42 protein-coding genes and 1 tRNA gene are annotated in these 41,348 nt (G+C 63.9%); 27 read left to right on the plus strand and 16 right to left on the minus strand.

Annotated features, from left to right (window positions below; translation table 11 throughout):
* Window positions 1-65: 65 nt before the first annotated feature.
* Complete coding sequence (locus tag D779_RS17780; RefSeq protein ID WP_043756684.1) at window positions 66-1,058, plus strand: P-loop NTPase family protein; 993 nt, start codon at window positions 66-68, stop codon at window positions 1,056-1,058.
* Here the strand turns inward: D779_RS17780 and D779_RS17785 are convergent.
* Window positions 1,044-1,508, minus strand: coding sequence for a hypothetical protein (locus D779_RS17785; protein ID WP_052348239.1), 465 nt, complete (start codon window positions 1,506-1,508; stop codon window positions 1,044-1,046). The two genes, D779_RS17780 and D779_RS17785, sit on opposite strands and share 15 nt — an antisense overlap.
* 68 nt (window positions 1,509-1,576) lie before the next feature.
* On the opposite strand from D779_RS17785, the gene D779_RS17790 reads away from it, so the two are divergent.
* Together D779_RS17790 and D779_RS17795 are read left to right on the plus strand one after the other, a co-directional pair.
* Window positions 1,577-2,674, plus strand: coding sequence for a metal-dependent hydrolase (locus tag D779_RS17790; protein WP_043756685.1), 1,098 nt, complete (start codon window positions 1,577-1,579; stop codon window positions 2,672-2,674).
* A 152-nt stretch (window positions 2,675-2,826) separates the two neighbouring features.
* Window positions 2,827-3,312, plus strand: coding sequence for a thermonuclease family protein (locus D779_RS17795; RefSeq protein WP_157726442.1), 486 nt, complete (start codon window positions 2,827-2,829; stop codon window positions 3,310-3,312).
* A gap of 5 nt (window positions 3,313-3,317) precedes the next feature.
* On the opposite strand, the gene D779_RS21290 is transcribed toward D779_RS17795, so the two are convergent.
* A complete protein-coding gene (locus D779_RS21290) occupies window positions 3,318-5,147 on the minus strand; it encodes a tetratricopeptide repeat protein (protein WP_052348241.1) in 1,830 nt (609 codons plus the stop codon).
* Window positions 5,148-5,435: 288 nt separating this feature from the next.
* Here D779_RS21290 and D779_RS17805 point away from each other — a divergent pair, with 288 nt between their 5' ends.
* The 6 genes from D779_RS17805 (at window position 5,436) to D779_RS17835 (ending at window position 11,583) form a co-directional block, all read left to right on the plus strand.
* Window positions 5,436-5,723: a hypothetical protein gene (locus D779_RS17805; protein WP_043756686.1), complete on the plus strand. Its 288-nt coding sequence runs from the start codon at window positions 5,436-5,438 to the stop codon at window positions 5,721-5,723.
* Between the two features lie 687 nt (window positions 5,724-6,410).
* Window positions 6,411-6,890, plus strand: coding sequence for a LexA family protein (locus D779_RS17815; protein WP_456297600.1), 480 nt, complete (start codon window positions 6,411-6,413; stop codon window positions 6,888-6,890).
* A gap of 5 nt (window positions 6,891-6,895) precedes the next feature.
* Window positions 6,896-8,158 carry a Y-family DNA polymerase gene (locus D779_RS17820; RefSeq protein ID WP_081763588.1) on the plus strand — a complete coding sequence of 421 codons (1,263 nt, stop codon included), beginning with the start codon at window positions 6,896-6,898 and terminating at the stop codon, window positions 8,156-8,158.
* 85 nt (window positions 8,159-8,243) lie between these two features.
* Window positions 8,244-8,579: a helix-turn-helix domain-containing protein gene (locus D779_RS17825; protein ID WP_043756744.1), complete on the plus strand. Its 336-nt coding sequence runs from the start codon at window positions 8,244-8,246 to the stop codon at window positions 8,577-8,579.
* 996 nt (window positions 8,580-9,575) lie between these two features.
* A complete protein-coding gene (locus tag D779_RS17830; RefSeq protein ID WP_043756690.1) occupies window positions 9,576-11,168 on the plus strand; it encodes a DNA cytosine methyltransferase in 1,593 nt (530 codons plus the stop codon).
* A 13-nt stretch (window positions 11,169-11,181) separates the two neighbouring features.
* Window positions 11,182-11,583: a very short patch repair endonuclease gene (locus D779_RS17835; RefSeq protein ID WP_269747403.1), complete on the plus strand. Its 402-nt coding sequence runs from the start codon at window positions 11,182-11,184 to the stop codon at window positions 11,581-11,583.
* Between the two features lie 55 nt (window positions 11,584-11,638).
* On the opposite strand, the gene D779_RS17840 is transcribed toward D779_RS17835, so the two are convergent.
* The 8 genes from D779_RS17840 to D779_RS22370 all read right to left on the minus strand — a co-directional run bounded on the left by D779_RS17840 (window position 11,639) and on the right by D779_RS22370 (window position 25,222).
* A complete protein-coding gene (locus tag D779_RS17840) occupies window positions 11,639-12,343 on the minus strand; it encodes a hypothetical protein (RefSeq protein WP_043756694.1) in 705 nt (234 codons plus the stop codon).
* Entirely contained in the window at window positions 12,336-13,109 is a 774-nt protein-coding gene (locus D779_RS17845) for a hypothetical protein (protein ID WP_043756696.1), read from the minus strand. Before D779_RS17845 ends, D779_RS17840 begins: the two co-directional genes overlap by 8 nt.
* Window positions 13,106-14,995: a hypothetical protein gene (locus tag D779_RS17850; protein WP_043756698.1), complete on the minus strand. Its 1,890-nt coding sequence runs from the start codon at window positions 14,993-14,995 to the stop codon at window positions 13,106-13,108. Before D779_RS17850 ends, D779_RS17845 begins: the two co-directional genes overlap by 4 nt.
* Window positions 14,976-16,721, minus strand: a complete 1,746-nt coding sequence (locus D779_RS17855; RefSeq protein ID WP_043756699.1) for a nuclease-related domain-containing DEAD/DEAH box helicase — start codon at window positions 16,719-16,721, stop codon at window positions 14,976-14,978. Before D779_RS17855 ends, D779_RS17850 begins: the two co-directional genes overlap by 20 nt.
* An 18-nt stretch (window positions 16,722-16,739) precedes the next feature.
* Window positions 16,740-18,575: a DUF1998 domain-containing protein gene (drmB, locus tag D779_RS17860; RefSeq protein WP_043756700.1), complete on the minus strand. Its 1,836-nt coding sequence runs from the start codon at window positions 18,573-18,575 to the stop codon at window positions 16,740-16,742.
* Entirely contained in the window at window positions 18,562-21,768 is a 3,207-nt protein-coding gene (locus D779_RS17865) for a helicase-related protein (RefSeq protein ID WP_157726443.1), read from the minus strand. The genes drmB and D779_RS17865 overlap by 14 nt, the downstream gene beginning before the upstream one ends.
* Entirely contained in the window at window positions 21,768-23,699 is a 1,932-nt protein-coding gene (locus D779_RS17870; RefSeq protein ID WP_081763583.1) for a UvrD-helicase domain-containing protein, read from the minus strand. Before D779_RS17870 ends, D779_RS17865 begins: the two co-directional genes overlap by 1 nt.
* Window positions 23,700-24,886: 1,187 nt before the next feature.
* Window positions 24,887-25,222, minus strand: coding sequence for a hypothetical protein (locus D779_RS22370; RefSeq protein WP_157726444.1), 336 nt, complete (start codon window positions 25,220-25,222; stop codon window positions 24,887-24,889).
* 507 nt (window positions 25,223-25,729) lie between these two features.
* Between D779_RS22370 and D779_RS22375 the strand changes: the two genes are divergently transcribed.
* The 14 genes from D779_RS22375 (at window position 25,730) to D779_RS22390 (ending at window position 33,492) form a co-directional block, all read left to right on the plus strand.
* Window positions 25,730-25,867 carry a hypothetical protein gene (locus D779_RS22375; RefSeq protein ID WP_157726445.1) on the plus strand — a complete coding sequence of 46 codons (138 nt, stop codon included), beginning with the start codon at window positions 25,730-25,732 and terminating at the stop codon, window positions 25,865-25,867.
* 205 nt (window positions 25,868-26,072) lie between these two features.
* The gene (locus D779_RS17880; RefSeq protein WP_043756706.1) at window positions 26,073-26,369 is read left to right on the plus strand and encodes a hypothetical protein; all 297 of its coding nucleotides are present in this window, start codon (window positions 26,073-26,075) and stop codon (window positions 26,367-26,369) included.
* A 77-nt stretch (window positions 26,370-26,446) separates the two neighbouring features.
* The gene (locus D779_RS17885) at window positions 26,447-26,659 is read left to right on the plus strand and encodes a hypothetical protein (protein ID WP_043756707.1); all 213 of its coding nucleotides are present in this window, start codon (window positions 26,447-26,449) and stop codon (window positions 26,657-26,659) included.
* Window positions 26,652-26,822, plus strand: a complete 171-nt coding sequence (locus tag D779_RS22380; protein ID WP_157726446.1) for a hypothetical protein — start codon at window positions 26,652-26,654, stop codon at window positions 26,820-26,822. The genes D779_RS17885 and D779_RS22380 overlap by 8 nt, the downstream gene beginning before the upstream one ends.
* A gap of 43 nt (window positions 26,823-26,865) precedes the next feature.
* Window positions 26,866-27,135, plus strand: coding sequence for a hypothetical protein (locus D779_RS17890; protein WP_043756709.1), 270 nt, complete (start codon window positions 26,866-26,868; stop codon window positions 27,133-27,135).
* A 248-nt stretch (window positions 27,136-27,383) separates the two neighbouring features.
* Window positions 27,384-28,490, plus strand: coding sequence for a coiled-coil domain-containing protein (locus tag D779_RS17895; protein ID WP_043756751.1), 1,107 nt, complete (start codon window positions 27,384-27,386; stop codon window positions 28,488-28,490).
* 45 nt (window positions 28,491-28,535) lie between these two features.
* The gene (locus tag D779_RS22385) at window positions 28,536-28,886 is read left to right on the plus strand and encodes a hypothetical protein (protein ID WP_157726447.1); all 351 of its coding nucleotides are present in this window, start codon (window positions 28,536-28,538) and stop codon (window positions 28,884-28,886) included.
* 11 nt (window positions 28,887-28,897) lie between these two features.
* On the plus strand, window positions 28,898-29,641 hold the full coding sequence (locus D779_RS17905) for a 3'-5' exonuclease family protein (protein ID WP_043756713.1): 744 nt from the start codon (window positions 28,898-28,900) through the stop codon (window positions 29,639-29,641).
* A 166-nt stretch (window positions 29,642-29,807) separates the two neighbouring features.
* Entirely contained in the window at window positions 29,808-30,107 is a 300-nt protein-coding gene (locus D779_RS17910; protein ID WP_043756714.1) for a hypothetical protein, read from the plus strand.
* Complete coding sequence (locus D779_RS17915; RefSeq protein WP_043756716.1) at window positions 30,101-31,774, plus strand: DNA cytosine methyltransferase; 1,674 nt, start codon at window positions 30,101-30,103, stop codon at window positions 31,772-31,774. The genes D779_RS17910 and D779_RS17915 overlap by 7 nt, the downstream gene beginning before the upstream one ends.
* 12 nt (window positions 31,775-31,786) lie before the next feature.
* A complete protein-coding gene (locus D779_RS17920) occupies window positions 31,787-31,984 on the plus strand; it encodes a hypothetical protein (RefSeq protein WP_043756718.1) in 198 nt (65 codons plus the stop codon).
* Window positions 31,981-32,229, plus strand: a complete 249-nt coding sequence (locus tag D779_RS17925; RefSeq protein ID WP_157726448.1) for a hypothetical protein — start codon at window positions 31,981-31,983, stop codon at window positions 32,227-32,229. Before D779_RS17920 ends, D779_RS17925 begins: the two co-directional genes overlap by 4 nt.
* Window positions 32,222-33,241 (plus strand): phage Gp37/Gp68 family protein, encoded by a 1,020-nt coding sequence (locus D779_RS17930; protein ID WP_052348245.1) that lies wholly within the window; start codon window positions 32,222-32,224, stop codon window positions 33,239-33,241. Before D779_RS17925 ends, D779_RS17930 begins: the two co-directional genes overlap by 8 nt.
* 2 nt (window positions 33,242-33,243) lie before the next feature.
* Window positions 33,244-33,492: a hypothetical protein gene (locus tag D779_RS22390; RefSeq protein WP_157726449.1), complete on the plus strand. Its 249-nt coding sequence runs from the start codon at window positions 33,244-33,246 to the stop codon at window positions 33,490-33,492.
* 399 nt (window positions 33,493-33,891) lie between these two features.
* On the opposite strand, the gene D779_RS22395 is transcribed toward D779_RS22390, so the two are convergent.
* Window positions 33,892-34,953: a phospholipase D family protein gene (locus D779_RS22395; RefSeq protein ID WP_157726450.1), complete on the minus strand. Its 1,062-nt coding sequence runs from the start codon at window positions 34,951-34,953 to the stop codon at window positions 33,892-33,894.
* Between the two features lie 222 nt (window positions 34,954-35,175).
* On the opposite strand from D779_RS22395, the gene D779_RS17935 reads away from it, so the two are divergent.
* The 3 genes from D779_RS17935 to D779_RS17940 all read left to right on the plus strand — a co-directional run bounded on the left by D779_RS17935 (window position 35,176) and on the right by D779_RS17940 (window position 36,878).
* Window positions 35,176-35,454 (plus strand): hypothetical protein, encoded by a 279-nt coding sequence (locus D779_RS17935; RefSeq protein ID WP_043756721.1) that lies wholly within the window; start codon window positions 35,176-35,178, stop codon window positions 35,452-35,454.
* Between the two features lie 3 nt (window positions 35,455-35,457).
* Complete coding sequence (locus D779_RS23335) at window positions 35,458-35,829, plus strand: helix-turn-helix domain-containing protein (RefSeq protein WP_081763585.1); 372 nt, start codon at window positions 35,458-35,460, stop codon at window positions 35,827-35,829.
* 80 nt (window positions 35,830-35,909) lie between these two features.
* Entirely contained in the window at window positions 35,910-36,878 is a 969-nt protein-coding gene (locus tag D779_RS17940; RefSeq protein ID WP_408606021.1) for a tyrosine-type recombinase/integrase, read from the plus strand.
* 16 nt (window positions 36,879-36,894) lie between these two features.
* Here D779_RS17940 and D779_RS17945 read toward each other — a convergent pair.
* From D779_RS17945 to D779_RS17965, 5 genes are all read right to left on the minus strand, one after another.
* Window positions 36,895-36,969 (minus strand) — tRNA-Val (locus D779_RS17945).
* Between the two features lie 96 nt (window positions 36,970-37,065).
* Window positions 37,066-38,514: a pyruvate kinase gene (gene pyk, locus D779_RS17950; protein WP_043756722.1), complete on the minus strand. Its 1,449-nt coding sequence runs from the start codon at window positions 38,512-38,514 to the stop codon at window positions 37,066-37,068.
* Window positions 38,515-38,600: 86 nt separating this feature from the next.
* Window positions 38,601-39,203: a flavin reductase family protein gene (locus tag D779_RS17955; protein WP_043756723.1), complete on the minus strand. Its 603-nt coding sequence runs from the start codon at window positions 39,201-39,203 to the stop codon at window positions 38,601-38,603.
* A gap of 78 nt (window positions 39,204-39,281) precedes the next feature.
* The gene (locus D779_RS17960) at window positions 39,282-39,692 is read right to left on the minus strand and encodes a cupin domain-containing protein (RefSeq protein ID WP_052348246.1); all 411 of its coding nucleotides are present in this window, start codon (window positions 39,690-39,692) and stop codon (window positions 39,282-39,284) included.
* A gap of 1 nt (window position 39,693) precedes the next feature.
* The gene (locus D779_RS17965) at window positions 39,694-40,410 is read right to left on the minus strand and encodes a transposase (protein WP_043756725.1); all 717 of its coding nucleotides are present in this window, start codon (window positions 40,408-40,410) and stop codon (window positions 39,694-39,696) included.
* Window positions 40,411-40,564: 154 nt separating this feature from the next.
* Here D779_RS17965 and D779_RS17970 point away from each other — a divergent pair.
* The coding region (locus tag D779_RS17970) for a DEAD/DEAH box helicase (RefSeq protein WP_043756727.1) at window positions 40,565-41,348 on the plus strand (784 nt) is incomplete at its 3' end.

Consider the following 41,348-nt stretch of genomic DNA (forward strand, 5'->3'; position numbering starts at 1 on the left):
CTGCCCCGCCATTACGGCGGCGTCGAGTGGCAGCGGCTGCGGGTGCTGTTCGAGGCGATGACGCGATGAGCGCGGCGCCCGGAACCGATCCGCGACCGCCCGAGGGCCAGGCCGAGCCGGAAGCGCGGATCTTCGTCGGCCGTCGCCTGGAGATCAGCCAGATCAGCACCGCGCTGCTCGCTGGCTCCTCGGTCATCGTCAAGGGCCGGGCCGGGATCGGCAAGCGGACGCTGCTCGGGAAGGTGCGCGAGGAGCTGGCCGGACAGCGCATCTGTCTCGCCCCCTCGGTCGCGACACCCAAGCAGCTCGCCGCGGATCTCGCCGAGCAGATCCACGAGGCGATCGGCCTCGAGGTGCCCGAGCGGCTGATCCCGCCACGCTTTCGCGCCGTGGCAGAGCGCACCGGCAACGTCGAGTTCCGCCACATCCGCCGCACCCTCTCGCGCGAGCCGGTCGCCGATCAGATGGCGCTGCTGCTGCGCGCGCTGGACCATCGCGACGATGTGATCCTGTTCGTCGAGTCCCTCGAGGTGCCGCCGACGCAAGCGGAGTACCTGGCCCAGCTCTCCGAGCGCTGCCAGCTCTGCGCGGCGCTGGACGCCGACAACCGGCGGGTTCGGATTCAGCGCCTGCTGTGGAAGTTCCAGCTCACGGTCGATCTCAAGCCGCTGGTGAGCCCCGACGTGCGCGACTGGGTCGAGCAGTGGCTGGACACGCACCCGGTCGCGTTCGAGTCACCGCGCATCCGCAAGGCGTTCATCCGAGGCGTGGCGCGCGACTCCAACGGCATCCCTGCCGCCGTCCAAGGGCTGCTCGATTTCGCCCTGGTCGAACGCTCGGTGACGCGGGCGACCCTGCGCGAGATGAGCCACGACGCCGCGCTGACCTATCTCGACATGACGCCGGTGCTGGTGATCCTGTCGGTGGGATTCATGGCGCTGCGCTACATCTCGCGCGGGATGGGGATGAAGGAGCTGATGGTGATGGCGGGAGTCGGGACCAGCATGTTTTACCTTTTGTTGTACTTCGGGCGGATGATGCGGTTACGTGGGCGATGAATTGAGCTCTGCATATTTGCATTCGAGCTTGTATTGCTGAAGATCGGCCAGCCTCGATTTGCTTAATCGAATTTCATAGGCAGGCTTCGATTCTTTACCTTCGTAGGCGTTGAATTTCAATATCCCATCAGGCGAGTCCCAGTCTGTTCCTCGAAAAACAAACAACTCCGGCGCGCTCTCAGACGTAAGCCTGACCAGGACGACCAGAAAATGACCCGTAGCCTTGAACTTATCCGCATTGACGAATTGGAGGTTCATGTCGGTAACAGTCTTGACTTGAACCTCATAGAAGCCGGAGTTAGGGAACCTACAAACAAAATCGATTCCTCTGTCGTCAACTTCAGAGGTGTAAACTTCTGCGCCAAACATTGTGAACTCCATTTTTGCGAAATATTCCCCGAATGTCCCTTTCTGAATTCGGTTTAGCGCTGTCCAATCGTAGCGTTTCATAGTGTCGACTCGAATAGCCTAGCAATAGGAGCGATGAACTCTCGACTCTGAAGCACGAGCTTATCAGGATGCTGACTCCAACCCATCTCCTCTTCGCCCAGACCACCTACCTCACCGCCTGCGTGGTGGCCGCGCATCCGCCCACGCCGGAGGAGGCCGCCGTGGCCCTGCTGGGTGCGGCGTTGCCGGATCTCGACAGCCGCGCAAGCTATGTCGGTCACATCCTGCGATTGACCTCGGATTTCCTCGAGCGGTACTTCGGCCATCGCAGCATGACCCATTCCCTGCTGGTCCAGATCCTCGCGGGTCTGCTGGCCTTCTGGCTGCTGCCGTTCGGCTTCGCCCTTGCGCTCCTCAGCGGCTGGGTCTCGCACTCCTGGGCGGATATGATGACCAAGGGCGGCGTGGCCTGGTTCTGGCCCGCGCGCATCCGCTGCGTGCTGCCGGGCAATCCCGACTACCGCATGGAGTTGGCGAAGGGCGGCGAGATGGGCTTTCTGGTCATCATGATCCTGGTCGGGGTGGTGATGATGCCCCTGGCCCAGACCGGCAAGGGCACGGCGGGACTGCTGCGGGGTGCGCTCGGCGATCTGGAGATGGTTCGCCGCGACTACGATCAGCACAAGGGCGACTTCCTGTTCTCCGTCCAGGTGCGAGGGAAGGACAACCGCACCGATCGGGACATCTCGGGGACCTATGCGGTCATGGGGCCGTGGCGCGAGGCGGGGTTGATCCTGGAGACGCCGGAAGGACCGCGCTCGCTGTGCGCGGGCAGCGCCTGCAACTGGTACAGCGCCCACGCCGAGCTGACCCGGGGCGAGCCGATCAAGACCTCGACGGTGAATGTCACCACGTCCTTGATCAGCGTCGCCGAGCTGCGCGAGCGCACCGAGGCCCTGAGCCAGACCGGTGCGGTCTTCCTGCTCGGCACCGCCCAGGCCGAGGGCATCAAGCCCGAGCCGCCGACGTTGGAGGTGACCGCCGACGCTCTGACCTTCGCCTATGCCACTCCCGCGATCCTCGACAAGCTCCAGGGGCGCAGCCTGCGCAACGTCGATCTGACCTTGCAGGTGCGGCACGCACCGGATGCATCGCTGCCCGAGCAGAACCCGATCAAGCCCGTCGGTGCGGCCACGCCAGAGCTGCTCGAACGCTGGTTGAGATGACATCAGGGCCAGCCGAAATGACACGCGAGCTTGCGTAGCAGAGTTTGAGGCGATGAAAATATTTACGTTATAACGTAACGATTAGAGGTGCTGACATGGCTAGATTCCGCATCCCTTGGCATCGTTTGGTTCCGCATCATCAGCGAGTCACCGTGTTTTGGATCGTGGCAGGACTGGGGATCGCTTTCCCCTGGCTGCTGGGGGACGGCTTCCAGTTCTTTCTCCGACCCGTGAGCGAATGCACCATCAGCAGCATCTACGACGGCGACACGCTGCGGGCGACGTGTGGCGGAAACAAAAAGGTCAAGGTCCGACTGTACTGTATCGACACCCCGGAAATGGGGCAGAAGCCCTGGGGCACCGAGAGCCGCGACTATCTGCGCCGCATCGCCCCCAAGACCGTGCGTCTCGTCGAGCACGACCGCGACCGCTACGGGCGCATCGTCGGCGAGGTGTTCGACGGCGACACGAGCCTGAACCTGGCGATGGTCGAGGCCGGTCGCGCGGCCGTCTATCCGAAATACTGCTCGGAGGCACGATTCTTCGCGGCGCAGGGTCGAGCCAGAGCCGTCAAACGAGGTATCTGGGCGCATCCGGGCGATCAGCAGCGGCCATGGGAGTGGAGACAACGGCGGTGACGGGGTCAGACCGGAGCATCAGTCTTCCCTTGATCAGAGTCGGGGATGCTCAGGCTGTAGTGAATCTCCCAAGGTGCCTTATCTGCATCACTGTCGTCTTGAACTGACGTTTTCGGGTTGGGTGCGACCGACTTTTGTGCTTCGTTGCTCCAGAAAGTAAGATCGTTGCGCGTCTCGAGCGTGTCGGAGTGCTCGGCGCCGAGCACGCGCTCTTGAAGCGGCAGCAGCTTGGCCAAGAGGTCGCGTGCCCCGGCGGCGTCGCCGGCTTCGCCTGTCCAGACGGCGAGATTGCCCCGCGTAGCGAGCGTGTTGGGGTGCTCGGCGCCGAGCACGCGCTCTTGGAGCGGCAGCAGCTTGGCCAAGAGGTCGCGTGCCCCGGCGGCGTCCCCGGCCTCGCCTGTCCAGACGGCGAGATTGCCCCGCGTCGAGAGCGTGTCGGGGTGCTCGGCGCCGAGCACGCGCTCTCGGAGCGGTAGCAGCTTGGCCAAGAGGTCGCGTGCCCCGGCGACGTCCCCGGCCTCGCCTGTCCAGGCGGCGAGATTGCCCCGCGCCGAGAGCGTGTCGGGGTGCTCGGCGCCGAGCACGCGCTCTCGGAGCGGTAGCAGCTTGGCCAAGAGGTCGCGTGCCCCGGCGGCGTCGCCGGCCTTGCCTGTCCAGACGGCGAGATTGCCCCGCGTCGAGAGCGTGTAGGGGTGCTCGGCGCCGAGCACGCGCTCTCGGAGCAGCAGCAGCTTGGCCAAGAGGTCGCGTGCCCCGGCGGCGTCGCCGGCCTCGCCTGTATAGACAGCAAGATTGTTTCGCGTCACGAGCGTGTCGGAGTGCTCGGCGCCGAGCACGCGCTCTTGGAGCGGTACCAGCTTGGCCAAGAGGTCGCGTGCCCCGGCGGTGTCGCCGGCCTCGCCTGTATAGACAGCAAGATTGTTTCGCGTCGCGAGCGTGTCGGAGTGCTCGGCGCCGAGCACGCGCTCTTGGAGCGGTAGCAGCTTGGCGAATCGCTCCAATGCATCCTGATATCGGCCGGCAAGTCCGACCGCCTCTGCATGCTTCCCCCGAATTACCAGAGTCTCGGACGCCATCTTTCCAAGCATCCGTTCGGCCAGCATCTGCGCACGGTTTAAGATCGCTTCAGCTGTTCGATAGTGGCCAGCCCTCTTTTGCGCATCACCAAGCATCACAAGGTCGGCTAGATCGATTGGTGCAGCTTGCCCGCTTAGAAAATCGGTCGCCTCTATCCAAAGTGTATCGGCCTTGATGGTGTCCCCTTGTGCGTGCTGCTGCTCGCTACGGATGGCGAGAATCTCAGCCAACAGTTCCCGAGCTGGGTTTGCCTCGGGCTGCAGAAGGTTGGCGATACGGGCAAGCTGCTCGGCTTGGTCCAGTGCTTCTGTACCGTAGTCCGGCAGCAGGCTGACATGATAGCCCGCAAGTTCCAGGCAGCAGGCATACAGATCCGCGCGCAGGGCCTCGAGCCCCTGGCCAAGAACACGGATAGCGCGCTCCTCGTTCCCATCCTTGCGCTCGCGCTCGGCGATCGCCAGGCATGTACTGGGCAGCATCGCCTCCAGGACCTGGATCGTCTCGTCGCGCTCCGTGATCTCCTTTTCGAGCTGCGCGATCCGCTGCTGTCGTGTTCGGCTGAGCTGGTCGCTTTGTTCCAGCTCTTGCTTGATCAGCGTCATCTTGTGTTTGAGCTTCCGCGTTGCTAGACGTATCACTCCGTAGAGCACCGAGGCGAGTGGAGCGGCGACCGTCGCGGACCAAGCAACCTGATTGGTGGCATTGAGGTTGAGAAACCCCTCGTAGACCTCAACAGCAAATCCAAAGTACTCCTGCATCAGACAGACTCCCTGAAGACGCGGCTTTTCTATGCCGCTGGGCAAAGACGGCTCGTAGCCGCTTATCCGAATAGACCTTCGAGGCTTCCCGATGATGCCGAAGGTGTCTTGGAAGGAAGTTACGCGATCAAGATTATCCTCGGCACGAGGTGCAGGACGAAGGCAAACACTGCGGCAAGACTCGGGTTTAGTCGTTGATCCACCGCAAGTTGGTTCGGGTTATGGGTTATGGGTTATGGACAAGAATCACCCTCAGCGCTCACCACGACAGACAGGGGAGTTTGCACCATGCCGATTCTGGAAGATGACCTTGAGATAAGCTGGTTCGAGGCTGGCTCGGGGATCTTTGATGGCATCATCGACGACTCGAGCTGCTTCCCGCCGCTGGACGACCGCGAGATACAGCGCGAATGGCTCGCCGGTTTCGCGGGAACCTGGGCGGAGCTGACAAGCCATCCCCCCGCGTCGCTGATCCCCGATCCTCGCCGAGATCCGGTCATCGATGTGCTGAAGCGTGTCCTGGCGGACCGGCCCGAGCTTCTCGAGCAGTTGCTCGCGATCGGCAGCAAGTCCTGAGCTCATCGCCCCGGGTCACCTGCAAGCACCTCGCTACCAGTCCGAACCCTGGAGATCGCTGCCCGTGCCGTTCACGGCACTTGCAGATCCAGTGCGCCCGGAGCCTTCGCCGCTTAATCCAGGTGTGGCGGCCCCGGCCACCCTGGGCAAGCGCCGCGCCCGTCCCGACCGACTCTGACATCTCCCCCCCGGCCCCCGCTGGGGGTGCATTGCGCGCGTCCGCCCGGCTCTTGGCACACCGCCAACAGCCGTTCGGCCACGACCGGCTTGAGATGCGGGAGCCCCCGCACCCCTCGGGGTCGCTGTGCTCCAAGGCCGGTCTGCCGTCGCGGGGTCGTGCCCGGCAAACCCCGCCGGTCACTCCTTTCCCGCGCCGTCAGCCCACCGACCTCGATCACCCCCAGCCCCCTCAAGGGGGAATACATAGCCACGACCTCTGTGGACATCTCCCCCCTGTCCCCCCGCTGGGGGGAACGCCCGACGAGAGCTCATCACCTGGATCAACCGCTTGCAAGCCGTTGGCTGTTGCTCCTTCTCCGAACTATGATTATCGTACCGCTTTCAAAGCGTCCGCCGATGATCATGTCCGATATACCCACAACCCGACGCGGTGGAGCTCGCCCAGGTGCCGGCCGCAAATCAGGCTCAGGCGCCTATGGTGAACCCACCCAGCCGATCCGCTTGCCGGTGAGCGCACTCCCGGCGGTGCGGGCTTGGCTCGCCGCCCGTCCCTTGGGGCGTCGTCCCGAGGAGGCGCAGGGATTTACCCCGTCACCCTCGCGGTTGCCCCTGCCGCTCTACAGCTCACGCATCGCTGCCGGCTTTCCCTCGCCGGCCGACGATGACATCGAGGCGAGCGTCGATCTCAACGAGCACCTGGTCCAGCATCCGGCCGCCACCTTCTTCGTCCGGGTCCAGGGCGAGTCCATGACCGGGGCCGGGATCCATCACGGCGACCTGCTGGTGGTCGATCGCGCCCTGGAGCCCAAGTCGGGCGCGATCGTGGTGGCCGTGGTCGATGGCGAGCTGACGGTGAAACGCCTGCACATCGAGGGCGAGCGGGTGTGGCTGATGGCCGAGAACCCGGCCTATCCGCCGCTCGAGATCCGCGACGGCCAGGAGCTTTTCATCTGGGGTGTGGTCGCCCATGCCGTGCGCTCCTTTTGAGCGCCATGCTGGCCCTGGTCGACTGCAACAACTTCTACGCCTCCTGCGAGCGGCTGTTCCGGCCCGACCTCGAGGGACGGCCGATCGTGGTGCTCTCGAACAACGACGGCTGCGTCATCGCCCGCAGCAACGAGGCCAAGGCGCTCGGCGTCGCCATGGGTGCTCCTTTCTTCAAGCTCGAGCCCCGGCTGCGTGAGCAGCTGCAGGTCTTCTCCTCCAACTACGCCCTCTACGGCGACCTCTCGCGGCGGGTGATGCAGGTCCTGTCCGGATTCGCGCCGCGGATCGAGGTCTATTCGATCGACGAGTGCTTTCTGGATCTGGGCGGATCGCCGGATCCGACGGCGGAATGTCTGGGAATCGCCCGCACCGTGCGCCAGTGGACCGGCATCCCGGTCTCGATCGGCATCGCCCCGACCAAGACCCTGGCCAAGCTCGCCAACCGGCTAGCCAAGCAAGGCCGGAGCCCCGATGGTCCGGTGCTCGACTGGTCGCGCCTGACCGAGCCCGAATCCCATCTCGCGGCGACGCCGGTCGAGGATCTGTGGGGGATCTCCAAGCGTTGGGGGCAACGCCTGCGCGCGCTCGGCATCGCCGATGCCCTGGCCCTGCGCGAGGCCGGTCCCAAAGGGCTGCGCCAACAGCTCGGCGTGGTTGTGGAGCGCCTGGTTTGGGAACTGCGCGGACAGTCCTGTCTGGCCCTGGAGGAGATGGCCCCGCCACGCCGACAGATCCGCGTCTCGCGTAGCTTCGGCGCCGCCGTGACCCAGTGGGGCGGGCTGCGCGCCGCAGTGACCCGGTTCGCGACCCGTGCCGGCGAGAAGCTCAGGGCGCAGAGCCTGGCCGCACCGGCGCTGACCGTCTTCATCCAGACCGATCCCTTCGACACCAGTCGTCCCTTCTACAGCAACGCCATCACGCTTCCCTTCGTCCAGCCGACGCAGGACAGTTCGGCGCTGATCCATCATGCGATCCAGGGCGCCAAGCGGCTTTGGCGCCATGGCAATGCCTATCGTAAGGCCGGGGTCCTGCTGCCCGATCTGGCTCCCGCGCGGCTCGGGCAGGGAGATTTCTTCGTCGATCCGGGCGGGGCGGAGCAGAGCGCCCAACGCATGGCGACCCTCGATGCCATCAACACGCGCTTCGGTCGCGATACCCTCCGCTTTGGGAGCGAGCTGGTCGGGATCCATTGGCACCGCAAGGCGCGGATGATCTCCAAGGTTTCGACGACTTGCTGGACAGGGTTGCCTTGGGTTTGGGCCACTTGAAATGCTGGAGAGGGATCAGAGCATGACGGAAGCTGACACGCGACCGGATTCGACCCAAGTCACCGGAGACCGGGCGGGATCTGACTTGACCCGCGAGATCGGGCGTCGGCTGCGGTTCGTGCGCGATCGACAGCAACTCAGTCTCGGTGATCTGTCCAAGCGGACCGGCGGCGCTTTGGGCAAATCCCGTATCAGCAACTACGAGCAAGGAACCCGACGCATGGGCATCCAAGAAGCGGTGATTCTTGCCCAGGCGTTGGGCGATATCAGCCCGAGCTGGCTGCTCTGCCTCGGCGAGGAAGGCGCCCCCTTGACCGATGAAGAGCAACGCCTGATCGACGCCTACCGCAAGACCGACACACGCGGCCAGAGGACGCTATTGATGCTGGCCGAGACGCTTGCCAGCGAACTCCCCGCGTAACGCCTTCGACCTCGCGCACCTCGCCGACAACCACGCCAGCCATCGCGCTCGACGCTCCCCCAACGCTATACGAGCCGCAGCGGCACCCAGCATCCGCGCGCACGACTCGCCCCCGCCTGAAGGCGGGGTCTCGACCGCCCGCGCGCGCGGCGTCGGCGTGGCTGAGAGGGCGGTAGCAGGCGCGCGCGGGCGATGGTGCTCGTGATCAGTCTCGCCGCCCCGCGTCCTCGACCGCCAAGCGCCGCCACTCCTATCCAGGCTATGTCAGCCCAGTAGAGTTCGAGGCAAAGGCGAACGCAGCTTAACAACTTGTCCGCTGGGACTTGACCACTGCAGCTGTACCTGGTTCGGCTTACAAGCGCTTCATCGCGCAAGGCAAGGCAAGGCAAGGCGAGACGACGCTGTGTTGGGATTCGCCAATTGTCGTGCGTCGGGTACTATAAGACTATGCGTGGTCTCTGGACCTAGACGATGGGATCCGGATCCTGTCGTACTGAGGGCCGTGACTGTGGGCATCCGCCAAGGGGGTACCCGCGACGCCATTCGTGGTTTTGCTGACCATATCAACCCGGAAGGCGATAGCGATCACTCGACTCCGTGTCCGGAATCCGCACAAAACGTAATTCCAACGCTGCAGCAGGCTGAGCATAGCTCGCCCGTTATCCATTTCGATGATGCGACCTTCAACGTTGCGTTAAGCAGGGTGGCTGAGATCTGAGATGAAGTGTTGCCCTTGTGAAGGGGCGCTGTGCCTAAGAGGGGGAGGATGGGTTCACCTGATTTCCGTAAACCAGCTGAAGCCCCTCGACTTCGATTAACTGCTGAGCCCGGAATTCTCAAAAAGGCGGAACTTGATACCTGAAGGTGGATATCGGAGATGTTGGACAAACGGCTGATCGTTTCTTGCCCTGATTGAGATCAAAGTTGTAGCGAAGCGGGGCGATAACGCTAAGCAATTGATTTTGAAGATAAATTTTTCGAGAAGGATTAAGCGAGTTGAAGATACCCGCGATTGATGTCTTTGCGGGACCTGGTGGTCTTAATGAGGGCTTTGCGACCTGCGGCGGGCGGCTAACCTTCGACATCGCTCTGGCCATTGAGAAGAACCTGCATGCAGTGAGGACGCTGCAGCTGAGGAATTTCTTCCGCCAGTTCCCTGCCGGTAAGGCTCCGGATCTCTACTACGCCTATGTTCGTAACGAAGTGTCGGAAGCTGAGCTGTTCAACGCCTACCCTGAGCAGATTGGCGAGGCGCGCCGTCGAACCTGGATGGCAGACCTGAAGGAGGTGGACACCCGCCTCGTCATCGACCGAATGTCACGGGCCGTTGAGGGCCATCGCCACTGGGTCCTGCTAGGTGGCCCACCATGCCAAGCATACTCAACCATCGGCCGGTCGCGGATGGCGAAACTTGAGGGCTTCGCTGATGACAAGAGACATACTCTCTACCGCGAATATCTGAAAGTGGTCGCCGCATTTCAGCCGACAGTTTTCGTCATGGAAAACGTCAAGGGGATTCTCAGTTCACGGCACAAGGAACAGCATGTCTTTCCGCGAATTCTGAGCGATCTGCGAGATCCATGGAGCGCGCTGCTACCTGCGTCCCGGCGCAAGCTCCCGCGGCCCGCGGTGACGCGTGGCTACAGCATCTTCTCGTTCAGCACCCCGGCGCTTGGAGATTTCTCGCTCAAGCCGGCTGACTATCTCATTGAGGCGGAGAAATACGGTATTCCGCAGACCCGTCATCGGGTGATCTTGTTGGGTATACGGAACGATTATGCCCCGGGCTCTTTCTCCTCCACTGTGGAGGAAGCGGCTCAGCTGAGCGTCGCGGACGTCATTGGCGGCATGCCCGAAATTCGCAGTGCGCTCTCGTCCGATGAAACAGACGGAAGCGCTTGGCTTTCCGCTTTGCGCAAAGCTCTACATGAGAGCGGTGTGCTATCCGAACTCACCGATTCACGCGTCCGGGATGCGATGCTTGAGTCGGTCGACGCGATCGACGAAAGGCTAACCAGAGGCGGCAGCTTCGTGCGCGGAGGCACGCGCCCCGCTAAGCTGGCGCGCTGGTTCTGCGATGACCGGCTGGAAGGGCTGCCGCAGCACGAGAGCCGGGCGCATATGTCTCCCGATCTGGTGCGGTACCTGTTCGTGGCGTGTTACAGCTTGGTGCATGGTGTATCGCCGAAACTACGGCACTTTCCCGCGCAGCTCCTGCCGAGGCACGCGAGTGCAATAAGGGAGCGCAACGGCCGGGTGGACTTCGATGACCGGTTCCGGGCGCAGTGCTGGGATCGGCCTGCCACGACAGTCACGGCGCATCTGCGCAAAGACGGGCATTATTTCATCCATCCTGATCCCACGCAGTGCCGGAGTCTCACGGTGCGTGAAGCTGCAAGGTTGCAGACCTTCCCTGACAACTTCTTCTTCGAGGGGCCAAGAGGGAGGCAGTTCGAGCAGATCGGCAATGCCGTCCCGCCACTGCTGGCACGAAAGCTGGCAGAGGTGGTGCAAGAACTCCTTCTCGACTTCATTGAACGCGACTCGGTCCGGGAAGCTAAAGTCAACGTGAGCTGTGTCGGAACCTGACAGCCGGAGCGATGTGCTCACACCGGATCAGCGGAGCCGGTGCATGTCGCGCATCCGCGGCAAGGACACAAAGCCTGAACTCGTCGTTCGCCGGGCACTGTTTGCCCTCGGATACCGCTACCGCATCGGCCACAAGCTGCCCGGGCGCCCTGACTTGGTCTTCGTCCATCAGCGGGTTGCCGTGTTCATCGACGGCTGTTTCTGGCACCGCTGTCCTGAGCACTTCCGGATGCCACGGAGTAACCGGGAGTTCTGGGAAGCGAAGATTTCGGCGAACTGCGAACGCGACCGGCGCGTCGACAGCGAGCTGACAGAGCTTGGCTGGCGGGTGCTGCGGTTCTGGGAGCATGAGGTAAGGCGGGAGCCGGATGTGGTGGTCGGGCAAATCGTCATGTTGCTCGGAGGCATGTTATGAGCATGCTGACGAGCTTGCCGGGGCGTGCCAAACCCAATCGGTAAACTTGAAACAGTTACGACAAAAACCTCTCATACTCCCGGGGCAGGATCTCCAGAATCTCTTCCGCTGTCATCCCGTGGAGGTCGTAGGTCAGCGTGAGCTGGCTGAGGTAGTCACGGAATCGACGCGCCGATCCAGGTCCCTTGCTCGCCGCGCCACGCTTGAATCCTTCTGTGATGTCGTCCTGGTAAAGAACGCTGGCGGCCTCAATGACCCCGCGGCATGACCAGAGGTACTGAGTGGCCGCGATCTGCTCCAGCAGTTCGCCGCGTTCGCGGAGCTTAGAGAATAGGAACCGGACCCTATCACCGTACTCCCTTACGAGGACGTAGGTGGTACGCACGGCGTGACGGGGTCGCTTCTGATGCGAAGGGCTGAGGATGAAATTGGCGTCCTCACCCGGCATGAACACGCCGTCGGATCGTACAGGACAAAGCGATTCGAAGAAGAACAGCGCGAGCCAGTTCCAGACCCCGGGATCGTTTGTGATGGCGCCGCGGTCGTGAGGGCCGAGGGAGCCGGCCAGCCGCTGGCCGAGCTCGTACCGGCTGGATAGGGTGTCGGGGCCGGTGAAGGCGCGGAACTCCAGTGCCTCAGAGGTTTCTGGATCGGTGAGCAGCTCCATGGGAATGGTTGTCTCCTCGCCGGCCCGCAAAGCAGCCAGCCACACCATGAAGGCTCTTGTGCCTGCGGAATTGAGACGCCGTATCTCAGCCATGGGTTGACTCCTCCGCAGCGGTAGCGAGGGAATCGCAGAGCCCCAAGTCCGTGCAGAACGCCGACACAACGGCCTCAACCCAGATGCCGATGGCCGCCGGGTCGCCGTCGACAGGCGGGTTGGTTCCACCTGTGACGCGCGTCCCGAACTCAATCCAGCGCCCCTGCCAGGAGTCGGCGGAGGCGCCCATACCGTCCCCGCGGTCGAAGATCCATGTGAGAACTTCGCGGACGAGCGCCGGAAGGATCAGGGCGCGGAAGACGGCGTCGGTCCTGATCCTGTTCAGGGCGCCAGGAATCGCACTGTTCAGCACTAGCGCAGGCTGCTCCTCGGTATCCATCTCGAGTGCCCAGGGGACGCCGCCCGTGTGCTCGCGGGCGACCACTGTGATCAGGGACTCGCGGTTGTCGAGGTTGGCGGGACCCTCGTGTGCCTGCATGCGCTCCGCGGTAGCGAGAAGGCGGTGGCCGGCGCCGGCAGGCGAGACGACCTTCAGGCGGAACAGGTGCCTTCCCCCCTGGGCAACTTCGGAGAGCTCAACATCCTCCGGCGGTATGCATGCAGCGACAGTGCCGCAGTCGAACCGTTGCGTGATCTCCCTGTGATACGCCTCGAGGTGAACCCTTGCGTCTGGAGGAAGGTCGAGTTCCTCCAGATTGATCGATGCGGTGAGGCGCGGACGGCCGATGTCTGCACCGGTCACCTGCAGGTGAATCCGGCTGTAGGGGATGCTTTTGCGGCCGGTATGGTTGATCCGGCTCTTCATTCCATAGGCTCCAGGGGTTCGGTCCTGAGGCGCACGACTAGGTCGCGGTGAACGTCGAAGCCGGTGGCGGTGAACGTGAAATCCGGGTCCGTGATGCTCAGCCTGATGGAGTTGGCGGTGACCTTGCGAGTCTCGATGTTGCGTATCGTGAGCGCCACATCACCGCGCCGGGTGAAGTCGAAATCAGCGGGATCGTGGCGTCTGAAGGGGTCTTCGCGGATGCGGTCGAAGGCGGCCTCGATACGGACGCCGATCGGCAGGTCTGCCATGGTGACATCCTTCGGCAGCAGGGTGAAGCCGCCTTCGGCCTTCTCAATAGCGAACAGCTGGCGACGTGCCTTGGGTGGGCTGACGGGCGGCGGCTTGGGGTCAGTCTGACCGCCGGGTGTTGCACCTTTTTCCCCGGCGATTTTTCCTCTGGCACCCGGCCCCTCACTGCCGGGCGTCCAGAGCACATCCTTCAGGGCGCTGTCGTCGCGTTCCTCCACGGCACGCGCCAGGAGATCATGGAACTGCACGAGCGAGTTGCGGATGGCCCTGAGCGTCTTCGCCGCGCTCCGATAGTTGCGGAGCTTCTCCGAGTTGCCGTTCCAGCGACTGTGGGATGCGTTTTCAGCATCCCCCAGGAAGCTGGCGACCGGTCTGTCCTCGGCGACCAGTGCACCAAACGCATTGCGGCCCCCGGGCGCGAATTTTGCCTCCCCGGGAAGGGTGAGCCCGCTGCGGACATAGAAATCCTGCCCGCGGCGCAGGTTTCCCGGTCGCTGCACGAAGAGTTGGATGAATGATCTTTCCCGTCCGCGTTCCTTGTGGCTGATCTGCACCGGCAGCCGGAGGCCGACGGTTCTGCCCCGCTCGAACTCCTCCCTGACCTGTTCCAGCAGGCCCTCTGGGAAATCGTCGGCTGTGAGCCGCCCGTTGCTCTGCCAGCAGCTGCCGATGGGCAGGGTGGGAAGGTCCCGATCAAGGAGGCGGCTGACATTTCCGATGAAGGTGAACAGGTCATCCGCATCGCGGATATGCCCTCCCGCGTGGCTTTCGGCCATGCTGCGGAGTGAGTCCGCGTCCAGGATCTCATCCCCGAAGCGGAGGACAAGCTGGCCGGTCAGGATCGGGAAGAAGTAGTTGATGATCCCGATCGCAGTCATCTGCTGCATTGAGAGGGACGGTAGCGGAAACGGGATCACGATCGACAGCCCCGGGCGGGGCTCCTGGCGGATACCCATGGTGTCGCAGAACTGCCGCACCGCGGCTTGGTCCAGCACGGGCACCTGGAGGCCTGCAGTCGGGCCGTCCTTAAGCACATCCGAGTAGAAGCCGTGTGGCAGATAGCGTTTGCCATCGAGGTCATGGAGATTGAGGACGCACTGCCCCATCAGGTGCGGGTGGAGTTCACCACGCCGGAGCGTTGCCCCGAAGAAGGCGCCGACTCCGGATGCGCATGAGAAGACGAGTTTTCCAAGGCCGTGGCGGCCGCGACTGGTTCCGCTCTTGTGGGAGAGGCCGTGACGTCGCCAGAAGTCCTGGAAGCTGCCGTCGCCCCAGGAATGCGGATTGCCGGTGAGGCCGGTGGTGCCGTAGTCCTCTATGACCAGCACCGAAGGCTCCCGGGACCGGGCAGCTTCCACGTCCAGACCTGCCGCCTCTGCATGCTCCCAGTGATCTTCCAGCAGTCGCAGGAGGTATTCGCTGTCTAGTCCATCCGATTTGCTGAGCAGGCGGAAGCGCACGGAAACAGGACCAACGTCGACTGCGTCGAGAGAGTTCTGGACGGCCTCGCGCACGAGGGTGTCGGCCAGGTTCAGTTCCTCGTTGAGGAACTGATCGCGCTGCGTGATCCCGGTTTCAACCTCGTTGATCCGGCGTTCAAGGTAATTCCAGAGCATCTTGTCCTTGGTGGTTGTGTTCGTTTCCGGTGCCACAGCAGTTGGCAGATCCGCTTCCGGTGGCGATGGTGCGCTTGAGTTCCCCGAGAACCGCAGCCGGGCCGATGAGCGTCAGCCCAAGGTGAGCCCGTGTCAGAGCGACGTACATGAGTTCGGTGCTGGAGACCAACTGGTCAACACAGCAGACGGCGACAGCCGCGCGCTCGAGGCCCTTGAAGCGGCGCACAGAGTCGATGACGATCGCGTTGTCCCGTGCCTCGTGCGCGGCGCAGGATGGAATCCCCCCGGTCACGCCGGCGTTTCGCAGCATCCCGGCCATCGCGGCATCCGGCGAGAGGATTGCCAGATCGCGGGGGGCGAGCCGCTCCCGATTCGTCATCCTTCCGATCCATTGCCGCAGGCGGGCGGTGGCAGTGCCCGCAGTCTCAGCCTCAATGAAGCTGACGGATCCGCCTGTCGGACCCGAACCGAGCCAGACGCCACCGGAATAGAGTGGTGCGGCGGCGGTGAAGATCTCCCTGGCATTACGGAGATTCTGTGTCAGCAGGAAAGCGGGATAGGCCGGTGCGTCCGACTGCCGGAAATGAACCCGCTGGTTGTCGTCGAGGAAGATGTAGAAGGGGTCGTTCTCTGCATCCGTGAGGCAGAGTTCGAGCACGGCCCACCAGCTGCCCGGGAAGTCCTGGCCCTCGTCCGCGACGATGGCGTCGAATCGTAATGACCGGTTAGTCTCCACCGCGTCCAGGAGTGCCTGGGGCAGGGTCTGTTCGAAATAATCGCGGCCTTCGCCGCTGCCTGCCGGAAGTGTTTCCGCCTGCGCCGCGCACTGTCGGCAGAGCTGGTGAAAGGACCTTGCTGTGAGATTGGCAACCCCGGAGCAAAGACGCTGCAGATGGTGGCCGAGTGGCTGGTTGTAGCAGGTCAGCAGCGTACGCTGTCCGGCGGCCGCAAGCCGCATCGCCTTCTCGACGGCCAGCATGGTCTTTCCAGTGCCGGCACCACCGCGGATGATCATACGCGGGTTGCAGGCGAGTTGTTCCAATAGCTGAAACTGCTCCGCCGTGAGCCGATCGATGCGCCTCTCCGCGATCTCGTAAGCGCTCCTGAGTGTGGGGGTCAGCTCAAAGTCCGCAGCCAAGAGGCGGCGAATCGCCTCAACACCGCGTGGTCCCGGCGGAGTGGCCCGGGGGTCCGGGTCCGCTGCGAGGCGCCCCTCGACCCATTTGCCCAGCTCCTTGCAGTCGTCCATGAACGCGAAGATCCGCAGCGGCATATCCGGACCAAGGTCATGTTCCGGTCTGCCGGAGTCGGGCAGGACGACACCATGGCGCGCGTTGAGGAAGCCCTGGTCCCAGAGCCTTGATTCGCGTATCTTCTCCAGGAGCCGGTGCCGGCTCCTGCCGGCCTGGCGAACAGGGTCCTTGATGGAGTGGACAATGCCGTGCCGGTCGCGGCTGGTCCACTCCCCGGTGGTGCCGTTGCGGGAGACGACGCCGCCCTTGACCTCGAGCACCAGCATGCCGGTCTTCGGATGAACGGCGACGAAATCCGCCTCACCCTCGACTTCGCCACCGTCGGGGTGCAGACCGAGCCACGGACGCGAATAGAAGACATGCCATTCATCCGGCAGCTGGGCCTCGAGCAGACGGTGAACACGGACTTCAGTGGAGCGCAGCGGGTCCGCCAGCACATAGTTGGGCAGAGGGGTTGGATACATCACCGCCATGGATAGCCCGCATTAGCCTCAGGTGGGGTCTGCCATCAATCCGAAGAAGCCCGTCGCCCGCTCGTTCATGCTGCCCATGAGCACGGTCCGGTCCAGGAATCGGTTGAACTCCTCGCAGGACGTCTCCGGCAGCATCAGACAGGAGTGACAGGCAGCGAGATTGCATGCCTCCGAGGCAGACATGATGCCCTCGCTGCAAAGGGGGTCGGAGGAGCACCAGACCACCGACTCCAGCGCGGCCTTGAACATGGGTTCAAAACGGTCCGGCAGGCCCTGTCTGACCAGACCACCCAGTGTGCCCTCCGCATCTGGTGCACCCGTATAGATCAGGACACCGGCCATGCCTTCTGGACCATCCGACACGTAGAGGCGCTCGCGCAGTGAGGCGCTCGGGTAGCCGCAATCCAGCGACAGCTGTCGGATCACCGCGTGCGCGAGGGAGTGGATCAGCAGGAAGCGCGCCGTGATGGTCCGTGGTGGCGTCGGTTGCTGTGTGCGCCGCCTCCAGTCCTCGGTGTAGCGCTCGTTCACGAGTCGGGCGCGCCCGGCCACGGCCGGCAGGCTCTCCCAGACGGAGACCGCGTCCATGTCCAGCGACAGAAAGATGCCCTCGCCGCGGATCTCGACTGCCGGAAGCCAGTTGAGCTGTCCGCTCTGTATCCGGCAGAGCTGTGAGTCATCGTTTCCGCCTCCGGGTTCCGGGGGATTGATCCGTGTGAATGCGCTGATCGCGCGCACCTCCCGCAGCCGGACGACTTGGACGATGTGCTGGATGTAAGGTTGCAGATCGGACGGAACCGTGACCGGTCTTGCCTCAAACTCATCATCCGGATCATCCGTTGTGCTGTCGGTTCCGGTGAACTGCAGCCATTCATCCCAGCGGAGATCCTCCGGGTCTACCTGTTCAAGCACCCGGAGCCGGTCCTCCACCGCCTTTGCGATCTCAGCCGGAGGCAGTCCGATGCCTGCGAGCATTGGGGCCAGGGTGGCGATGAACTGCGCCCGCTGGGCTGCATCCTTCACTGCCACGATCGGCGCCCAGAACTGCCCGAGGGATTTCTGCAGCGAATCGGACCAAGGCGGGATGCTGAGCGAGGAGTGGAGCAGCGGGAAATACAGGTTGGACGCCCCGCGCTGGAGCACCCTGGGCGTCTGGTCGCAGTCCTCCGGTGCCTGCGCCAGCCAGGGCGATTTGCCCCGGCAAGTCACGAGGCCGTCCAAGGCATCCTGGGAGAAGACGCCATCCAGACTCCTGCGGGCGCCGCAGTCGTCGCACGTCACGACGAGTCCCGCAAGACCGGCGCGCTCGCTGATCAGACGCAGTGGCCTGCTCCGTTTGCAGTCCTTTCGATGGCCGACCCAGCCATGCCAGGGGAAGTCGTCGATATGGCCGTGTTCGCAGGCCGTGATGAACCGGACCGGCACGACGAATTCCTTCCGTCTGCCCGGCGCCTCCGCAGTGCAGCGGGCGCAGTAGAGTGCCGGGTTGCCAGGGTCCTGGCTCCATTCTGTGGCCGGCCGGATGGTTGAGCAGCCCGGGCACTGGAGCCAGGTTGGAAAGCGCACCCCGAGCAGCCTGGGACCGCGTGGGTTGTCCTCCTCCGGATCGACCGGAGGCAGCCGGAACCCGTCGACCCGCAGCTTCTTCTGGAGCCGTTCCTCGAAGACGGACTGCTCATTGGTCAGACCCGCGGGCGGGGCGTTGCGGTCCCACTCCTCGAGGCCTGCGACCACCACGGAGACGGGCGCGCTCGAGCCGTCGGCATTCGACAGTCTGAAGTCCACCACCGCGCCCGGTCCCGCCGTCATGATGACCGCGCTGCGGCGGATGTCGCCCAGTTCATTCCTCGGCATTTCCGGTTCCTCCGTGGTTGGTGCTGAGGCGTTCGATCATCACGAACCGTGAGGACGGTTCCACGTTGCGCATGCTGTTCGGGGTCGGCCAGGCCTGCAGCTGGGCAAGGCCGGCGGCGCGGTTCGCCGCATCCTTCTCAGCCGAGATCAGCAGGCTCCGGTCGGGGTGCCGGTCATCCCAGTATCTCTCGAGGCTGGTTCTTGCCACCCAGGCGCCCACGGCCCTGTCCAGCGCATCTGCTGTTGCCTGTTCCTCGCCGCTGTCGCATGACCTCACTCTGTTGATCAGTATGGGAAATAGCTGCCGCACCTGTTGTTCGGTGGTCGGGTTCAGCAGTGGCTTCTTCCCGAGTCCAGGCACCAGATGTCTTGCCAGTGCGACCAGCACTGCATGGAGCGCCCGGTCCCTGGCGCGCGGCGCGAAGGGAGTTACGCTGCCAGCTTCCACATCGCGGTACAGACTGCCATGCCAGCTGTTGAAGGTCTCAAAGTGCGCGCGGTCCCTGGTCTTGCCGCTGTTGTAGACCGTGAGCACCAATCCGGGCACCTTTCCACGGCCGACGCGGCTCGTCGCCTGGATGTACTCTGCGATCCCCTTCGGCTGACCGTTGACCACCATCAGACCAAGTCGTCCCACATCGACGCCAACACTGATCATGTTGCTCGCCAGAACGATGTCCAGTGCATCGCCGGCGGTGACGGTGATTCCCAGATCCTCAAGTATGCGCGGGATCTCGGCGGAGCTGACACGACTGGTGAGTTCCTCGATCACCTCGGCATTGCGCTCCTCCTCGCCACGCACGCCGGCGTACAGCCGGATCGAGTCCGGCACGTCGTCGTGCATCTGCACAAGCGCGCCTCCGAGCTCGCGCAGCGAGTTGAAATAGGCGACAAGTGTCCAGTAGGGATCACGCTCGTCATCCGTCAAAGCCGGATCAGCCGCCCCCTGAAGCAGGGAGGCGCAGGCGGCCTGCAGCGAGAACTTGGGCGACCGGCCCGCGGTGGTGATGCCAGCGTAGAGCCTGCCGGAGCTCTCCCTGTCCACCTCCGCGAAGCAGGAGCTGGCGGCATCCAGGCCCGGGGCCGGAAACTGGTAGGTCTCACGGTCGAAGAGCTGCCGGATCTGCTCCGACGCACGGCGGATGGTTGCGGTAGAGCCGATGATTTTCGGGCGCACACCGTCGCGGGAGCACAGTTCATCCACGACGATCTCGTAGAGTCCGGTCAGTGTGCCAAGAGGCCCGGAGATGAGATGGAGCTCATCCTGGATGATCAGGTCGGGTGGGGCTTGGCCGGTGCTGCGGCCGAATAGCTGTCCGATGTCAGTACGACGCGTGATCTGCGTGAACTTGTCGACCGTGCCGATGAGCAGTGAGGGCTGTTCCCGGTAAATATCCTCATCGACCGTCAGGATGGGCAGCGTTCCTGCTGCAGCTAGGTCGCATTTCTTGCCCCGGCATGTGGGGCGGACCGTCCCCGCGTTTCGGTCGGCATACCATCGCAGCGGCCCCCCGCAACACGGACAGCTCGTAAGCTGGGCCGGTGTGCTGTGAGAGCCGTTCGCAAGCGCGTTGGCTGCTTCGTCAAACTTGTTCGGTGTGCTGGATGCCCCCACCCACAGCCCTAGAGAGAACGGAGTTACGCCTAGGTCGCCGGCATCGCAGAGCCCCGGAGCACCGGTCAGACGCAGATGCTCGCAGGCAAGAATCAGCGCCGCCGCGCGTTGGAACTGCTGGATGGTGAGCAGCCGCAGCGTGTAGCGCATGATGACGGCCACGCCAACCCCTTGTTCCGGGGTTTTCGCTGAGAGCCGCCGGTGGAACAGCGTGAATGCGGTGAGCCCGAGGTAGGCCTCCGTCTTGCCTCCACCGGTTGGGAACCACAGTAGGTCCATGATTGCGCGCTCGTCATGGGTGCGGTCGGCAACCGATACGAGCGACAGCAGGATGAACCCGAGCTGGAACGGGCGCCACTCAAAGTCCGTGCAGGCCGGATCGCTCCACTGGCGCTGTGTGAGGATCGCGAGGTTGGCTAGCCGGAATGCCCTGCGGACCTCTGCGTTTGTCGCAATCAGGGCCGCACCACCGCGCATGCGCTGCGCGCCCTCTTCACAGATATCCAGGTGCCTGCCGGCCTGTGTGCGCAGATGCTGCGGGATCGTCGGGATGCGCTGTCGCTCAGAGCTGATCCATCCGCTGTAGGCGTCAGCCAGGGCTGCGAGTCCTGCGGCGAGTTTTGAATCCGGTGCACTGGTCAGCCATCCTGCCGACAGCGGATTCCCGTCCGCGCGCTTTGTCAGTGCCTGTAGCACCCGGTGGCCCTTGGCGCTGGTCTCGGGCACGACGTGGCTCGGTATCCATGCGGTCGCGACCTTTGTGGCCCGGCCGTCCACGCTCTCCCATACTGCCGAGCAGGTGTGGCCGACGGCGAACTCATGAGCGTCGCGGTAGATCAGTGCCGCGCTGCGGGCGTCCTCATCGGATGAGGCCGCGCGAGGCGGCTTTGGCGGCAGCGTCGTGTCCTTGCAGGGTGTGATACTGACGCAGGTCTGGAACCAGGTTTTCCCGATGATCTCCCGACGGCCATCATCGCCATTGATTCTGTTCCGGTTGACCAGTGCCACAGTCGCCAGCAAGCCGTCCGAAAACGATGATGTCTGGATGTACAGCTCAAGCCCCGCCATGCCTGCGTCATGCTGAGCCAAGGGGATCCCGCGGTGACCGGGGTCCAGCGTGACCCCCTTGAGCGTCAGATTGCAGCCGATGCGCTGCCAGCAGGCGGATGACACATCCTGGTCGGGGCGATCTGCTCCGGCGTCAGGGTCGTCCTGATGCGCTTCGTTGTCATTCGCGCGGAATTCATAGCGTGCGCAGGAGACCTCGACATCCACCTCCGGGGTGCCGCTCGCGCAGGCTGCTGCGAAAGATAGCCCCATGGATGCCGGTCGCATGGTCGTGGCCATGGACACCTGGGTGTCCGCCGAATCCTCCGTGTCCGCGTCCCCGTCGGTGGCGATGTTCTCGTCCTCCTCGGCGCCGGCTCGTGCCTCCTGCGGATAAAGAAGTCCGGTGAGATAGCGGTCGGTGGGGCGGTCGGCCAGGCACTCACCCTCTGCGTCCGGACCGACAAGATCCCGTATCAGACGCTCAAGCAACTGCTCGCGAACGTGTCTTCCCGGTGGGCCTGCGCTCATCAGTATCTCCTGATCTTCCATGGAAAGATTACGGTGGGAAAGCCGGAGATCACCGGTACAAGGAAAATCCCCGACTCTGCGAAGGGCTGGTGCAGCTCCTGACGTAGAGGGTCATCGGGCGCAATCGCGGCGGTCCCGCTGCCGATGACCCAGAGATGGCGTATCTCGTCCGGCAGTTTGTGTCGCGGTCCGAAACCCTTGGCAACGCTGAACAGGGCTCTATTGACCTCATCTCCGTTCAGGAAGCCGATGGGTGGGGCATGGTCATCATCGGTGAGGAACAGCTGATAGGTCCAGTTTCCACGGCCCTCCATGCGCGCAGTCAGAGGTGCAGATGACCATGCGTGCTCACAGAGCAGCCGCTGCGCCTGATACGTGTCCTCGGTGGAGGCGTTGCCGAACTGGGAGACCTGCAGCCGTACATTGATGTCCCGTGTCTTCCCGATCTCCACCTGCGCCCTAGGCATGCCTTTGCTGTGCTTGCTCAGTTTCCGGACTGCGCGTCCGTCCTGCGAGAGGATTCCAGCATAGGATTTTTTCGCATCGCAGACGTGCAGGGTGCCTCTGGCGCGGGTTGCGCCGACAAACATGACCCGGCACTCCTCCGCAAGCTCCGCAGCCTGTTCGGGCCTGAAGCCATCGGCGGGTGGCAGCGCCAGAAGAACGGTGTCGGCCTCCCGCCCCTTGGAGCCGTGGATGGTTCCGAGCAGCGGCCCTGGCTGTCCGGGCTCGGTTACCGTCACTTCCACGGGCGGGGGATTCCGGGAGAGCCGGGTTGCGAGGCGCCCTATGTCGATGCCGCGCCGTCCGGTTCCGGCGAGGCGGTTCAGTGTCCGCCAGCAGATTTCCGTGTCGTGCTGTGCTGCGGCGGGGATGCGCTCCTGCCACAGGTCCCGGAATTGCGACTCCCGCAGGTATCTGCCGGTGTGGTCCCTGAGCAGTATGCCGATCCAGGGCTCCGCCAGAGCGGGCAGGCCGGACATCCGCACACGGTGATCGATGCCCGATTGCCACAGCATGGAGGATGCCTGGAGTACCTCCGCCCTCGTGCGGAACAGAATAAAGGCCGATGTGTCTCCCTTGAAGGTCCCGTGGTCCGGAGTGGTGATCACGCTGTCCGCGTGCATCATGATGGAGTCGCGCAGTGCTGCATAGTCCGCGGGTTTCGCGGCCGGCCCGACGGGCACGATGCGGCGCGTTTTCGTGAAGATGCTGCGCAGTGAGTGTGAGCTCGTGCGATGCACTGTCCTGAGCTGCATCTCGACGAAGCCGGTTCGGTCGGGCGCGGCGAGCAGGCGGCCGGGCAATGCCGTGGCATCTATGACTGCGTCTGCGGTGAAGCCATAGATCGCCTGCGCCGGATCATGGAAAACCGTGACGCCGGATTCGCGTGGCAGCGCCCGAATAAGTGCCTGTACCATTTCAGCCCTGGTGCCCACGATATCCTGGGCCTCGTCTACAAGTAGGTGCTTGACTCTCGAGAGGTAATCGGCGAGTTGATCATTATCGGCATTGAACAAGGCCGTTGCTCGGTCGATGCTGGCTTCATAGCCGTCAAACAGACTCCCGGTATCCTCGACACCAAAGCCTTGGCGAAGCTGCCAAGCCTGCGAATCCAGGGTGTTGATGCGCACCGAGAGTATCTCAGAATTGCCTTTCGCGAGCACTTCCATACGGTCGCGGATCTCGCGGACTGCCGTGCGAGTGAAACTGACAAACCAAATCGCTGATCCAGGAATGCCTGCTTCCAGCAGATGCGCAACGCGGGCACAGGCAACCTCTGTCTTGCCGGTGCCTGGACCTGCGGAGATCAGATTGCGGGTACAGGGTTGCGCCTCAATGACTATGAGCTGGTCGCCATCCCAAGTCGGGATCTCTCGCCAGCTTACCGAGGCCGGGTAAAACGCGTGTTGTTGCGGTGCTACCGCCAAATCCTCACCTAATGATCAACTGGACTATCCCAGCTCCATGTCCAAGGTGGCACCTGGCTGCTTGCGTCTTCAGCCTCCCTTGGGTAACTCGGTCAGCGGGTTAACAAGGAGCCCCCCTAAAAGCGGGCTTTGGAGATGCTGAAGTAAATACTGGTTGGTGCCATCGAGACTAGCTAAAGTTCATCCGCGCCGAAGCCACGTGGATTGGGTGTTGGGCTTTCGCAAATCTCGCATTTTGAGTATACCCCGCCTTATTTCCGTGGGAAATATCGCACTCCTCTCGTTTTCGTGACTCGCGGCCTTGCCATCCAACGGTAGCCTTGGTGGATGCTGAATACAGGAGCGCGCAAGTTGCGCCCAATCAGCGACCCGAGATGCGGTAAGACGGCAACGCTCCGCAAGCTCCACGATGCAGAAGGGCGTCATTCAACCTGCAAGCCCCGGAGACCATTCCGCCACTTCACACCCTGCGGCAGGGTAGCCAATTGTCCGGGGTTCCATTCCGCTACGGTCGTCGTTCCTCCTCCCTGCGCTCCACTCCACCCCGGCCAACCGGCTACTGATCCTGCCGGGTGTGAAGCGTCGGCATGGTCTCCTCAGCGGCTGTTGTCGCGCTCCAAGGCTAAGGAGGTGTCCGCTTCAATGCGCCCAATCACCGCAGCACTCCCCAACCTCATCGCAGCGCATTGAATCGGTCACGCCTGAAGATTTAGATCCCCCCTCCGCCCCCCAGGGGGAACGGGTGCTCGCATCAGCATGGGCGCTTCGTGCCCGCCTGCTCGGTCGGCGCTTTGCCCTTCCATCGGTAAGTGTTTGTTTCCTTGAATTATTTCTAATAGGTTATATAATATAACCATAGGGTTATAATTTATGCGGAGCTTGCCATGGTATCCACGTCCTTCGCTTCGGTTCCTGGTCGCTGCTCGGGTCGGGTCGTGTTCCGGGCGCATTCGTGCGGGTCGGTGTGGGCGCTGCGCATGCCTCGGGCGGGTGAGCGGGTTCCGCCTGCTTGTCTGTTCCTGCCCGCGTCGCGGCTCCAGCTCGCGCTGGCCTTCGCGGCTCTGGCGCGCGGGCTTGGCTGGCGTGCCCTGGTTCGGCCTGGCTCGGGGTGCGCAGTGTGGCGGGCTGGTCCGCTGGCCGGTTCCTGCCCAGCGTTCGCGGTCAAAATCTGGCTGCCGGCTGGCATGTCAGCTGCGCAGGCTCGGGCGCAGCTCCGCGCCGCGTGGGTGGCGGGTCATGCTGCGTAGGTGGCCTCGGTTCCTGGCGCTGTGGCGCGGGTTTCGCGCCTCGGCGGGGGAGGCGCCGTTCGGCCAGCGGTTGCTCGGGCTGGTTCTGGCCCTGTTGCCCCTGCCGTTGCGCCGCCCGGTGCTGCGGCTGCTCGGGGTTGCCTGGCCGCGCTGGCTGGTGCGCCTGGCGGGTGCGGTGGGTACGTATCTCCTCGTCTGCGTCTTTGCTGCTACGGCCCTCTGGCTGCTGTCGGTGGTCAGTCCCTGGCTCTGCGCCTCTTCACTTGTGTCCTGCATGCCTGTCGCTTACTCGGAGGTGTCGTCGTGGTAACGTCTCAGCTCTCTCTTAACCTGTCCCCTTCGGTATCTCCTGTCTCGGCCGCTGCTCCGGTCTGGGCCTTCGGCGGGTCGCGCCAGTTGCCGCCGGCTGGTGCGGCGCTGGCCGCGCGCGCGGCCCTGGCCCTGCTGCGCTCGGGTGCTGGCCTGGTCGTTGGCTGCTGCGTCGGGGCGGATGCCGCGGCGCTCTCAGCTGCGTGTGGGGCGGGTTTCGCTGGTCGGGTTCAGGTATTGTCCGCGTTCGGTCCGGTTCCAGGGTCGGGCTGGCCGGCTGGGGCTTGCCCGGCGTCCGCTGTCGCGGAGGTGCGTCGGGCTGGCCAGCTTGGCTCGGCCGTGCGGCCTTGGTCGGGTGGCGCTGCAGCGGTCGCGCTCTCGGCTCGCTTGGCCGCTCGCACGCGCGCGGTTGCTCGGTCCTGCAATGCGGGCGCGGTTGTCGTGCTGTCTCCAGGGTCGCGTGGGTCTCTCATCTTGGCGCGTGCCGTGGTGCGTCGTGGGCTGCCCCTGGTGGCGCTTCCGGTGGCCGGAGCCTCGCTGCCGGAGCTGCCGGGTCAGTGGCGGCCCGCCGGTGGCGCGCTTGCGGGGCTCGGCGCCTATCAGCTGCATTAATATCACTCATAGGTTATTTTTGTGTAGTAATATTTCCTATAGGTTATAAAATATAACCAAGGATGAGGTTAGACAGGATGTCGCGGACCTCCAGGGTCAAGCCCCTGGATCACGCGCCGGGCTCGTGGCAACCGCCCCAGAGGCGACCCCCCGGTGAGCTTTCGATGGGTGTGCACATCGGAGCGTCCAGGTCGGGCGCTGCGCTGTGCTCAACCAGAACGGAGATCAGGCGATGGATGTTTACGCGAGGATTTACGACGCGAAGGACGCGGCTCATCAGCGCTACCTCGATGCCGGCGACACCCGCGAAGCGTTCGAGGACAGGGTCTGCGGTTCCTTGTACGGACTGACGATCGAGGACGCGGAGAAGGTGCTGCCGGAGCGCTTCAGCGATCGGCTGACCTTGCTGATGGGCGAGGTCGTGGAGGCCGCGATGGATGAGCTGGAGAAGCCGGAGCGGCAGAGGGACAAGAAGTTGGCCGCCATTCTGCGCGCGGCCTGAATGGAAACGGCTGATCAGGTGGCCCCCTGGTCAGCCGCTTGGATTCCTCAACATTGCACACGCCGAGGAGATTCCGAATGTATCTCGAAGACCCGGAAGATATCAACACCCTTGATGACGATGACCGCCCCGTCGATACCTTCGAAGACTGGGCAATGAGCCTAGACGCTTGGCTCGACACTCCCGCCGGTCTGGCGTGGCTCGACGCGCAAGCCGAGGCGTGCTCGATGGGTCGCGATGCCGAGCTGTACGGCATTCGCCCCGGGCTCGGAGTTCGCCGCCATGGCTGAACGCGCGCTGACTTCCTACCTCATCAGCATCCTCGCGGAAGCGGTGCCGGAACTGGCTGAAGCAATGGATCATTGGGGCGCCGGTTCGGATGAAGTGCTCGGCATTCTGCGCGAATGCCTAGCCGCCGCAGAGCTAGACCAACGCCTCGACAAAGCCGCCTAAACCCACCCAGCGCCCGGCCCCGCGCCGGGCTGGAGGATCGGCAATGAACTATGCGCGCAACGCCCTTGAATCGCTGCGCGATGCGGGCATCGACGAGTATCAGGCACTCACCGATTCGGAACGGTCGGAGCTCACCGAGCTGCTTGGCGACTGGAACCGGATCGTAGGCAAGGAGAATGCACGGCTCGAGGTTGAAGCCGAGGAACAGGCAGCGATCCAACAGCTCGGCCTCGATGACTGGAATCAAGCATGGGTCGATCAGAGAGCCGAGGAGTCACGCGCCGAGCGCTGGGACATCCAGGACACCTTCTAATCACCAACCCGCCACGCGCGGACTGCAAGCACTCAACGCAAAGGTCGGGTTGGAAACCCCACGCGGTCAGAGACACGGAAGGCACGTAGGCGAAAGCTGGGTCATGGAGACCGCCGCGCTGACCCAAGGATGACGAAACCGAAGCGGAACACCATCGACCCGGCCCTTGTGCCGGGTTTTTCATTGGCGCCGACGCCGCGATGCGCAACTCGCTTGCGCGTCGCGACGTTGGCCAGGAGGCCGCCAGCATGACCGATACCGCCACCGGCACCGACCTGGTGCCCCTCGATCTCACCCGGATGCAGCTGGATCCGCTCGTGCTCTTCACCCCGAACGGCCTGGATGACCTGCTCGGCCGCATCGAGTCGGAGGCTCGAGCCATCGTCCCCGACCTGCGCACGGTCAAGGGCCGCAAGGCGATCGCCAGCACCGCCGCGCGGGTGGCCAAGTCCAAGGTCTATCTCGACGATCTGGGCAAGACCTACAACGCCGAGCTGAAGGCCAAGACCAAGGCGGTCGATGCCGAGCGTCGACGCATGCGCGAACACCTCGACGCCTTGCGCGACGAGATCCGCCAGCCGCTCACCGACTGGGAGACCGCCGAGGCCGAACGGGTCGAAGGGATCCGCCAGCGCATCGAGAACTTGGGGGCGCCGCTCCCCAAGGGCTCGGAGGCCATCGCCGCCCGCATCGCCGACCTCGAGGCGACCCCGATCGACGAGAGCTGGCACGAGTTCACCGCCGAAGCAGCCCGCGCCAAGGATGCGGCACTGATGCAGGCGCGCGCCGCCCGGGTCCTCGCTCAGGCGGCCGAGACCGCCGAACGCGAGCGGTTGGAAGCCGAGGCCCGCGCCGAGCAGGAGCGCCGGGAGGCGGAGGCACGCGAGCGTCAAGAGCGCGAGAAGCGCATCGCCCGCGAGGCCGCCGAGCGTGCCCGACTCGAAGCCGAGGCCCACGCCAAGGCCGAGCAGGAGCGTGCCGAGCGCGAACGTCTCGCCGCCGAACAGGCGTGGATCGAGGCCGAACGTCGTGCCGAGGAGGCCGAGCAGCGCCGCCAGCGGGAAGCGGCCGAGGCCGAACAACGCCGCCAGGAAGCAGAGGCTCGAGCCCGTGAGGAGGCCGCCCTTGCCGAACGGGAGCGGATCGCCGCCGAGCGTCGCGCCGAGGAGGAGGCGGAGCGCCGCCAGCAGGAGGAGGCCGCGCGGTTGGCCGCCAACCGCGAGCACCGCGCCGCCATCAACCGGGAGGTGTTGACCGCGCTCATGAGCCACGCCGAACTGTCCGAGGAGTCTGCCCGCCAGGTCGTCACCGCCACCGCACGCGGCGAGATCCCGCACCTGTCCATCCACTACTGATCCAGACGCCCGGCCCCGCGCCGGGCTTTTTCATTGGAGACCGCCATGACCGATCAAGCCGAGCTGGTCAGCCAGCTACTCACCCAGGTCAGCAACATGCAGCAGCAGATGGCCTCGATGCAGCAGCAAAGCCCAGGCGGGGCATTCGCCTCGCCGGCCCCCAAGCCCACCGGCATGTCGGTGCCGGTCAAGCTCGAGGGTCCGGCCGGATCCATCCGCTACTACCTGCACCTTCCCGCCGAATGCGCCGCGACCCTGGATACCCAGATCGCCGCGATCGAGGCCCTCGAGCGCTCCGGGATCCCGCTCGACACCTGGTCATCGCGCAGCAACAGCGGCGGATACGGCCGCGGCAATGGCGATTACCGCCGTGGATCCTACGGCTACCGCCGTTAAGGAGGGGCACCATGAACGCACCACACACCATCAGCAGCGTCCGTTACTTCGCCCCGCAGGCCGAGGCCGCGCGGTTCGCCTGTCTCGACCTGGAGACTCGGCGCCCAGCCGAAGACGACATCCAGGCCGTGCTGGACGCTTGGACCCATCCGTCCAACTGGAAGCTCGAAACCATCGCCCAGAAACGCCAGGAGTTCGAGGAGCGGGTCCGGGATAAATCGGCCCTGCTGGATGCGGCCCCGATCGTCTGTTGCGGGATCCAGATCGACGGCGAGGCGTGCGAGTTCCATTCAATGGGGCAGGTTTCGGGACTCTCCGAGATCGCTGGCTGGACCATCGAGCACTGCGCGACTGAGGCGGAGATGCTCGAGCGCATGCGGGTCTGGCTGGACGAGCGCACGGACCCCGGAACCGAGCTGGCCGGTCACAACATCCTCGGGTTCGATCTGCCCAAGCTGCGCGGCGCCTATGTCCGCCACGGGCTCGCGCTGCCCGAGTGCCTGCGGGTCCGCGACCTGCAACCGGCCTTCGACTCGATGAGGATGTTCCGCTTCTTCTCGCCCGAGCACAAAGACAACCAGTTCCCCTCGCTGGATCTGGTGTGCCATGTCTTCGGCCTGGAGCCGCCCAAGCAGTTCATCAGCGGCGCGGATGTCCCGGACCTCTACGACGCCGGCCGCTTCGCCGAGATCATCCTCTACAACATCGGCGACGTGATGACCGAGACCAGCGTCTACCAGCGCATGACCGCCTGAAGGCGCTTCTTCCGCCTCGACGATCGCCCGGCCCTGAGCCGGGCTTTTTCGTGGGCGCCGATTTCAAGAGCCGGCACGCGGCCGAGCCGATGCAAGAAGAGGCCGCAGCACGACCCGCCCGGCTTCGCGCCGGGTGCCCCTCCACCCTGCGAACGGAGTCCCAACCATGCGAGCTCACATCCGGATCGAGGCCGGTGATCCCATCGCGCGCGCTCAGATCGCCGCCATGCTGCGGGTGACCGCCGACCTCCTCGAGACGGCATCCTCCGACAGCCCCGCCGAGCGCGGCGGCCATGCGGCTCTGCTGCTCCTCGAGGAGGCGCCCGCGCTGGACGAGGGCAGCGCCGCACAGGCGCGGCTGCAATCCCTGGCCGCGTCGCGGGGCATCTCGGTGGCTCAGCTCGTCGATGAGGCGCGCACCTGGATCGCGCAGCATTCGAACGCCCTCGGAGAACCCTCATGCTGATCGACATTCGCCATTTCCACCTGTTCTGCGGATTGGGAGGCGGGGCCGCTGGCTTCAATCGCGGACAGGCCCGGGTCGGCTCGCTGACGGCCCGCTTCCGCTGTCTGGGTGGGATCGACTCCGACCCCGCCGCTGTGCGCGACTTCAGCCGGCTCGCCGGTGTTCCCGGAACCTGCCTGGACCTCTTCGACCGCGACCAGTACCACGACTGGCACGGCCAGGAGCCGCCGGCCGATTGGCGGGAGGCGACGCCCGAGGATCTGCGCCGCGCCGCGGGCCATGAGGCGCCCGACATCCTCTTCACCTCGCCGCCGTGCAAGGGGTTCTCGGGGCTGCTCTCCGAACGGCTGAGCACCTCCGCGCGCTACGCCGCGCTCAACCGGCTGACCCTGCGCGGGCTCTGGCTTGCCCTGGAGGCTTGGGCCGACGATCCCCCGGCCTTCATCCTGCTCGAGAACGTGCCCCGCATCGCCAGCCGTGGGGCGCACCTGCTCGATCAGATCCAGGACCTGCTCGGCCGCTACGGCTACGCCAGCGCCAGGACCACGCACGACTGCGGCACCCTCGGCGGCCTGAGCCAGACGCGGCGGCGCTTCCTGCTGGTGGCCCGCAATCTCGGCAAAGTGCCCCCGCATCTCTACGAGCCGCCGTATCGGCCGCTGCGAAGCGTTGGCGACACCCTCGGCCGCTGGCCGCTGCCGGACGCCCCCGAGGCCGGGCCGATGCATGCCTTGCCGGCGCTCCAGTGGCGCACCTGGGTTCGGCTCGCCTTCGTCGAGGCGGGTGGGGACTGGCGGTCCCTGGCGCGGCTGCGGATCCAGGATGGCGTGCTCGCCGACTATCTGATCGTGCCGGCGATGTGGCGCGGCGGGCTCGGTGTCTGCGCCTGGGGCCAGGCGGCCGGAACGCTCACGGCCGATGCCAGGCCGAGCAAGGGCGCGTTCGCCGTGGCGGATCCGCGGCGGCCCGAAGGTCGCGCCGAGTTCGGTCAATACGGTGTGCTCCGCTGGGACGAGACCTCGCAGACGGTAACGGGCAAGGCTGCGGTCGGCGCCGGGCGGTTCGCCGTCTCCGATCCGCGCTGCAACTGGAGCCCCAACGCGCACCGCAACAAGCTCGCGCTCATCCCCTGGGACGGAACCGCCGCCACGGTGACCGGAAGCCGTGGGGCCTACTCGGGCGCCCTGTCGGTGGCCGATCCCCGCTGCGGCATCCGCGCCGAGAGCCACAGCGCCGCCGGATGCTACGGCGTGGTGTCCTGGGACGATCCCGCCGGAACCGTGATCGGCAGCGCCCGCCACGACAACGGCCGCTTCAACGTCGCCGATCCCCGGATTCCCGACCCGGGCGAGCCGCTGCGCTGCTGCATCGTCGCCGAGGATGGAACCTGGCATCGGCCCTTCACCACGCTCGAGCTGGCCGCCCTTCAGGGTCTCTCCGACCCCGATCAGCCCCTCGTCCTCGATGGCGGCAGCCACGGACGTTGGCGCGAGCGCATCGGCAACGCGGTTCCGCCGCCGGCTGCGGCGGCCATCGCCAGCGAGATTGGACGCACGCTGCTGCTTGCGCACGCCGGAGAGAGCTTCGCGCTGTCCGACACGCCGGTGTGGGTGCGCCCGATCGCCACCGCCTGCGCCGTTCGCCAGCGCTGCGACGACATTTCATGAACGGAGGTCACGATGGACGTCACCACGACTGAGATCGACGCGAAATTGGATGAGCTTGCAGACATCGGCGCGCACTGGACGCGAAACCGCGCGCGAGGGATCACGCCTGAAGGCATCAAGGGCGCCATGCTGATGCTCATCGGCGAGACCATCGATTTGATGCAGCGCGAGGCGCCGCCGCCAGGAACCGACGAGGAGGAAACCGAATGACGCCCAAGCAGAGAAGGGCCTTCCAGTCATTAGGGACGGTGCCCGAGCGGGCGGCCTTCCTGCTGGATCTCGGGGTGACGGCGCGGACCAACATCGTGGGGCTCGAGCTGATGGCTCAGGCCGCTGTCGGTGAGGTGCTGCTGCCGATCATCGCGAGCGATGAGCAGGAAGCGATCAGCAAGGGCGTCGAGTGGCTGAAGGAACGCTTGCAGGAAACCAAAAGGGGGAGCGTCGACGATGGGTGAGAACAGCAAGATCGAATGGACGACACACACCTTCAACCCCTGGCTCGGATGCACCAAGGTCAGCCTTGGCTGCGCGAACTGCTACGCCGAAGCCTGGGCGCGGCGATCGGGCCGGGTGCAGTGGGGTCCAGCAGTCGAGCGCCGCCGGACCAGCGCGGAACTATGGCGTCAGCCCCTGCGCTGGAATGCTCAGGCCCAGCGCACGGGCGAGCGTCCGCGCGTGTTCTGCGCGAGCCTGGCCGACGTGTTCGATCCCGCTGCAGCGCAGGAATGGCGCGCCGATCTATGGCGCCTGATCGACTCGACACCCGCGCTCGACTGGCTGTTGCTGACCAAGCGCATCGGAGCGGTCGCCGGGATGGTTCCGGATCTCTGGCTCGACGGGGATTGGCCGGCTCATGTCTGGCTCGGCATCACGGTCTGCAACCAGGTCGTGGCCAACCGGGATATCCCGCAACTGCTCGAGCTGCCGGCGCCGGTGCGGTTCCTGAGCTGCGAGCCGCTGCTCGGGCCCCTCGACCTGCGCCACCTGGACGCCGACGCGGCCGAATCTGAGCATCTGTTCCAGATCGACGCCTTGACCGGCCGGCAGACCGACATGGGCCATCCGTGCCTCGATGTACCGTCGCTCGATTGGGTGATCGTCGGCGGCGAGAGCGGACCTCGAGCGCGCCCCATGCATCCGGCTTGGGTGCGCGATCTGCGAGACCAGTGCAGCGCAGCCAACGTGCCGTTCCTCTTCAAGCAATGGGGCGAGTGGCGAGAACCGCTCGAGGGCGAAGCCTACGACACCAGCCGAGGGCGTCGAGCCAAACCGTCTGCCTTCATCATGTCAGCCGACGGCACGGCGCATTGCTTCCAGAACGATTCCATCATCCACGGCCGTGTCATGGTCCGCGTCGGCAAGAAGGCTGCCGGTCGGACGCTGGATGGCCGGACTTGGGATGCGCTTCCTGGAGCGGGACGACATCCGCTCAACTCGCCCAACCTGGCCCTTCTGGAGGAGGACTGAATATGCCGATCCCCGAACGGCTTACCGAGCTTGTGGAGCATCTCAGAGCGGAGGGAGACGGCGCCGAGATCGGTCCGCTCTCCACCGGAGAGCGCTGCTTTGTCGCCATCGCCGCGCATCGCTACGGCCTCCTACCACCAGCCTATGCCGATCCGATCGAGGCATGGTTTCGGCTCAATGAGGACTGGCAATTGGCGGCCTGCGAGTGGCGTGATTGGCCGAGGAGCTATGCAAGGGGAACAAGTCGATGACATCTGTGCTGCGTCGTGAGCTACCAGGGAGGCGCATCACTGCGGGCTATGCTTTCAATAATTAAGCAATGCTTGGGGAGTCAAAGGGGCGTTCAATCTATGATCAGCCCATTTAGTGCTGATCGCCTGACTTCGTGATCGCCTGATCACAACGGTTACCCATCCTGAGATGATGTCCGGCTGAGAGCCGTTTCTTCTATGCGTCACCTCAAGACGCGCATTTGGTGCGTTTGAGGTGACGGCATGTCAAAGTGGCTATTGAGTGCAGCAAACAGACCTAATGCCCATAACAGTCAACCTTAGGTATTGCACATGACATCTAATTGCCATGAAATCCGGCGAGTATCTGTGGCTTTCTTGGTTTGACAATCGCGCATTGACAATGTCATGTGGTTATTCTCATAGTACGCCGCACTGCCGTAGCTCGAGGCAAAAACTTTTCATTAATTGAATTCGCTCATCAGACCAATAAAATTCATAATTCTCAGAAAAGATATCACTGTATCTTCTGTCGAATGCCAGTCTTTTGAACTCGTTGCGAAAAATTTTTTCTTCTGCGTCGAACGGGGCCGCCTCGTCATCGTATTCAATCAGGGCGGAGCCTAATACGCTTTTTGGGTCATCGGTATAATAAAATGCCTTTTCAATAACCCCATATATTCTACCGAGTTGCGGGTTAGGACCGCCTCTGTGTTTGCGAAAAATAATAACCCACCTGCCAATTTGATTGCTGAAAAATATGCGATCAGCTTCCGATTCAATGTCAATGCTATGTTCTATCGCTTCTTCCAGAGAAAATCCTTCTAACTCTGTCGGTAGATGTAGTTTCGCTTCTTCTGCTACTTTCCAATCTCGGCCGGGACTATACCAGCACAACAAAGGAAAGTTATTTTCGCAATCCAGGTTTCCTCTTGCTTGATGTGTTGGGTGATTATGTTCTTTCCAGGATTCAAAATCCTCTTGCAAGCTAGCTATCTTAGCTAGCTTATCTTGCTGAGTCGGATATTCACTTCCGGCCATCTCCCAAGCATCATTAAATCCTTGCATTAGCTCTACGCCGCCTTCTTCACTCGAAGAAAAATCGAATGCTATTGCGGCTTCATAAAGCCCACCCCCAAGTCCATTTTGAGAGAGATTTGGGCTGCCTACGACAGCCTCTCCAGAATTATCTGCATTTAGATGAATATACACTTTTGCATGAATGTTATTCATCAAGCGGATGCGATCCCATCCTATTATATTTGCGATTTGGCAGAGTGCTTTAGGATCCGTTGGCGGGTTAGGTTGCACAATAATTTTCTGGATAGCCATCGGATTCCGGATAAAATTAACCCAGCCACTCCCAAGGTAAGCCACTTTGATATGTGTTGGGTCCAGGCTGGAAATATCATTACCTATTGAATGACCATACAGGTATCTCATTGCTCTACCCCTGTTGCGTTCAGAAACCTCGATAACCATGACCAATTCGCTAGACGGCACACCGTTTCAAGTCTGCGGATCGTCCATAACCAGATGCAGAAGCCCATCAAGAATTCGGCGAAATCTGACAGGTAATGCACCACGGGATAATCGCATTTTTTAGCACAGCATGTAGCAATAGATCCTGAATATATTTCTGTAACAGATTCAGCACGAATCAGACCAAGACCCGCCCGGGTTTCCCGTGGCGGTTTTTTTTTCATGACTGCACTCACCAAGGCACTTTTACGGGAGACCAAAACCATGAGCGAACCAATGACCTTAAATGATCTCGAAGCGCGGCTTGCCGAGTGTCGCAGGCTGGGCGCGACCGGAGAAGAGCCCGTGTTCCTGGAGGGGACCGTGGTCACCGGCATTGAGGGACTGAAGATCTCGACCTTGATGCGCGCGAGATACGCTGGTTTGTGCAGCCCCGCGACCATAGGGAATGGCCAGATCGTGCGGATCTGGGGTGCCGGATCGAGAGACGGAGGAGCCTAAGCGATGACCAACTCCGAACCCTTGCTGCTCACGATCGATCACGCAGCTAAGCGGCTCTCGATAAGCTCCCGCACTATGTGGCGCTTGGTCGAGGCCGGCGAGCTCGTACCGGTCCGAATTGGGCGATCGGTGCGGCTGAGAAGCTCTGACCTTCAAGACTATGTCGACCGCCGGATGTCTCAGAGTAATATTGGCCCTGGGGTGGCGGTGCACGGAGAAAGCACATGCCACGACGCAAGACCAAGAACCGGCCAAGAGAGGGGATCTACGAACGGCCGCGCTCGCCGTACTGGTGGGCGGTCTACCCCAACGGACAAGGGGGCTCGACTCGCCGAAGTACTGGGGTTCCCGTCGCCGACGACCCCGAAGGACTGAAAGCCGCCGCCTTGCGGGCAGGGTGGATGGCCGAGAAGCATGTCGAACGAACCGGCGAAGACGCCACGTTCGACGATTTGATGTTGCTCTACCTGGAACAGGTGACACCAACGAAGCGCGCCCCGGAACGGGACCAGTGGAGCGCCAAAGCGCTATTCCCGGTTTTCACCGGACGGCAGTTGACCGAGATCGGGGCCGCTGATGTACGCGCCTACATCAACAATCGCCGAGCCGCCGGGATCGCGCCGGGGACGATCAACAAGGAAGTGGGCTTGATGTCGGCCGCGACGAATTGGGCGAAGCGGGAACTGGAGTGGGAGATCTCCAATCCCTGGGCTGCCCGTCGTCAAACCGAGCCTGCCGGTCGAGACCGCTGGTTGACTCGGGAAGAAGCCGCCCGGCTGCAGGAAGCCGCACAGACTCAGCACCGCATGGAGCGTTATCCGTGGCTCGATGACTTCATCCGCCTGGGGCTCAACACAGGGATGCGGCCCGGAGAAATGCTTTGGCTTGAGTGGAGGCGGGTCGACCTCGAAGGTGCGGTCATCACCTTCGAAGCCAGCGGGACGAAGACGGGGCAGAAAAACGGCAAGCCGGGGAAGGTGCCGCTGAACCAAGAGGCTCAGAAGGTGATCCTAGCACGCTCTCGATTCAAAGAGACACATTGCCAAGGCTCGCCCTGGGTGTTTTGCAGGAAGGACGGAAGCCGGATCGAGAGCATCAAGAAAGGCTTTGCCGCCTGTGTGGCTGATGCTGGCTTGGTCAATGTTCACCCGCACGATCTCAGGCGGACATTTGGGAGTTGGCTTGTCCAGGCTGGAGTTGGGATTGAGCGAGTTTCTGGGTTGCTCCGTCATGGGGACGTGGCGATCACGGCCCGCGTCTATGCGCACCTTCGCCCTGACGACTTGGCCTCAGCCGCCGCCGTTCTCGACCGACAGAAACCGGATCGGAAGCCGGAGCGAACCGTGCTGTATTTGCACACTGATTTGCACACTAACGCCAATGGAGGACTGGCAGGCAAGAAAAAACCGGCCGTAGCCGGTTGATCCTCAAAGGGTATTTTGGTGGGCGCACCTGGGATCGAACCAGGGACCCCTGCCGTGTGAAGGCAGTGCTCTCCCGCTGAGCTATGCGCCCGAAGAGGGCGGAAAGATACCCGAATGGATTCTATCGGTCAACATCCTGACGCGCCGGATTGGCATCCGGCTCCGGTTTTCCTTCGATCGTCACCCTCTACAGACAGGCATCGCCCGACTCGCGGCCGAGCTCCAGGATCTCCATGCGGTAGTTGCCGCAGGGATTCTCCACCGTGGGCCCCTGGGTAAGCAGGGCGAGTCCGGAATCGACGCCGCGATCGCGCAGCCATTGGCGCAGGAAGCGCGACCAGTCGGAGCGGTCGGCGTCGACCTGGACCGCCTCGATGCCGTAGGAGAACTGGAGCGACTGGCAGGTGGACTCACTGGGGCTGAAGGCGATGATCCAGACCGGCGGCCGAAAACGGGCGACGTTGCGCGGGGTACTGCCCGAGCGGGTCGGCACCAGCACGAACTGCGGATCGCTGTTGTTGATGGTGTGATAGACGCTGGCGGCGATGAGATCGACGGCGTTCATGCCGTCGCTGCCATGGAAGCTGCCCATGGTGCGCACGAAGGGCTGCTTGCTGCGTTCGGGCTCGACTTGGGTCGCAATGGCGGCGAGCATGGCGACCGATTCGACGGGATAGCGACCCACGGCGGATTCGGCCGAGAGCATGACGCAGTCGGTGCCGCCGAGGATGGCGTTGGCCACGTCCGTGGCCTCGGCGCGGGTCGGGCGGCGATAGGTGACCATGGACTCCAGCATCTGGGTCGCGGTGATCACCGGCTTGCCGTACTGGTTGGCCAGATCGGTGATGTGCTTCTGTGCCACGGCGATGCGCTCGATCGGGATCTCCACGCCCAGATCGCCGCGCGCCACCATGATGCCGTCGGCGGCGCGCAGGATCTCGGTCAGGTTGTCGAGCGCCCCCGCCCGTTCGATCTTGGCGATGATGAAGGGGGCATAGCCCATCTCGTCCGCCGCGCCGCGCACCGCCCGGATGTCGTCCGCGGTTGCGACGAAGGACTGGCTGACCGCGTCCAGCCGGTGCTCGGCGGCGAATCTCAGCCACTCGCGGTCCTCGGGCGTGAAGGCGCTGATGCCCAGATCGATCCCGGGGAGGTTGAGCCCCTTGCGCGAGGTCAGTTCGCCGCCGACCCGCACCCGGCAGAGGATGTCGGATCCCTCCACCGACACGACCTTCATCAGGATGAAACCGTCGTTGAGATAGAGCCGGTCCTCGGGCTCCACGGCGCCGGGCAGATCGGGGAAACTGATCCCGATCCGCTCCTTGTCGCCCAGGATGTCGTCCGTGGTCAGGGTCACCAGGTCGTCGCGCTGGAGCTCGATGGGCTCCTGCGCCAGATCCCCGATACGCATCTTGGGTCCGGGCAGATCGCCCATGATGGCGACGCGCCGGCCGGCCGCGCTCGCGGCCTCGCGGATGCGCTCGATGACCTCGGAATGATAGGTGGGATCGCCGTGCGAGAGGTTCAGACGGGCGATGTTCATCCCGGCGCGGATCAGCTGGATCAGCATCTCCGGGGAGTCGGAGGCGGGGCCGATCGTGGCCACGATCTTGGTCTTGTGGTCGGGCAGGTGCATCGAGGTATTTCCCCTTGATGAAGCGGTTGAGAATTCGGTCTCGGAGGTCGGAATGCCCGATTGATCCGGACGAGACGTCGTTGAAATCAGTCGGCCTGCGCCGAATCGCGCCAGCTCCGGATCGCGGCGGCATCGATGCGCTGATCGCGGGCATAGAGACGATCGAGCTCGCGTCGGCGTTCGGGGGGCGCGTCCCGCATCAGCCGGTCCAGGTTCAGAACGGGCGCCTCATGCAAGACGGATCCGCCGACGATCTGCAGCAGAAAGAGGCTGCGGTCGCCGATGTCGGCAGCGAACTCCAGGCGCCCGTCCATCCAGGCGACGGCATCGCCGTAGAGCGGATTGCCATCGGGCGTTGCCGCCGGGTCCAGACCGGCGAGCTTGTCCACCTCGTGCCCGGTTGGAAGACCGAAACGCCAGACCGCCTCGAGGTCCGTTGCGGCCATCAGATGCAGCGCGCAGCGATGGCTGGACTGGATGAGCCGCCAGGTATGGTGGTGCCTGGCGATGACGATCAGCATGCGCGGCAGGCTGTCGACGATGGAGGCACGCGTCACCGAGGTGGCGATCAGCCCACCGCGCCGCTCGCCGTCGCACGCGGTCACCAGCCAGAGCGGCGTGTCATAGAGATCGAAGATCCTGGAGACGGCGTCGGGGGTCGCACCCTGCGGGTCGTATGGATTCGGCATGGATCCGGGCTCTCGTGGTCGGTCTGGATCGATCGGGTACGAGCATTCAGAGGATGGCACGCGAGGATGACGATACGACTATCGGACCTGGCGCTCCGGGAAAGGTTCGGGGTCGATGTCCTGGTAGGCACCCGGCACGAAGCGCGGCGTGCAGATGGCATAGAAGACGAGGTCGGTCTCGCCGAGATTGGCGATCCGCTGCCCCGCGCCGGCCGGAATGGCGACCAGATCGCCGGGGCCGACCTCGCGCGGAGCCAGCCCCTCGACCTCGGCGCGCCCGCGTCCCGACAGGATCAGATAACGCTCGGCGATGCCATCCAGGCGGTGCAGACGGGTCGTCATTCCGGGCACGACCCGCGCACGCGCGACCGAGACGTCCGGGTCCAGGTCGCGGTTCCAGGACTCCAGGATATAGCACCCCTCGGCGGTGTAATACTCCTCGCCCTCCCTGGGCGAGTGGATCAGGGGCGATCGGAGCCCCGATGCCATCTCAAAGTCTCCCGGCCTGACGCCGGTAGGCCTCGGAGCGGCGATCTCCGCCACGGGGGCGCGGCAGGGCGCGACGATTGAGCATGCCCTCGACCTCCGAGCAGAAGGCGCTCGTTCCCAGGACCCATGCCTTGTTGGTCGAGTCGCGGATCTCCTTGAGCCTGGTTTCCGAGGCGGGCGTCTCCGCGGACTTGGCATACTGCTCGCGACGCGCCTTGGCGCTGCGGCCGAGCCGCTCGTACTCGAGATGCGGCGTGACGAGCTCGTCGTCCGCGCCCTCGGCATTGGCGGCATAGCTCGACCAGCCATAATCGGACGGATGCCCGACCAGCCCGGCCCGCACCGGGTTCGCCTCGACATAATGCGAGACGGCCTGCAGATAGCCCTTGGGCTCGACGAGGGTCGCGCGGTAACGCCCCTCCCAGAGGGTTCCGGTACGATCGTAGCGATGGTTGAAATACTGAACGTAATAGCGTCCGACATACTGCATCAGCTTGCCGATGCCGTTCTCGACATGGGGCGTGACCAGCAGATGGAAGTGATTCGGCATCAGGACATAGGCGTGAATATCGCATTCGAACTTCTGTGCGGCCACGCCCAGCTTCTCCCAGATGAACCAGTAGTCATCCTCCTCGAAGAGGATCTGCTGACGGTTGTTGCCGCGCTGGATAACGTGCTGTGGATAGCCAGGGAGGACGAAGCGGGGAAGGCGTGCCATATTAGGGTCGGATCCGGTTGGTTGACCTGCAACCAAGTATAGACCGCTTATTCGGACTTGCTTTTCGAGCGGTCGCCGAACAGACTCGCGACGCCATACGGGCTCCCCGTCGTCCCCGATCGGCCCGCCCCCATTCGATCCCCGACAGGCCTAGATGTCCCCGATTGACACAGAAACGCCCCAGATCGCACTCCCCATCGATGCCGTCCTGCCCGCCATGGACGAGGCACTGAGCCGAGGCCACGCCCTGCTCCAGGCACCCACGGGATCGGGCAAGTCGACCGGCGTGCCACTGCGCCTCATGGCGTCCGACTGGCTGGCCGGGCGGCGGATCCTCATGCTGGAACCGCGCCGGCCCGCCGCGCGCATGACCGCGGCCCGCATGGCCGCCGTGCTGGGCGAACCGCTCGGCGGGCGCGTCGGCTATCAGGTCCGCTTCGAGCGCCGGATCGGCCCCGACACCCGAATCGAGGTGGTCACCGAGGGTATCCTGACCCGCCGCATCCAGTCCGATCCCGAGCTCGAAGGCGTTGGACTGCTCGTCTTCGACGAGTTCCACGAACGCAACCTCCCGTCGGACCTGGGATTGGCGCTGGCCCTCGACGCCGCGGCCAACCTGCGCCCGGACCTGCGGCTGCTGGTGATGTCGGCCACCCTGGACGCCGACCCCGTCGCCCGACTGCTCGGGGACGCCCCCGTTCTGCACGCCGAGGGCCGGAGCTTTCCGGTCGAGATCCGCTATGCCGAGCGCCAGCCGGACCCGGATCCGGCCACGGCCGTCCTCGCCGGCATCCGGCACGCGCTGCGCACCCATGAGGGTGACATCCTGGCCTTCCTTCCGGGCGCGCGCGAGATCGACCGCTGTCTCGAACGGCTCGAAGACGACCTGCCCCCGGAGACGGTGGCCCTGCCACTACACGGGAGCCTGCCGACGGAGG

Origin of the sequence: Imhoffiella purpurea (assembly GCF_000585215.1) — a bacterium.
Taxonomy (GTDB): domain Bacteria; phylum Pseudomonadota; class Gammaproteobacteria; order Chromatiales; family Chromatiaceae; genus Imhoffiella; species Imhoffiella purpurea.

What these genes read in the sequence shown, in the direction of transcription:
- D779_RS17960 (WP_052348246.1), bottom strand. Translation starts at nt 39,692, where the DNA reads ATGGCATCGGGGCTCCGATCGCCCCTGATCCACTCGCCCAGGGAGGGC.
- D779_RS22380 (WP_157726446.1), top strand. Translation starts at nt 26,652, where the DNA reads ATGGCTGAACGCGCGCTGACTTCCTACCTCATCAGCATCCTCGCGGAA.
- D779_RS22395 (WP_157726450.1), bottom strand. Translation starts at nt 34,953, where the DNA reads ATGGTTATCGAGGTTTCTGAACGCAACAGGGGTAGAGCAATGAGATAC.
- D779_RS22370 (WP_157726444.1), bottom strand. Translation starts at nt 25,222, where the DNA reads ATGCAGGACACAAGTGAAGAGGCGCAGAGCCAGGGACTGACCACCGAC.
- D779_RS17895 (WP_043756751.1), top strand. Translation starts at nt 27,384, where the DNA reads ATGACCGATACCGCCACCGGCACCGACCTGGTGCCCCTCGATCTCACC.
- D779_RS17865 (WP_157726443.1), bottom strand. Translation starts at nt 21,768, where the DNA reads ATGAGCGCAGGCCCACCGGGAAGACACGTTCGCGAGCAGTTGCTTGAG.
- D779_RS17940 (WP_408606021.1), top strand. Translation starts at nt 35,910, where the DNA reads ATGTTGCTCTACCTGGAACAGGTGACACCAACGAAGCGCGCCCCGGAA.
- pyk (WP_043756722.1), bottom strand. Translation starts at nt 38,514, where the DNA reads ATGCACCTGCCCGACCACAAGACCAAGATCGTGGCCACGATCGGCCCC.
- D779_RS17910 (WP_043756714.1), top strand. Translation starts at nt 29,808, where the DNA reads ATGCGAGCTCACATCCGGATCGAGGCCGGTGATCCCATCGCGCGCGCT.
- D779_RS22390 (WP_157726449.1), top strand. Translation starts at nt 33,244, where the DNA reads ATGCCGATCCCCGAACGGCTTACCGAGCTTGTGGAGCATCTCAGAGCG.
- D779_RS17850 (WP_043756698.1), bottom strand. Translation starts at nt 14,995, where the DNA reads ATGCTCTGGAATTACCTTGAACGCCGGATCAACGAGGTTGAAACCGGG.
- D779_RS17915 (WP_043756716.1), top strand. Translation starts at nt 30,101, where the DNA reads ATGCTGATCGACATTCGCCATTTCCACCTGTTCTGCGGATTGGGAGGC.
- D779_RS17890 (WP_043756709.1), top strand. Translation starts at nt 26,866, where the DNA reads ATGAACTATGCGCGCAACGCCCTTGAATCGCTGCGCGATGCGGGCATC.
- D779_RS17930 (WP_052348245.1), top strand. Translation starts at nt 32,222, where the DNA reads ATGGGTGAGAACAGCAAGATCGAATGGACGACACACACCTTCAACCCC.
- D779_RS17840 (WP_043756694.1), bottom strand. Translation starts at nt 12,343, where the DNA reads ATGGCTGAGATACGGCGTCTCAATTCCGCAGGCACAAGAGCCTTCATG.
- D779_RS17780 (WP_043756684.1), top strand. Translation starts at nt 66, where the DNA reads ATGAGCGCGGCGCCCGGAACCGATCCGCGACCGCCCGAGGGCCAGGCC.
- D779_RS17785 (WP_052348239.1), bottom strand. Translation starts at nt 1,508, where the DNA reads ATGAAACGCTACGATTGGACAGCGCTAAACCGAATTCAGAAAGGGACA.
- D779_RS17805 (WP_043756686.1), top strand. Translation starts at nt 5,436, where the DNA reads ATGCCGATTCTGGAAGATGACCTTGAGATAAGCTGGTTCGAGGCTGGC.
- D779_RS17845 (WP_043756696.1), bottom strand. Translation starts at nt 13,109, where the DNA reads ATGAAGAGCCGGATCAACCATACCGGCCGCAAAAGCATCCCCTACAGC.
- drmB (WP_043756700.1), bottom strand. Translation starts at nt 18,575, where the DNA reads ATGCCGAGGAATGAACTGGGCGACATCCGCCGCAGCGCGGTCATCATG.
- D779_RS17965 (WP_043756725.1), bottom strand. Translation starts at nt 40,410, where the DNA reads ATGGCACGCCTTCCCCGCTTCGTCCTCCCTGGCTATCCACAGCACGTT.
- D779_RS17855 (WP_043756699.1), bottom strand. Translation starts at nt 16,721, where the DNA reads ATGGCGGTGATGTATCCAACCCCTCTGCCCAACTATGTGCTGGCGGAC.
- D779_RS23335 (WP_081763585.1), top strand. Translation starts at nt 35,458, where the DNA reads ATGACCAACTCCGAACCCTTGCTGCTCACGATCGATCACGCAGCTAAG.
- D779_RS22385 (WP_157726447.1), top strand. Translation starts at nt 28,536, where the DNA reads ATGACCGATCAAGCCGAGCTGGTCAGCCAGCTACTCACCCAGGTCAGC.
- D779_RS17955 (WP_043756723.1), bottom strand. Translation starts at nt 39,203, where the DNA reads ATGCCGAATCCATACGACCCGCAGGGTGCGACCCCCGACGCCGTCTCC.
- D779_RS17905 (WP_043756713.1), top strand. Translation starts at nt 28,898, where the DNA reads ATGAACGCACCACACACCATCAGCAGCGTCCGTTACTTCGCCCCGCAG.
- D779_RS17790 (WP_043756685.1), top strand. Translation starts at nt 1,577, where the DNA reads ATGCTGACTCCAACCCATCTCCTCTTCGCCCAGACCACCTACCTCACC.
- D779_RS17920 (WP_043756718.1), top strand. Translation starts at nt 31,787, where the DNA reads ATGGACGTCACCACGACTGAGATCGACGCGAAATTGGATGAGCTTGCA.
- D779_RS17935 (WP_043756721.1), top strand. Translation starts at nt 35,176, where the DNA reads ATGACTGCACTCACCAAGGCACTTTTACGGGAGACCAAAACCATGAGC.
- D779_RS17820 (WP_081763588.1), top strand. Translation starts at nt 6,896, where the DNA reads ATGCTGGCCCTGGTCGACTGCAACAACTTCTACGCCTCCTGCGAGCGG.
- D779_RS21290 (WP_052348241.1), bottom strand. Translation starts at nt 5,147, where the DNA reads ATGCAGGAGTACTTTGGATTTGCTGTTGAGGTCTACGAGGGGTTTCTC.
- D779_RS17925 (WP_157726448.1), top strand. Translation starts at nt 31,981, where the DNA reads ATGACGCCCAAGCAGAGAAGGGCCTTCCAGTCATTAGGGACGGTGCCC.
- D779_RS17885 (WP_043756707.1), top strand. Translation starts at nt 26,447, where the DNA reads ATGTATCTCGAAGACCCGGAAGATATCAACACCCTTGATGACGATGAC.